Source organism: Pseudomonas sp. 15A4 (assembly GCF_016925575.1).
In the GTDB taxonomy this organism is placed as follows: Bacteria; Pseudomonadota; Gammaproteobacteria; order Pseudomonadales; family Pseudomonadaceae; genus Aquipseudomonas.
Window position 1 is genome coordinate 3818987 of the sequence record NZ_CP068986.1, and the last position, 57671, is coordinate 3876657.

Sequence of the window (57671 nt, forward strand, 5' to 3'; positions counted from 1 at the left end):
CCGACACACCGGTCCTGACCCTGGCGATTACCTCAAAGACCATGCTGCTGCCCAAACTCAACGATCTGGTTGACACGCGCATGGCGCAGAAGATCGCGCAGATCAGCGGAGTGGGCATGGTGACCATCGCCGGCGGCCAGCGTCAGGCGGTGCGGATCAAGGTCAACGCTGACGCATTGGCGGCCAACGGCCTGAACCTGGCAGACGTGCGCACCTTGGTCAGCGCTTCCAACGTCAACACCCCCAAGGGTAATTTCGACGGCCCGACGCGGGTGTCGATGCTCGACGCCAATGATCAGCTCAAATCCCCCGAAGAGTACGCCAACCTGATCCTGGCGTACGCCAACGGCGGCCCGCTGCGGCTCAAGGACGTCGCCGAGATCGTCGACGGCGCCGAAAATGATCGCCTCGCCGCCTGGGCCAACGAAAACCAGGCCGTGCTGCTGAATATCCAGCGTCAACCGGGCGCCAACGTCATTGACGTGGTCGACCGGATCAAGGCGCTGCTGCCCAGCATCACCGAAAACCTGCCCGCCGGGCTGGATGTCACCGTGCTGACCGACCGCACGCAGACCATCCGCGCCTCGGTCAGCGATGTGCAACACGAGCTGATGATCTCCATCGTGCTGGTGGTGCTGGTGACCTTTCTGTTCCTGCGGCGCTTCAGCGCGACGATCATTCCGTCGGTGGCCGTGCCGCTGTCGTTGATCGGCACTTTCGGCGTCATGTACCTCGCTGGTTTCTCGGTCAACAACCTCACTTTGATGGCGATGACCATTGCCACCGGTTTCGTGGTGGACGACGCCATCGTCATGCTGGAGAACATTTCCCGGCACCTGGAGGAGGGTGAGACCCCCTTGCAGGCGGCGCTCAAAGGCGCGCGACAGATCGGTTTCACCCTGATCTCGCTGACCATTTCCCTGATCGCCGTGCTGATTCCGCTGTTGTTCATGGCCGACGTGGTCGGGCGATTGTTCCGCGAATTCGCCATCACCCTTGCGGTGGCGATCCTGATTTCCCTGGTGGTGTCCCTCACGTTGACGCCGATGATGTGCGCGCGCCTGCTCAAGCGTGAGCCGAAAGAAGAAGAGCAGGGCCGCTTCTACCGGGCCAGCGGCGCGTGGATCGACTGGCTGGTGGCCGCCTATGGGCGCAAGTTGCAGTGGGTGCTCAGGCATCAGCCATTGACCCTGTTGGTGGCCATCGCCACCCTCGGGATTACGGTGCTGCTGTATCTGGCAGTGCCCAAGGGCTTCTTCCCGGTGCAGGACACCGGCGTGATTCAGGGCATTTCCGAAGCACCTCAGTCGGTGTCGTTCGCCTCCATGAGCCAGCGTCAGCGAGGCCCTGGCGAAAATCATCCTCAAGGATCCGGCCGTCGCCAGTCTGTCGTCTTACATCGGCGTCGACGGCGACAACGCGACCCTCAACAGCGGACGCATGCTGATCAACCTCAAGCCCCACGGCGACCGGGATGTCACGGCGTCCGAAGTGATCCAGCGCCTGCAGCCCGAGGTCGATCAGCTGTCGGACATTCGCCTGTTCATGCAGCCTGTGCAAGACCTGACCATCGAAGACCGGGTCAGTCGCACTCAGTACCAGTTCAGTATGTCGTCGCCGGACGCCGACCTGCTCAATCTGTGGAGCGGCAAGCTGGTGGAGGCGCTGGTTCAGCGTCCGGAATTGACCGATGTCGCCAGCGACCTGCAGGACAAGGGTTTGCAGGTGTTTCTCAACATCGACCGAGATGCTGCCAGCCGGCTGGGCGTGACCGTTGCCAACATCACCGACGCGCTGTACGACGCCTTCGGCCAGCGGCAGATTTCCACTATCTACACCCAGGCCAGCCAGTACCGCGTGGTGCTGCAAGCGGATTCGCGCAGTGAACTCGGCCCCGAAGCGCTGGAGCAGATTCACGTCAAGACCACCGACGGCGGGCAGGTCAAGCTGTCCAGTCTGGCCCGGGTCGAACAGCGTCAGGCGCAACTGGCAATCGCCCACATCGGGCAGTTTCCGGCGGTGATGATGTCGTTCAACCTGGCGCCGGGCGTTGCGCTGGGCAAGGCCGTGGAAGTCATCGAGCAGGTGCAGAAAGACATCGGCATGCCAATCGGTGTGCAGACGGAATTCCAGGGCGCGGCCGAAGCCTTCCAGGCCTCATTGTCCAGCACGCTGCTGTTGGTGCTGGCGGCGGTGATCACCATGTACATCGTGCTGGGCGTGCTCTATGAGAGTTACATCCACCCGATCACCATTCTGTCGACCCTGCCGTCGGCGGCCATCGGTGCGCTGCTGGCGCTGATCATCAGCGGCAATGATCTGGGCATGATCGCCATCATCGGCATCATCCTGCTGATCGGCATCGTCAAGAAGAACGCGATCATGATGATCGACTTCGCCCTGGACGCCGAACGCAACCGCGGCATCGACCCGCAGACCGCCATCTACGAGGCGGCACTGCTGCGTTTCCGGCCCATCCTCATGACTACGCTGGCGGCACTGTTCGGCGCGATCCCGCTGATGTTCGCCTCGGGTTCCGGCGCCGAGCTGCGCCAGCCCCTGGGTCTGGTGATGGTCGGTGGCCTGCTGGTCAGCCAGGTGCTGACGCTGTTCACCACGCCGGTCATCTATTTGTACTTTGATCGGTTGGGGCGTCGGTTTGCGCGGCAGCCCAAGACCGAGGCGGCGCTATGACCGGCCAGCTGCAAGCTTCAAGCTTCAAGCTGCAAGCTAGAAGCAGCCATGCGCTGGCCGGGGCTTTTGCCTTCCCTTGCAGCTTGAAGCTTGCCGCTTGGAGCTCCCACCCATGAATCTGTCCGGTCCCTTCATCAAACGCCCCGTGGCGACCATGCTCCTGAGTCTGGCGATCATGCTACTGGGCGGGATGAGCTTCGGTCTGTTGCCGGTGTCGCCGCTGCCGAACATGGATTTCCCGGTGATCGTGGTCAGCGCCTCGTTGCCTGGCGCCAGCCCGGAAATCATGGCATCGAGCGTGGCGACGCCGCTGGAGCGCTCCCTCGGGGTGATTGCCGGGGTCAACACCATGAGTAGCCGTTCGAGCCAGGGCTCGACGCGGATCATTCTGCAGTTCGACATGGACCGCGACATCAATGGTGCTGCGCGGGAAGTGCAGGCGGCCATCAATGCGTCGCGCAATCTGCTGCCCAGCGGGATGCGCAGCATGCCGACCTACAAGAAGGTCAACCCGTCCCAGGCGCCGATCATGGTGCTGTCGCTGACCTCCGACGTGCTGGAGAAGGGCGAGCTGTACGACATGGCCTCGACGATCCTGTCCCAGAGCCTGTCCCAGGTGAACGGCGTCGGCGAAGTGCAGATCGGCGGCAGTTCGCTGCCCGCCGTGCGCGTGGAGCTGGAACCCAAGCTGCTGTCCCAGTATGGCGTGTCGCTGGATGAAGTGCGCACGACCATCTCCAATGCCAACGTGCGCCGCCCGAAAGGCTCGGTGGAGAACAGCGAGCACAACTGGCAGGTGCAGGCCAACGACCAATTGGAGAAGGCCAAGGATTACGAATCGCTGATCATCCATTACGCCAACGGCGCGGCGTTGCGGCTCAAAGACGTGGCCAAGGTCAAGGACTCGGTGGAAGACCGCTACAACAGCGGCTTCTTCAATGACAAAGCCGCTGTGCTGCTGGTGATCAACCGCCAGGCCGGCGCCAACATCATCGAAACCGTGGCGGCGATCAAGGCGCAGTTGCCGGCGTTGCAGGCGGTGCTCCCGGCCAGCGTCAAGCTCGATCTGGCCATGGACCGCTCGCCGGTGATCAAGGCCACCCTTCACGAAGCCGAGATGACTTTGCTGATTGCCGTGGTGCTGGTGATCCTGGTGGTGTTCCTGTTTCTCGGAAACTTCCGCGCCTCGCTGATCCCGACCCTGGCGGTGCCGGTGTCGCTGGTCGGCACTTTCGCGATCATGTACCTGTACGGTTTCTCGCTGAACAACCTGTCGCTGATGGCACTGATTCTCGCCACCGGGCTGGTGGTCGACGATGCCATCGTCGTGCTGGAAAACATCTCCCGGCACATCGACGCAGGCGTGCCGCCCATGGAGGCGGCTTATCTCGGCGCCAAAGAAGTCGGCTTCACCCTGCTGTCGATGAACGTCTCGCTGGTGGCGGTGTTTATCTCGATCCTGTTCATGGGCGGGCTGGTGGAGAGCCTGTTCCGCGAGTTTTCCATCACGCTGTCGGTGTCCATCGTTGTTTCGCTGGTGGTCTCGCTGACCCTGACGCCGATGCTCTGCGCGCGCTGGCTCAAGCCCCACGTGCCGGGCACGGAAAATCGCCTGCAACGCTGGAGCCAGCGGGTCAATGACCGCATGGTTGCAGGCTACGACCGCAGCCTGCGCTGGGTGCTGCGCCATCGGCGCCTGACCCTGCTGACGCTGCTGTTGACGATCGTCGGCAACGTCGCGCTGTACGTTGTGGTGCCCAAGACCTTCCTGCCGCAGCAGGACACCGGCCAGTTGATGGGGTTTGTGCGGGGCGATGACGGCCTGTCGTTCTCGGTGATGCAGCCGAAGATGGACACGTTCCGCTCGGCGATCCTCAAGGACCCGGCCGTGGAAAGCGTCGCGGGCTTCATCGGCGGCAACGGTGGCACCGGCAACGCCTTCATCATTGTCCGTTTGAAGCCGATCAAGGAACGCAATATCGGTGCCATGGAAGTGGTCGAACGGCTGCGCAAGGAAATGCCCCTGGTACCGGGCGGGCGCCTGTTTCTGCAACCCGATCAGGACCTGCAGTTGGGCGGCGGCCGCGAGCAGACCACTTCTCAATACCAGTACATCCTGCAAAGCGGCGACCTGGAAACCCTGCGCCTGTGGTACCCGAAGATCGTCGCCGCACTGAAGTCGCTCAAGGAACTGACTGCCATCGACGCCAACGACGGCGGCGGCACCCAGCAAGTGACGCTGATCGTCGACCGCGATGCGGCCAAGCGCCTGGGCATCGACATGAACATGGTCACCACGGTCCTGAACAACGCCTACAGCCAGCGTCAGGTGTCGACCATTTATGACCCGCTGAACCAGTATCAGGTGGTCATGGAGGTCAACCCGAAATACGCCCTCGACCCGACCACGCTGGAGCAGGTTCAGGTGATCACTGCCGACGGCGCGCGGGTGCCGCTGTCGACCATCGCCCGTTACGAGCGCAGTCTGGAGGACGACCGGGTCAGCCATGACGGCCAGTTCGCGTCGGAAAACATCTCCTTCGACCTGGCCGATGGCGTCACCCTCGACCAGGCCAACGTCGCCATCGAACGCGCGGTCGCGGCGGTGGGGCTGCCCGAAGACGTGATCGCCAAAATGGCCGGGACCTCCGACGCCTTCGCCGCCACCCAGAAGAGCCAGCCGTGGATGATCCTCGGTGCGCTGGTGGCGGTGTACCTGGTGCTGGGCATTCTCTACGAAAGCTACATCCACCCGCTGACCATTCTCTCGACGCTGCCCTCGGCCGGGGTCGGCGCGCTGTTGAGCATCTACCTCACCGGCGGGCAATTCAGCCTGATCTCGCTGTTGGGCCTGTTTCTGCTCATCGGCGTGGTGAAGAAGAACGCGATTCTGATGATCGACCTCGCCTTGCAACTCGAACGCCAGGGCGGCATGACCCCGGTGGAATCGATTCGCAACGCCTGCCTGCAGCGTCTGCGGCCCATTCTGATGACCACGCTGGCGGCGATCCTCGGTGCCGTGCCGTTGCTGCTGAGCAGCGCCGAAGGCGCGGAAATGCGCCGGCCGCTGGGCCTGACCATTATCGGCGGGCTGATCCTCAGCCAGATCCTCACGCTGTACACCACACCCGTGGTTTACCTTTATCTCGACCGTCTGCGCCATCGTTTCAACACATGGCGCGGGGTGCAGACGGATGCTGCCCTGGAAACTCCGCTATGAACGACTCGATGAAAACGCCTGACCTGCAGCGGACGTTGCCGTTTCGCCGGAGCTTCGGCGTAGCGCTGTGTGCGCTGCTGCTGAGTGCCTGTGCCGTCGGCCCTGATTACCAGACGCCAGACATGCCGACCCCGGCGCACTTCAAGCAGGCCGAGGGCTGGACCCAGGCCAACCCGAGTGATGCGATAGCGCGCGGCGCGTGGTGGGAAATCTATGGCGACGCCCAGCTCAACGCCCTGGTCGAGAAGCTCAACACGTCCAACCAGACCGTGGCGCAATACGAGGCGCAGTACCGGCAGGCTGCGGCACTGGTGCGCAGTGCGCGTGGCGCGTTTTTTCCGACCCTGGACCTGACCACCAGCAAAAACCGCTCAAGCCAGGGCACCGGCAGCAGCAGTTCGAGCCTGAGCAGTTCCAGCAGCGGCATCCGGGACACCTACAACGCGCAGTTGGGCGTGAGCTGGGAAGCCGACGTGTGGGGCAAGTTGCGCCGCGGCCTGGAGGCCGACAAGGCCAGCGCCCAGGCCAGCCTCGCCGATCTGGCGTCGATGCGCCTGAGCCTGCAGTCGCAACTGGTGCAGAGTTACCTGCAACTGCGGGTGATCGACGAGCAGAAACGTTTGCTCGAAGCAACGGTCGATGCCTACCAACGGTCGCTGACCATGACCCAGAACCAGTACCGCGCCGGGATTTCCGGCCGGGATGCTACCGCCCAGGCGCAGACACAACTCAAGAGCACCCAGGCCGACCTGATCGACCTGCAATGGCAGCGCGCCCAGTTCGAAAACGCGATTGCCGTGCTGATGGGCCAGGCGCCGGCGGACTTCAGCCTCGCGGCCACAACGTCGATTCCGGCGGTGCCGCAGATTCCGGCGCAGCTGCCGTCGCAATTGCTTGAGCGCCGCCCGGACATCGCCGCTGCCGAGCGATCGGTGATGACCGCCAACGCCAATATCGGCGTGGCCAAGGCCGCGTATTACCCGGACCTGACCCTGAGCATGAGCGGCGGCTACAGCAGCAGCACGGTCAGCAACTGGATTTCCCTGCCCAACCGCTTCTGGTCGGTCGGCCCGCAGTTGGCGATGACCCTGTTCGATGGCGGCCAGCGCGCTGCCGAAGTGGACCGCACCGAAGCCGTCTACGACCAGACTGTCGCCCAGTACCGCCAGACCGTGCTCGACGGTTTCAAGGAGGTCGAGGACTACATGGCGCAGTTGCGCGTGTATGAGCAGGAAGCGGGCGTGCGCGACGAGGCCCTGCAATCGGCGCGTGATTCGTTGCGCCTGACCAACAACCAGTACAAAGCCGGGCTGATCGGTTATCTGGACGTGGTCAACGTGCAGACCACGGCCTTGAGCAACGAACGCAGCGTGCTGAATGTGCTTGAAAGCCGGCTGGTCGCCAGTGCTCAACTGATCGCGGCACTGGGCGGTGGCTGGGACGCGGCGACCGGGCTGACGCCGGGCAAGGACATATCGGAACGCTAGGTGCTTGCGTAGCGATGTGCCATCTTTGCGACGGAGTGTCGGGACTTTTTCGCGAATTTCGGTACAATCGCCGCCCCATTCATCAGGGCTGAAAAGCCGAATTTCGTTGAGCCAAGGGCCAGCCCATGTTGATAGGCCATTACACCTACTCGCTGGTTCTGATTTCAGTCCTGGTAGCGATTCTCGCGTCCTATACGACCCTTGACCTGGCGGGGCGCATTGCCTCGGCCAGCGGTCGGGCAAGAATGCTGTGGGTGTGCGGCGGGGCGCTTTCGATGGGTGTCGGCATCTGGTCCATGCATTTCATCGGCATGCTTGCGTTCACGCTGCCCATCCCGCTGGCGTACGACATCCCGCTGACACTGCTGTCGCTGCTGATCACCATCTTTACCTCCGGTCTTGCGTTGTGGCTGGTCAGTCACGATCGCGTTCCGGTGTTGAACATTGTCTTCGGCGCATTCGTCATGGGCCTGGGCAGCAGCACCATGCATTACACCGGCATGGCGGCAATGCGCATGCAGCCGGGCATCGACTACGACCCCACCTTGTTCGGCCTGTCGCTGGTGATTGCCGTCACCGCGTCAGCCGCAGCGCTGAGCATCGCCGTGCGGCTGCGCAAGGAAACCCCTTACGTGCGTCTGGCCCGCAGCGGTGCGGCGGTGATCATGGGCTTCGCCATCCTCGGCATGCACTACACCGCCATGACCGCCGCCAACTTCCCGGCCGGCAGTTTCTGCGGCGCGATGCCCGGTGGCCTGCATCCCGACGGTCTGGACAAGCTGGTATTGATCACCAGCCTCACGGTGCTGGGCATTACCTTGTTGACCTCCGTACTGGATGCGCGCATGGCGGCGCGCACCGCCCAATTGTCGCTGTCGCTGAAAGAAGCCAATCGCGAGCTGACGCAACTGGCCCTGCACGACAACCTCACCGGGTTGCCTAATCGCATTCTGCTGGCCGATCGCATTGATCAGGCCATGCACAAAGTGGACGCCCAGGGCGGCATGTTCGCGCTGATGTTTCTGGATCTGGACGGCTTCAAGCCGGTCAACGACGCATTCGGTCATCACGTCGGCGACCAGCTCCTGCGGGCGGTGGCCGTGCGCATGCGCGAAAACTTTCATCGCCACGACACACTGGCGCGCATCGGCGGCGATGAGTTTGTGCTGCTGGTCGAACTGGATGATGGCGAAGAGGCGGTCAGCGTCGCCTCGCGCCAGGTAGCCCTGGTCAGCCAGCCGTTCAGCGTGCAGGAACATGATCTTCAGGTGACGGTGAGCATCGGCATCAGCCTGTACCCGGGCAACGGCCGCACCCAGCAGGAACTGCTGATGAACGCCGACGCCGCCATGTACCACGCCAAGAGCGCCGGGAAGAACGGCTACAGCTTCTTCGACGCGTCGATGAACACCAACGCGCGCAATCAGTTGCAGCTGTTGCAGGACCTGCGCCTGGCGCTGCGCGAAGGGCAGTTCTGCCTGCATTACCAGCCGAAGTTCTCTGCAGGCACCCACCGGCCGATCGGTGCCGAGGCACTGATGCGCTGGAATCATCCGCAGCTCGGGCTGCTGATGCCGGACACATTCATGGGTCTGGCGGAAAAACCGGGTTGATCATCCCGATCGGCGAGTGGGTACTGAACGAGGCCTGCCGGCAGATGAAGCGCTGGTACGACGCTGGCTACACTGACTGGCGCATCGCGGTGAACCTGTCGGCGCTGCAGTTCAGTCACGTCGGGCTGGTCGAGACCGTCACAGACGCACTGGCCACCCATGGGCTGCCGGCCAATTGCCTGACCCTGGAAATCACCGAAACCACCGCGATGAGTGACGCCGACGCCAGCATGACCGTGCTGCAGAAGCTGTCGGACATGGACGTTGACCTGTCCATCGACGATTTCGGCACCGGCTATTCCAGCCTCATGTACCTCAAGCGCCTGCCGGCCAACGAGTTGAAGATCGACCGCGGTTTCGTCCGCGACCTGGAGCACGACAGCGACGACGCCGCCATTGTCTCGGCCATCGTTGCGCTGGGCCAGGCCCTCAACCTGCGCATCGTCGCAGAGGGTGTCGAGACCGCCAGCCAGCAAAGTTTCCTCACGCGACTGGGTTGTGACTCGTTGCAGGGTTTTCTGCTGGGGTATCCGTTGCCGCCTGAACGGTTCATGGCGGACATTGAAGCCTCCCGGCGTCGACTCAGCGAAATCACCGATTGAGTGCCAATGCCCACCCCACCTTTACGCAATGATCGACTGGGAACGTTTATGGATAAAAATCTCCTCATCACGGGCGGCTCCCGGGGCATCGGGGCCGCGACGGCGGTTCTGGCAGCGGCGCAGGGTTATCGCGTTTGCATCAACTATCTGTCTGATCACGTGTCGGCCGAGCGGCTGTGCGGGCAGATTCGCGAAACGGGTGGGCATGCCATTGCGGTGCAGGCAGACGTCAGCAACGAGGACGAAATCATTCGGCTCTTTGGCCGGGTCGATTCCGAGCTGGGGCGGATCACTGCATTGGTCAATAACGCCGGCACGGTGGGCGAGGCCTCGCGGCTGGACACGATGTCCGAATTTCGTCTGCTGAAGATCATGATGAGCAACGTCGTCGGGCCGATGCTGTGCAGCAAACACGCGTTGCTGCGCATGCTGCCTCGCCATGGCGGTCGCGGCGGCAGCATTGTCAACGTGTCGTCCGTGGCCGCACGGCTCGGCTCCCCGGCGAGTATGTGGATTATGCGGCGTCCAAAGGCGCGCTGGACACCTTCACGGTCGGGCTGGCCAAGGAAGTCGCGGGCGAGGGTGTACGAGTCAATGCCGTACGCCCCGGTTACATCTTCACCGAATTCCACGCCTTGAGTGGCGACCCCCACCGCGTCAGCAAGCTGGAACCGACCATTCCCATGGGCCGTGGCGGGTTGGCCGATGAAGTGGCGGAAGCGATTCTGTGGCTGCTGTCGGACAAGGCGTCCTATTCGACGGGGTCGTTCATTGATCTGGGCGGCGGTCGGTAGTCACCGCTGAATGTGCCGCCGTCTTCCCGGCTGAAGCCGGTCCTACATCCGCGTTCACATTCAATTCCGCTGACTGCACGCGGTCCCTTGTAGGACCGGCTTTAGCCGGGAAGGGGCCAGTCCTGGCACTTAAGATTTGCAGCGCTGCCCCTTCGCCCGGCACTGTTTAACCCATCATCGAGCGAATAATCTTCCCCAGTGTCTCCATCGCCCGTTCAGACGTGTCACCCCAAGGACTGCCGTAGTTCAAGCGGATGAAGTGCTTGAAGCGCCGCGTCGGCGAAAACATCGGCCCGGGCGCGATGCTGATGCCCTGGGCGAGTGCGGCCTGGAACACTTTCAGCGAGTCGATCTGTTCCGGCAGTTCAACCCAAAGGAAATACCCGCCGGTGGGCTGGCTGACGCGGGTCTGCGCGGGGAAGTGCCGGGCGATGGCGCCAAGCATCGCCCGCTGCTGATCTTCCAGGCTGTGGCGCAATTTGCGCAGGTGGCGGTCGTAACCACCGTGTTGCAGGTAATCGGCAATGGCGGCCTGGGCGGGCATTGAGGCGCACAGCGAGGTCATGATTTTCAGCCGCTCGACCTTCTGCGCATAACGCCCGGCGGCCACCCATCCCACCCGATAACCAGGCGCGAGGCTCTTGGCGAACGAGCCGCAATGCAGCACCAAACCTTCGGTGTCGAACGCCTTCGCCGGTTTCGGCGCGTGCTGGCCGTAATACAGCTCGGCGTAGACGTCATCCTCGATCAGCGGCACTTCATGCTTGCGCAAAAGCTCGACCAGCTCCCGCTTTCGCAACTCGGGCACCGTCGCCCCGGTCGGGTTCTGGAAACTGGTCATGCTCCAGCAGGCCTTGATCGGGTAACGCTCCAGCGCCTGTTCCAGCACCGCCAGGTCAATGCCCTGTTGCGGGTGCACCGGAATTTCCACCGCCTTGAGCTTGAGCCGTTCGAGCACCTGCAGGCAGGCGTAGAACGCCGGGGCCTCGATGGCCACCAGATCACCGGGCTCGGTCACCGCTTGCAGGCACAGATTCAGGGCTTCAAGGGCGCCGTTGGTGATCAACAGTTCGTCCATGGGCAACATCTGCCCGGCGACCATGTAACGCAGCGCGATCTGCCGGCGCAGGGCCGGATTGCCGGGCGAGAGGTCGCTGACCACCATGCCGGGGTCCATGTCGCGGGTGGCGCTGGCGAGAGAGCGGGCCAGGCGCTGCAGCGGGAACAGCCCGGCGCTGGGAAAGGCGGAGCCGAATGACACGATGTTCGGGTCCTTGATCGATTCAAGTACGGAGAACACCAGGTCGCTGACGTCGACTTCGGTGGATTCGCTCACCTGGGGCGCAGGGCGCGCGTCCTGATCCGGAGCCGGATCGCCCAAGCCTTGCAGGCGGACGCTGTCGTTGACGAAATAGCCTGAACGCGGGCGCGCCCGGATCAGACCCCGCCGCTCCAGCAGATAATAGGCCTGGAACACCGTCGACGGGCTGATGCCGTGTGTCTGGCTGGCATAGCGCACCGACGGCACGCGCTGACCTGCAGCCAGCACCCCGGTGCGAATCAGCTCGGCAATGTCATCGGCAAACTTTTCATAACGCTTCATGGTGGGCTCGTGCAGAGTGGCTTTAGGGTGCAGCAGCCATGCATGGCCGGCGAGCGGGAAGGGCGGATGACCCGTTTGCAGCGTCGGAATATGCTCGCGACGCGCGGATTAGTACAGATGCAGATTGGCGCACAACAACCGGCTCAGACGCCAGGGCTCGACACGGCCTCCCGCACTCTCGAACCCCGCTGCGGTCCATACCGCACTGACGGTGAATGAGGGGGAATGCACTGATGAATGCCTGGTGGGAAGAAGTGGTGGAAACACTGCAGGCCGAGTTTTCTGATATCACGGATGCCGGGCAGATCACCCGCGTGACCATACGCCTTGTGATCGCGGCGCTGCTGGGCGGGATTCTGGGTTTCGAGCGGGAGCACAAGGGCAAGGCGGCCGGGGTTCGCACCCACATGCTGGTGTGCATGGGCGCTGCATTGTTTGTGCTGGTGCCCCGCATGGCCGGCGCCGACGACGCCGCACTCAGCCGGGTAGTGCAGGGCATTGTGGCGGGGATCGGCTTTCTCGGGGCCGGGACCATCCTCAAGGGCGATGCGCTCAACGCGACTCAAGTGAAGGGCCTGACCACGGCAGCCGGTCTGTGGATGACGGCGGCGATCGGTATCGCGGCGGGAATGGGCAGGGAGATGACGGCGGTGCTGAGTACGGTGCTTGCGTTGGGGATTTTCAGTCTGATGCCGCGAATTGTGAGGCGCTTTGAATCCCCGGAAGAACGCGCCAAGGACCCGGCCCGCCGCACGGGTGGTGATGCGCAGGAGCCTTAAACCGGTCGTTAGTCAGGATATCGCGGGTGTGAAGGCTGATTAATAGCGGGACCGGCTTCAGCCGGGAATGGGCCAGTTGGCGCACCCTCAAAATCGCGGCGTGCCATTTAAAAGCTTCCCGGCTGAAGCCGGTCCTACAACACCGCGTCGGGTCAGTGAATCACTCAGGAAACGTGTCATCCAGAATTGCCGGGGCTCGCCGCTCGGCGGATCACCTACAGGCGGCTCGATCACCGGTGGCATCAGCGGTGACGGTGGCTCCTCGGGCTTGGGCACTGGCAGTTCGGGATCGTCTATGTTCGGGTCGGGCGTTTCTGCGGGAACGGGAATGCTCATGGTCGTCGCTTCCTTGGGTTCGTCGAGAAGGGCGTGTCAGGTGACGCGGCATTACACCCGCCATCACGCAAACATGTCGACCGCAGCGCCCTGACAATGATTCACTCAATCCGCCCGGTCACCCCGCGGCGCCGGAGCACTTGGCCTGCCATTATGGCCGCGGTGGCCTGATCAAACGTCACGCAAGCTGTTTGAACTTTTGCCCGACGCTGGCGTTCGGAACCTATGCTGCCACGTCCGGATGCGTTGATCCCGTGGCTCTCTCTTATGTTATGGACAAAGACGCTGAAGCAATGGACGCCCCATGGTGGGCGTCCCTGGGCGTGAGGAGTGATGCTCGATGAATGATACTGCTGATCAGCCGTACGGTCCGGATTCCCTGGCCAACGATGTTCTCCACTCTATCCACCCGATACCCCTGACCCAAGCCTTGCAGCTGCCGCGGATCGTGATCGAGGACACCCAGCCGGTGATCGATAACGGTCAGCTGGCGGCCAAGGCCGTTGTCGGTCAGCCGGTCACGGTCACCAGCAAAATCTACGCGGACGGCCATGACAAGATGGCCGTACGTATCGTCTACCGTGCCGTTGACGATGAAGAATGGCAGTCAGTGCCCATGCGCGAACTGGGCAATGACAGCTGGGTGGGCGAATTCACCCCGCCGACCTTTACCCGCTATGTCTATCGCCTCGAAGCCTGGATCGATCAGTTCGGCAGCTACCGCTACGAGCTGGAAAAGAAATACGCCGCTGGCGTGACCATCGATCTGGAGCTGGAAGAAGGGCGCCTGCACCTGGTGCACGCCGCCGAGCGCAGCACCCTGGAATTGCGCGGCCAGCTCGACAGCCTGATCAAGCGCCTCGGTGAAGCTACGGAAAACGAGGCCAAAGTCGCTTTGCTGTTGAGCAGTGAAGCCGCTGCCATTATGGCGAAGGCGGATAACCACGCGTTCCTCAGCCGCAGCCTGGAATTCCCGCTGGACGTCGAACGTGAGCTGGCTCAGTTCGCCAGCTGGTACGAGCTGTTCCCGCGCTCGATCACCGACGACAAAAAGCGCCACGGCACTTTCAAGGACGTCCACTCGCGCCTGCCGATGATTCGCGACATGGGCTTCGACGTGCTGTACTTCCCGCCGATCCACCCGATCGGCCGCGCTCACCGCAAAGGCCCTAACAACTCCCTGACCGCCGGGCCGGATGATGTGGGCAGCCCCTACGCCATCGGCAGCGAGGATGGGGGCATGACGCGATTCACCCGCAATTGGGTACCCGCGAGGACTTCCGCGAACTGGTCGCCGCAGCGGCTGAACACGGCCTGGAAATCGCCCTGGATTTCGCCATCCAGTGCTCCCAGGACCACCTGTGGCTCAAGGAACACCCGGGCTGGTTCTCGTGGCGTCCGGACGGCACCATCCGCTATGCGGAAAACCCGCCGAAGAAATACCAGGACATCGTCAACGTCGACTTCTATGCGCCGGACGCGATTCCGGGCCTGTGGACCGAGCTGCGTGACGTGATCCTCGGCTGGGTGAAAGAGGGCGTGAAGATCTTCCGCGTCGACAACCCGCACACCAAGCCGCTGCCGTTCTGGCAATGGATGATTGCCGATGTGCGCAGCCAGCACCCGGAAGTCATGTTCCTGGCCGAGGCGTTTACCAAGCCGGCGATGATGGCGCGCCTGGGCAAGGTCGGTTATTCCCAGAGCTACACCTATTTCACGTGGCGCAACACCAAGGCCGAGCTGAGCGAGTACTTCACTCAGCTCAACGAGTCGCCATGGCGCGAGTGTTACCGCCCGAATTTCTTCGTCAACACGCCGGACATCAACCCGCCGTTCCTGCATGACTCAGGTCGTCCGGGCTTCCTGATCCGCGCGGCGCTGGCGACCATGGGTTCGGGCTTGTGGGGCATGTATTCGGGCTTCGAGCTGTGTGAATCGGCGCCGGTGCCGGGCAAAGAGGAATACCTGGATTCCGAGAAGTATGAGATCCGTCCTCGCGATTTCACCGCACCCGGCAACATCATTGCCGAGATCGCCCAGCTGAACCGCATCCGTCGCCAGAACCCGGCACTGCAGACGCATTTGGGCCTGAAGATATACACCGCGTACAACGACAACATCCTGTACTTCGGCAAGCGCACCGCGGATGGCAGCAACTTCATTCTGGTCGCCGTGAACCTCGATCCGCGCAACGTGCAGGAAGCGACGTTCGAGCTGCCACTGTGGGAAATGGGCCTGCCTGATGACGCCGCGACCTTGGGCGAAGACTTGATGACCGGGCATTCCTGGACCTGGTATGGCAAGTACCAGTTCATGCGCCTGGACCCGTCTTACCAGCCGTTCGGTATCTGGCGCATCAAAGCCACAAACCAATAATTCAAAGGATGTGGTCATGGCAAAGAAACCCCGCAACGCTGCCTTTATCGAAGACCCGCTCTGGTACAAGGATGCGGTGATTTACCAAGTCCACGTGAAATCGTTTTTCGATTCCAACGACGATGGCATCGGTGACTTCCCGGGCCTGATCGCCAAGCTCGACTACATTGCCGAGCTGGGCGTCAACACCATCTGGCTGCTGCCGTTCTACCCGTCGCCACGCCGCGACGATGGCTATGACATCTCCGAATACCGTGGCGTGCACAGCGATTACGGCACCATGGCCGATGCGAAGAAATTTATCGCCGAGGCCCACAACCGTGGTCTGAGGGTGATCACCGAGCTGGTCATTAACCACACCTCGGACCAGCACGCGTGGTTTCAGCGCGCGCGGCATGCCAAGAAAGGCTCCAAGGCGCGGGATTTCTACGTCTGGTCCGATGACCCGCAGAAATACGACGGCACCCGGATTATCTTTCTCGACACCGAGAAGTCCAACTGGACCTGGGATCCGGTGGCCGAGCAGTACTTCTGGCACCGTTTCTATTCCCACCAGCCGGACCTGAACTTCGACAACCCGCAGGTCATGAAAGCGGTGATCGAGGTCATGCGCTACTGGCTGGACATGGGCATCGACGGCCTGCGTCTGGATGCGATTCCGTACTTGATCGAGCGCGACGGTACCAACAACGAAAACCTGCCGGAGACCCACCAGGTCCTCAAGCAGATCCGTGCCGAAATCGACGCGAACTACCCCGACCGCATGTTGCTGGCCGAAGCCAATCAGTGGCCGGAAGACACCCAGCTGTACTTCGGCGATCGCAAGGGCAAGGACGGCGACGAATGCCACATGGCGTTCCACTTCCCGCTGATGCCGCGCATGTACATGGCAGTGGCCCAGGAAGACCGTTTCCCGATCACCGATATCCTGCGCCAGACCCCGGAAATCCCGGAGAACTGCCAGTGGGCGATCTTCCTGCGTAACCACGATGAACTGACGCTGGAGATGGTCACCGACCGCGAGCGCGATTACCTGTGGAATTACTACGCCTCGGACCGTCGCGCGCGGATCAACCTGGGCATCCGTCGTCGTCTGGCGCCGTTGCTGGAACGTGACCGCCGCCGCGTGGAGCTGCTGAACAGCATGCTGCTGTCCATGCCCGGCACGCCGACCCTGTATTACGGCGACGAAATCGGCATGGGCGACAACATCTACCTCGGCGACCGCGACGGTGTGCGCACGCCGATGCAGTGGTCGATCGACCGCAATGGCGGCTTCTCCCGTGCCAACCCGGCGAGCCTGGTGCTGCCGCCGATCATGGACCCGCTGTACGGTTACCAGTCGGTCAACGTCGAAGCGCAGGATCATGACCCGCATTCGCTGCTGAACTGGACCCGGCGCATGCTCGCCGTGCGCCGGCAGCAGAAAGCCTTCGGCCGCGGCACCCTGAAAATGCTCTCGCCGAGCAACCGCCGCATCCTGGCCTATACCCGCGAGTACACCGGGCCGGACGGCAAGACTGAAATCATACTGTGCGTCGCCAACGTCTCGGCCGCGTCCCAGGCCGCCGAGCTTGAACTGGCGCCGTACGCCGGGACAGTGCCGGTCGAGATGCTCGGCGGCAGCGCCTTTCCACCTATTGGCCAGCTCAATTACCTGCTGACGTTGCCGCCTTATGGCTTCTACTGGTTCTTGCTGGCCGCGGAGAATCAAATGCCCAGCTGGCACGTTGAACCGGCCCAGAGCATGCCGGACTTCCCGACCCTGGTGCTCAAGCAGCGCCTGGAAGAACTGCTCGAAGAACCCCTGCGCCAGACCATGGAGCAGCAGTCGCTGTCGGTTTATCTGCCGAAACGCCGCTGGTTCGCCGGCAAGGGCACGGCCATCGACAGCATTCACATTGCCTACGCCGTGCGCTTCGGCTCCACAGTGCGGCCGGCGTTGCTGAGCGAAATCGAAGTGACCTCTGGCGGCGAAACGGCGCGCTATCAGTTGCCGTTTGGCCTGTTGCCGGAAGACGACATCAGCAGCGCGTTGCCGCAACAGTTGGCCCTGTCTCGCGTGCGTCGTGGCCGCCAGGTCGGCTTGATCACCGATGCATTCACCCTCGAGCCGTTCATTCGCAACGTCATCAAAGGCATGCAGGACAACACCGTGCTGGCGACGCCGGACGGTGAACTGCAGTTCCAGAGCACGTCGCAACTGGCGCCACTGGGGCTGAACGAAGACGCCGAGGTGCGTTACCTTTCGGCCGAGCAGTCCAACAGCTCGGTGGTGGTCGGCAAGAAGCTGGTGCTGAAAATGATTCGCCGTGTCGCGGCCGGTACTCACCCGGAGCTGGAAATGGGCGCGTACCTGACCGAAGCCGGCTACCCGCACATCTCGCCGCTGTTGGGCGCGGTGGTGCGCGTCGACGGGCAGGGCGAGAAGAACCTGCTGATGATCGCCCAGGGTTACCTGAGCAATCAGGGCGACGCATGGGAATGGACCCAGAACAACCTCGAACGCGCCGTGCGTGATCACATGGCCCATGGTCAATCGGCGCTGGAGCAGCAAGCCAACGCGCTGATCGAACTGAAAGACTTTGCCGGCCTGCTGGGTCAGCGTCTGGGTGAGATGCACGTGATCCTCGGCGCGCCGACGGACAACCCGGACTTCAAGACAGAAGTCACCAGCGTCAAGGACAGCGAAGCCTCGGCGAAGAGCGTGTCGGCGCAGATCGAGCGTGCCTTGCAGCTGCTTGAACAGCACCGCGACTCCCTGGAAGCCCAGGATCAGCAGCTCATCACCGAGCTGCTGGGCAAGCGCAAAGCGCTGCTGGCCCAGGTCAAGACCCTGGCGAAACAGTCCGTTGGCGGCTTGAGAATGCGCGTCCACGGCGACTTGCACCTCGGTCAGATGCTGGTGGTGAAGGGCGATGCCTACCTGATCGACTTCGAAGGCGAACCGGCGCGTCCGCTGCAGGAACGTCGGGCCAAGTACAGCCCGTTCAAAGATGTCAGCGGCGTGCTGCGCTCCTTCGATTACGCTGCAGCGATGGCCATGCGCAACGCGCAAAGTGCCGACACCTCGGCACAGGCTGAAACCGCTCGCCAGCAAGTGGCCGAAACGTATTTGAAGCAGGCGCGGGAAGCCTTCCTCGACGGTTATCGCAAGGCCACCGTCGAAGTGGGTCACGACTGGAAAGATGCCAAAGGTGAGGCTGCTGCGCTGGCGCTGTTCACCTTGGAAAAAGCCGCTTATGAAGTGGCCTACGAGGCCGAGAATCGGCCGACATGGTTGTCGGTTCCGCTTCAAGGCTTGCGCGGGCTTCTAGACCTGTCTGATGGAGAATGAAAATGAGTGCGTCTGACCAATTCGGTAATGGCAACCACGCGATATTGCCCAGCGCCGTCGACCTGGACGCGTTGATCCGTGCGGAGCACCGCGACCCGTTCTCGATGCTCGGCCCCCACAGCGATGGCGCTGAAGGCCAGGTGATCCGCGCCTATCTGCCCAATGCACTGGCGGTGCGCGTGCTGTCTCGCGATGGCGAACGTGACCTCGGCGAGCTGAGCATGACCGAAAAGCCGGGCTTCTTTGCCGGTCAGTTTCCGGTGCGCGAACCCTATCTGCTGAAAATCTCCTGGGCCACCGGCGAGCAAATCACCGAAGACCCGTACAGCTTCGGCGAGCAGCTGGGCGAGATGGACTTGTACCTGTTCGCCGAGGGCAACCACCGCGACCTGAGCAGCGCCCTGGGCGCGCAGGTCAAGAATGTCGATGGCGTCGACGGCGTGCGCTTCTCTGTGTGGGCACCGAATGCCCGCCGTGTTTCGGTGGTCGGCGACTTCAACAGCTGGGACGGCCGTCGTCACCCGATGCGCCTCCGTCACCCGACCGGTGTGTGGGAAATCTTCATCCCGCGCATCGGCCCGGGCGAAGCGTACAAATACGAAATCCTCGGCCAGCACGGCGTTCTGCCGCTCAAGGCTGACCCGATGGCCCTGGCCACTCAGTTGCCACCTGCTACCGCTTCGAAAGTCGCGGCTCCGCTGGCCTTTGAATGGCAGGACCACGAGTGGATGCAATCACGGGGCGACAAGCACGACATTCATCAGCCGCTGTCGATCTACGAGCTGCACGCTGGCTCGTGGCAATGGCACCACGGCGGCGATGATGAGCCAGATCGCCCGTACGACTGGCGCGAGCTGGCCGAGAATCTGATTCCTTACATCAAGGAACTGGGCTTTACCCACATCGAACTGATGCCGATCATGGAGCACCCGTTCGGCGGTTCATGGGGTTATCAGGTGTTGTCGCAGTTTGCACCGAGTGCGCGCTACGGCAAACCGGAAGACTTCGCCGCATTCGTTGATGCCTGTCACCGTAACGACATCGGCGTGATTCTCGATTGGGTGCCGGCGCACTTTCCGACCGATGCACACGGTCTGGCCCAGTTCGACGGGACCGCGCTGTACGAATACGCCAACCCCCATGAAGGTTTCCATCAGGACTGGAACACCCTGATCTACAACCTGGGTCGCACCGAAGTCCACGGCTTCATGATTGCCTCCGGTATCCATTGGCTGAAGAACTTCCACGTTGATGCGTTGCGCGTGGATGCGGTGGCGTCAATGCTGTACCGCGATTACTCCCGCAACGCCGGGGAGTGGGTGCCGAACCGTTACGGCGGTCGCGAAAACCTGGAAGCCATCGACTTCCTGCGCCACCTCAACGACGTGGTTGCGATCGAAGCGCCTGGCGCGCTGGTTATTGCCGAGGAATCGACCTCGTGGCCGGGCGTTTCTCAGCCCACCCAACAGGGCGGTCTGGGTTTCTCGTACAAGTGGAACATGGGCTGGATGCACGACACGCTCAAGTACATCGAGCAGGACCCCATCCATCGCCAGCACCACCATTCCCAGCTGAGCTTTGGCCTGGTCTACGCCTGGTCCGAGCGGTTCGTGCTGCCGATTTCCCACGATGAAGTGGTGCACGGCAAGCATTCGCTGATCGACAAAATGCCTGGCGACCGCTGGCAGAAATTCGCCAACCTGCGCGCGTACCTGTCGTTCATGTGGACCCATCCGGGCAAAAAGCTGCTGTTCATGGGCTGCGAGTTTGCCCAGTGGCGCGAGTGGAATCACGACACCGAGCTGGACTGGCATTTCCTGCAGTACGCCGAGCACAAGGGCGTGCACACGCTGGTCAGCGACCTCAACCGGTTGTATCGCACGGAAAAGGCGCTGCACGAGCAGGACTGTCAGCCACAGGGTTTCCAGTGGGTCATTGGTGACGACGCCGGCAACAGCGTCTATGCCTACCTGCGCTGGAGCAAGGAAGGCGAGCCGTTGCTGGTGGTCGCCAACCTCACGCCGGTGCCGCGAGAAGCCTACCGCGTTGGCGTTCCGTTCAGCGGCAAGTGGGCCGAGCTGTTCAACAGCGATGCGGGGGTCTATGCCGGTTCCAACTTTGGCAACGGCGGTGGCGTGCGCACCGACGAGATCAAGAGTCACGGCCAGGCGTTCTCGCTGTCCTTGAACCTGCCGCCGCTGGGCGTGGTGATTCTCAAGCCGACGGTGGAGCAGTTGCAACACGATGAGTGATAACGCCTTGCATTGAGCCGCGTTTTTCTCGACGCAGCGCAATGGCCGAGTAGCAACTGATTAGCAAACCTGTGGGAGCGAGCCTGCTCGCGAATAGCTTTACATCAGTCGACCTGGTCGCCTGATAAGGCATTCGTCAGCAAACTCGCTCCCACAGTCGTTTCAAGTCTTCCGACAATTGTTGTGGGACGAATCCCGGACGAATGTCATCCCTCGCCACTGAACCTGACATCTTTTCAATGGTCTGTTGACCACTGCGCGCGCAGTACGCCCGGGTTACGGCCCGCGACGTCCGGCTGAATTTCGCCCGCGCCAGATGCCTATTCCAGCAGTTGCAGCGCGTTGTTCGACGCTGTCCGATCAGGCGTTATTCCCTTGCATGCGGCCCGCCCATCGGCCTTCTTTTCAATTTGTCGAAGATTATCCATGCCTATTTCTCCCTCCGATGCCTCCCTTCGCTTGACCCCTGTGCCGGGCGTTCGACGCCGTTTGCTCAATGCCGGCCTGCTGACCACCTTGATAACCGCCGCCGTTGCCAGCCCGTTCGCACTGGCCGAAACCACGAGCAAGGATCGCTGGGTCAGTGACACCCTGAGCACTTACGTACGCAGCGGTCCCACCGACGGCTACCGCATCGTCGGCACCTTGAAGTCCGGGCAGAAAGTCGAGCTGATCAACACCCAGGGCGACTACAGCCAAGTGCGCGGCAGCGCTGGCGACAACGTCTGGATTCCCACCGCGGACCTGCAGGAAGTGCCGGGGCAGGCCGAGCGCTTGCCGCAATTGACCCAGAAGGCCGCGGACCTCAGCGCGCAACTGAAGACCATCGACGACGACTGGAAGACCAAGGTTCAGGGCATGCAGGAAACCCTGGAGTCGCGCAAGAAACTGGTCGACGAGCTCGAAGCACGGACCAAGGACCTGAACGCGCAGTTGGCCAGCGCCCAGTCGGATTTGCGCACGACCCAGGCAAAGCTGGGTGACGAAAACAATCAGGTGCTGATGCGTTACATGGTGTACGGCGGCAGCATCGCCGGCGCTGGACTGTTGCTGGGCCTGATCCTCCCGTCCCTGACCAAGGGCCGCAAGCGCAACGATCGCTGGTTCTGAGTCCGCTTCGTCCTACCTTCTGCACGCGCATTGAACCCGGCATTCCCCATGCCGGGTCTTATCCCGGGTCTTGGCCAAAAACCTGGCCCGCGTCCTTGGCAATAACTGGCAACTTTTCCCCCATGCGCTAGTTTAGTGCGGGGCACCCTCTGCCCACCATTTTTCCCCATCACAAGAAAAAGAGAACACCCCCATGAAGTTTGAACCCTTCGCCAGGTCGCTCGTTGCGACGACGCTCACCCTTGGTCTGTCCTGCGCCCACGCCGCTTCCGTGGCGCCGGCCGCTGCTGAAAACGGCATGGTCGTCACCGCGCAGCACCTGGCCACCCATGTGGGTGTCGACGTACTCAAATCCGGCGGCAACGCAGTCGATGCAGCCGTTGCCGTGGGTTACGCCCTGGCGGTGGTCTATCCCGCCGCCGGCAATCTGGGTGGGGGCGGGTTCATGACCATCCAGCTGGCGGACGGGCGCAAGACCTTCCTCGACTTCCGCGAAAAAGCGCCTCTGGCCGCCACCGCCAACATGTACCTGGACAAGGACGGCAACGTCGTGCCGGACCTGAGTTCCAAGGGGCACCTGGCCGTCGGCGTGCCCGGCACGGTGTCCGGGATGGAGATGGCGCTCAGCAAATACGGCACCAAAAAACGCGCCGAAGTCATTGCCCCGGCGATCAAGCTCGCTGAAAACGGCTTCGCCCTGGAGCAGGGAGACGTTGACCTGCTTGGCACCGCCACCGACGAGTTCAAGGCCGACGCCAAAGACCTCGGCACGATCTTTCTGAACAAGGGCCAGCCACTGCAAGTCGGCGACACACTCGTGCAAAAAGACCTTGCCAAAACCCTCAAGGAAATTTCCGCCAAAGGCAGCGATGGTTTCTACAAGGGCTGGGTGGCCAAGGCCATCGTCGATTCCAGCCATGCAGGGAAGGGCATCATCACCCAGGCGGATCTCGACAAATACGCAACCCGCGAAATGGCGCCGATCGAATGTGATTACCGCGGCTACCACGTGGTCTCAGCGCCGCCACCGAGTTCCGGCGGCGTAGTGATTTGCGAGATTATGAACATCCTCGAAGGCTACCCGATGCAGGAACTGGGCTATCACTCCGCCCAAGGGCTGCATTACCAGATCGAAGCCATGCGTCACGCCTACGTCGACCGCAACAGCTACCTGGGCGATCCGGATTTCGTCAAAAACCCGATCAGTCATCTGCTTGACCGCGACTACGCCGCCAAGCTTCGCGCCGCCATCGAACCGCAGAAAGCCGGCATCTCCCAGAACATCAAACCCGGCGTCGCGCCCCACGAAGGCAACAACACTACCCACTATTCCATCGTCGACAAGTGGGGCAACGCGGTTTCCGTCACTTACACCCTCAACGACTGGTTCGGCGCTGGCGTGATGGCTAGCAGCACCGGCGTGATCCTCAACGATGAAATGGACGACTTCACCTCCAAGGTCGGCGTACCGAACATGTACGGCCTGATTCAGGGCGAAGCCAACGCCATCGCCCCAGGCAAGTCGCCGTTGTCGTCGATGAGCCCGACCATCGTCACCAAGGACGGCAAGACGGTGATGGTGGTCGGCACGCCGGGCGGCAGCCGCATCATCACCGCCACCTTGCTGACCATGCTTAACGTGATCGATTACGGCATGAATATTCAGGAAGCCGTTGATGCGCCTCGCTTCCACCAGCAGTGGATGCCGGAAACCACCAATCTGGAGGCCTTCGCCGTCAGTCCGGATACCCAAAAGATCCTCGAAAGCTGGGGCCACACGTTTGCCGGTCCCCAAGACGCGAACCATCTGGCTGCCATTCTCGTCGGCGCGCCGGCGCTGGGCGGCAAACCTGTGGGCAACAACCGTTTCTACGGTGCCAATGATCCGCGTCGCAGTACCGGCCTGTCCCTCGGTTATTGATCTGAGCGCGAGCCGAGTCACCGGACGGGCAGGGTGCTCGCGTCCGGTGACGTGTGCAGCGGTGTTCCTCAGGCAGGATCCTGCGCGTGATTTTGGTTGCGCGCAGGGCGCTCCGAAGTGTTATGTTATAACCCGATTTTGCAGGCCGCCCACAGGCCTGCCGGTTATCGCGCTTCGAGAGTCCATCGCGTATGCAAATCCTGTCTGTCCCCTTGCAATCTCCCGCCACGTCTATCGCCCATCCTGGCCGCCTGCAATCGATCGATGCCCTGCGTGGACTGATCATCGTGTTCATGCTGCTGGATCACGTGCGCGAGACCTTCTTTCTGCACCATCAGGTCAGCGACCCGATGGACGTCGCTCACACCAGCGTCGACCTGTTCATCAGCCGCACCCTCGCGCACTTCTGCGCACCACTGTTCGTGTTCCTTACCGGTCTTTCAGCCTGGCTGTACGGCGAACGGCATGCGGGCAAGGGCGCGGTGGCGGGGTTTCTGTTCAAGCGCGGGCTGGTATTGATCGCGCTTGAACTGACGCTGGTGAACTTCGCCTGGACGTTCCAGTTTCCGCCGACGGTGATTTACCTGCAGGTCATCTGGGCGATTGGCCTGAGCATGATTGCGCTGTCAGCGATGGTGGTAATGCCGCGCGGGGTGCTGGCGGCGCTGGGACTGGCGATCATCGCCGGGCATAACCTGCTGGATGACGTGCACTTTGCCGTGGGCTCGGCGATGCACATTCCGTGGGCGATTCTGCATGACCGCGGCTGGATCGAGGTCGGCGACAGTCTGCGCCTGCGCACGTCGTACCCGCTGCTGCCGTGGATCGGCGTGATTGCCGTGGGTTACGCCGCCGGGCCGTGGTTTGGTCGCGACGCGAATGGGGAAAAGCGTGAGATCAACCTGATTGCCTGGGGGTTTGGCGCACTGACGCTGTTTCTCGCACTGCGCGGCATCAACGGCTATGGCGAGAAGCCGTGGGTGGAGGGTGACACCACGGCGCAGACCCTGATGAGCGTGTTAAACGTGACCAAGTACCCGCCGTCGCTGCTGTTCATCAGCCTCACGCTGGGCGTCGGCTTGCTGGTGCTGGCCTGGCTTGAGCGGCAACAGGGCCGGGCTTGGCTGCGACCACTGGTGACCTTTGGCGCGGCGCCGATGTTTTTCTACCTCCTGCACTTGTATGTGCTGAAGTTGCTCTATGTCGGCGCGGTCGCGATCTGGGGCACCACCCAAGGCCAATACTTCGGGTTCACCTCGGTATTGGGCCTGTGGGGCTGCGCCGCCGTGCTGACCGTCGTGTTATGGCCGGCGGTGAGTTGGTTCGCGGCGCTCAAGGCGCGTCGCCGGGACATCGCCTGGCTCAAGTACTTCTGAGCACGGCCATGTAGGACCGGCTTTAGCCGGGAAAGGTGTCAGATGTCGCGCAGGCTGCGTTCCATGCGCGCCAAGCCTTCCTCCAGCATTGGCCGTGGGCAGCCGAAGTTCAGACGTACGAACTGGCCGCAGTCGTCGCCGAATTCAAGTCCGTCGCTGAGCGCAACTTTGGCGTGTTCGAGGAAGAAACGCTGCGGGCTCTCAAGCCCCAGGCCGGAGCAATCCAGCCACGCCAGGTACGTGCTCTGGGGCAGGTGCATCGTGATCCCCGGAAAGCGGTTTTTGATGGCATCGGCCAGGTAATCGCGGTTGTCCTGCAGATACGCCACGACTTGTTCCAGCCAGGGAGCGCCTTCCCGATAAGCGACTTCGGTAGCCTCCAGGCCCAGTGCGTTGACGCTGTCCACCAGCCCCAGGCGCCCGGCATTGAAACGCTGTCGCAACTCGGCGTTCTGCACCACGGCGAATGCAGTCTTCAACCCGGCGATGTTCCACGCCTTGCTCGCCGACATCAGCGTCACGCTGCGCGCCGCGATCTCCGGGCTCAGGGAAGCAATCGGCGTGTGCTGACGACCGTCGAACAGCAGGTCGGCGTGGATCTCGTCGGAAATGATCAGCGCATCACGCCGCACACAGGCTTCTCCGATGGCGAGCAATTCGTCGCGTTCGAATACCTTGCCCAGCGGGTTGTGGGGATTGCTCAGCAGCAGCGCGCCATGGTCGGGCAGGGCGCGTTCCAGCGCCGCGACGTCAGTGGGGTATTCGCCCCGGGCGTCGACATGGAAGGGCAGATCGATGCGCGGCAATTTCCAGTTGGCCGGCGCGTGCAGCAACGGTGAATAGTTGGGCGTCTGCACCAGCACCGCGCTGGACGGCGAGACCAGTGCATGGAGCGCCATGTTCACGCCGGGCTCGACCCCGGGTAGAAACACCAGGTCCTGCGCCTCGATCTGCCAGCCGTACCGGTCAGCGAGATGCTTGACCAGGGTTTCCCGCAACGCTTGCTGGGGCACGGAATAACCCAGCAGCGGGTGCTCCAGGCGATTCTTCAGCGCCTGCACAATGGGCGTGGCCACGGGGAAATCCATGTCTGCGACCCACATCGGCAGCACATCTTCGGGGTACTGGCTCCACTTCTTGCTGCCGGTGTTCAAGCGCTGAAAAACGTTATTCAGATCCATGTTCTGGCCTGTCCTGCTCGAAAAAAAGGGATTGTGCCAGAGAAAGCGGGGTCGGGTTTGCTGCCGATTTTGGGTTTGTAGGATTAGTCCGTAAATGCCGCTGGAACCGTCTCCTTCGTGCCTCCCCCTCTGGAGTCACACTTTGAAATGCCGCATCTTCGCCCGCTTCAGCCCCTGTCATGGATGAGTTGATCGGTTCTTTATGGACCGGTCAGGGGCGCATTTTCCTGCCAGGGACGCTCATTCATGCTTAACGCAATGCCGCCTTTCTTCGATCACAGTCGCCACAAACTTGTTATTCATCGTCTGCCCATTGCGCTCGATGTTCTTGCCTTCGAGGGCGAGCAACAGCTGAGTCAGCCGTTTCTTTATCGCGTTGAATTTACCTCCTTCGAGCGGGACATTGGAGCTGATCGGGTGCTGGGAAAGACAGCGCAGTTCAGTCTGCATGCGGCGCCCTATACGTTGCCTGTTGCGATTCGTGGTTTGCCGGTGCCTTCGGTTGTACCGCTGCGAACTTTGGATGGGGTCATCATCGGGTTTAAGCGGCTGTCTGGCTCGGCTGACGAGGCGCGCGATGAAGTGACGCTGGAGCCGCGCCTTGCGCCCGAAGAAATCGTCTTCAGCTGCGGCGGCGCATTCATCCGCATCAAGGATGGAGAAATCGAGCTGGGCGCGCCAGGGGAACATCCATCACCGGGCCGCGTACGTGCTAAAGGGCGGTGCCACCACGCTGACCACCCCGGCGACGCCGATACCGCCGGGCTATGCCGCGGGCTACACCCTCAGCGACTCGGATAAGGGTTACGCCCCCTTCGTCCGTTACCTGATCACCACCCAGGATGGCGAACGGTTCCCCGGCGTGACCGATAAGGACGGCAGAACGATCCCGGTTCACACGCTATTGCCCGGGAACGTGGTGATCGAGTTTCCCAATGACAAGCCCGATGAGCAGTGACCACCGCTCAGGGGCCCCGTCGCCCGGATGGGTTGCGATCTGCATCGCAACGGCTACCGACACCGCGCCTGCCGCCAAGCAATCGGCCGCGACGATTTATCACCGCAGCAAATCTTCAATCAGGAAGGACCCGGCATGAAAGACAGACAGCACCAGACGGACATCTTTTGCACCTACAAGCCTGTGGCCATCGGCCCGCAGAAAACCCATTGGGTTGAGTTTCAACTGGTGGATGAGCTCGGCGAGCCGCTGGCAAATCTGCCATGGCGAGCGACCAATCAGGCAGTGCGGGATGGCTGCGTTGCTGAATATTCGGGGAGCACCGATGCCCAGGGTTTCATTCGACTTGAAGACCTTCACCCGCTCGACGTAACACTGCTAATGCCGGCGGCGCCGTTGGCTGAAGTCCTGCAACAGCGGCGGCTGCGCGCGGTGCGCCCGGAGCCCGAGCGGCCGGGGGCAAGTGACAGCAAACCTCTGTACGGAAAGCAGCGTCCCGGGTTTTCACCGGTGGGACAGCAGGCACTTGAGCAGGGGCATGCTTATCACTACCTGCGAATAGGGCAGTTGTGTGATGAGCTGCCGGCGTTCAACCCGCCGTGGCCAGAGCTGGATCCGCCACCGGCTTATCATTTTCCGGACGCTGAGTTTTCAGGGTTTACGGTGCAATACGAAGCGCTGAACTGCCGGCATGTACTGGAAGTTTGCCCACTGCGGGCTTGGTCGTTGGTGTTGCATGATGAGCAGAAGTACAGCCTCGCGAATGCCTACAACCTGGGACTGATGAGCATCTTGTCGTACAGCAACCGCGCGGAGAATTTGTACGGGTCACCTGAGTATTTTTTTGCCGAGCAGTGCCTTGATCTGTCGAGAACTCCCAGGGTTTGGGACGGGGGAAGAACTGGCCCTGTCTGGTTACCGACGTGGCGTTTAACGACCGGTATCAGCCTTGCGTGATGATGGACACTACCAAGGAACGACCTCCTCAAGGTGACACTCAGCTTTTTTACGTTGCGAACACTACGCAGGTGCTGGTGTCATGGCGAGGAACCGACTTCGACCGGTTTCATGCGCCCGACCTCGCTACGGATCTGACATTTCGTCCCGTACAGCCCGCCCTACATGCTCAGTGTGCGCCATCAACAGAGTGTGTGGATCTTGGGCTTGATGGCCGCGTGCACTTAGGCTTCCGTAAGGCTTTCGCGATAGCTCAGGACGTATATTCTGAGCATTTTGAAAGACTAATCCCGAAAGCTGCATTAGGCAGGCAATTGTTTATATGCGGGCACAGCCTTGGCGGCGCTTTAGCCCTGATTCATGCCGCGACGCTAAAACAAGATTACCCCGTTTTATATACCTATGGCATGCCTCGCACTTTTACGCTGAACGCGTTAAAAGGGTTGAGCGAAATTCGTCATTTCCGTCACGTTAATGACACTGACACTATTTCCAGTGTGCCACCTGAGGCTGACCTCGATAACCACCTCTACAACCTGTATGGCCCCTTAGGCACTACGTTGGGTTTCGCATGGTCAATGGGCCAGACCCTCGCGACGAATGTGATCAAGTTCGGCGATCCATACGGCCATCACGGCGAACTTGCCATGCTTTACCGCGTAGAGCAGCACACGCAGAGTCGAGGCTCTTCTTATCCTGCATACCGCAGCAAGGATGGGCTCGGCGCGCCGTACTACAACACCATAAAAACCCGACTCCCGGAGCGGCCAAACCTTTACGTGGTGCCCAGTTTAAGCAGCGCAGAAAATGATCAGGCCGAACAGTCGCAGCGCGCTCTAATGCGTTGCCTAACGCCTGGGGACCGAGCGCGCTTTTTCCAACCTCATAAAAACCTGAAACCCGGGGGCTGCTGGGTATCGGTAACCACATGATGGGTGAGTACATGACGCATATCACTCATCGCCTGCTAGCGGCGATCAACCCTAAACGTGTGCCACTGCTTGCCGCGCAGAAAGGGATCAAGCGTTTTGAGCAACAGATGGACAAGTACAGCAATTCCTCACCCGAACACGAACACAGGCGCAATATTTGGCTTCTTTCGATGCATCAGAAAGCCGAATCGGCTTTAACGGTGACGCAGAAAGCCGAGGGTGGCGTTGAAGCGTTGTTGCGTCTGGACGCGTTAGAGAAAGATGTGGTGTGGAAATGAAGATTACGATGTCCGGCTCGAGAAGTCCGCTACTGCTTTTGGCAACGGCGACATTGTTAGGTGGCTGTGCTCAGGACTATCGATTGTCGCCGGCGCCATATGGTGAGAAAGTTTCATTGAGTATTAAGTTGCCCGAAGATCTTGAATTGAGATCCATGCGTGTCATGTACAGATCTGCCGTTTGTCAGCGTGTGACCTATGATGGGGACGGTCGGCCGGAGAGGGTGGACGGGCATAATGGTTTTGAAGTCCCACTACAGAGGCGCGAGGGGGAACTCTACGGAGCAAACCTGTTTGTCGACGGAGGCGGTCCGTGCCAATGGCGTTTAAGTAACGTTGATTTCGGCGTCAAATACCGAATGCCTACCCCTTTTGGGGAAAACGTAATACCAGGTTCGGGCGGTAGAGTAGTGATCGTTTTTGATCACAACAACCCGCAGCGGCAGGTGTCTCGCTCCATAGAAGTAAATGGGCCCGATCTGCGCATTGTGGAAAACTATTATCCTTGGGTGAGCGAGAGCTTTATAAACGGCTATGTCCAGAGAGTCCGTCTGTCCGGCAAGGGTGGAAGCTACCTCACATATGAAGCGCCAGATGCACGAAAGATTTATTTCGAAGCAGTGCTGCATAGAGAGTATGTAGTTAAATCCATAGCGCCCAAAAAACCCATACCAGGTGAATTCCTAAAATTGTACTACCCGGATGGCACGGTGGAGTCCGATTGGCGTGCGATGCCGAGTTTTGAAAAACTGCAAAAAATCCGCCTGGCGGCGGAAGAAAGAAGATGAGGCCGCTCAGTAGCAAAAACTATCGAGGGCGTTGGAACTCACAGTCGTCTTTAAGGATACTTTTGCTCTGGACCACGCTATTAATTTCGCTCACCGGATGCGCAAAGGACCACAGCATGTCTCCAGTGCCAGATGGCGAGAAAGTCACGGTTACTATTAAAGTTCCGGAGGATCTAGAACCCAAGCCAATGCGGGTTATGTATCGCTCTTCAGTCTGTAAAAGTGTAGTTCGTGATGCAGATGGGCGGCCTGAACAGCTAGATGGTCACAGCGGGCACGAGGTAAAACTCGTTCGCCAAGGGGGCGGAGATTTGTATACAGCTGAGTTGTATGTCAATGCTGGCGGAGCATGTGATTGGCAGTTGAGTAATGTGGTTTTTGGCGTCAAATATCCCGTGCCCAATCGATTTGGAGAGGGTGTGAAATCTGGCTTAAGTGGGAGCCTCATTGTGATATTTGATGATAATAATGCTCAGTTGCGCGTACCGGGTTCTAAGGTCGTGGAGGGGCGGGAGTTGAGGGTTGTTAACGACTATTATCCTTGGATCAATGAGAGCTTCATTAGGGGCCATGTCAAAAGCGCCGAACTCGCCGGTGAGGCAAATGGCTTTCACACGTTCAAAGCACGGAAGGCCCGGTCGATATATTTTGAACCTTCATTACACAGTAATTATGTTGTGATTTCCAAGGAGCCTACAGTGCACAAGCCTGGAATGTTCATTACGTTTTACTATCCGGACGGGACGGCTCAGTCTGACGGTCGCTATGTGCCAGACTTCAAAAAATGCAGGAAATCCGCTTGAAGGCCGAATCCAAAAAATGAAGTCACTCAATGTGCCGCAGAAAACCGCAAGGAGGGCTAAATGAAGAGTGCGAAGTTATTCGTAAAAAACTCAATTCAGTGTCAAGCGCTGCTTGGTTCCATCAGTGGATGCGCCAAAGACTACAGCATGGCGCCGTCACCGGGCGGCGAGCAAGTCAAGATTGTTATTAGGGTCTCCGAGGAATTAGAAGTAACACCCCTGAGGGTGATGTATCGATCAGCGATCTGCGAACCAGTCACCCATGACAGAGATGGACGACCCGAGAAGCTCGAAGGTTACAATTCGATTGATGTGAAATTGTCACCACAAAACAACAGAGGTGCAGTGCTGAGCAGCTTATAACCAATCACCGTAGACAGATAATTACTCAATCAAACTAACCGAGAGTCTTCACAACTATGAAAGACATCATCCGCCTAGGCGACCTCACCACTCACGGCGGCGTTGTGCTTCAGGCCTTTTCGCACACCGACCTCAACGGCAAGCCCATCGCCGGTGTAGGGCACAACGTCAGTTGCCCGTTATGCAAAGGTATTTTCCCCATCGCCGAAGGCAGCAGCACGTACGCGGTGGATGGAATCCCCGTTGCGCTGGACGGCATGAAAACCGCCTGTGGTGCGGCGCTCATTGCCAGTGGCCCAAAGTACGCCGTTACCAGCTGAAATCAAACTGCACTGGTCACCGAAGGGTCTCGCAAAAAAACACGGAGAAATCGACGGTGCAATGCCGTCGGTTTCGCACTGCTCTGCGCTGCTTCAGGTCGATTGCGGTCACCCCTCCATGTTTAACGGGGCCTTCAAGACATCAACACGCCGCCTGTCGGAACACAATCGACCGTTATTAAACTTTCAGCGCCAAACCACTTGTCGGGTCCATCTTCGCTTTCCTGAATTCGAGCTTCAGGCACGTCTCTTTATATCTGTGCGTTCTGCTTAGTTGACCGATCGCCGTAATCGAAACATGAACTTGTCGTTAAAAACCCTGATACGAATTAGCCTGAGAAGGGAGTAACACTATGTTCCTGCACAATAAGCGTCTTCAATACACCGTTCGCGTCGCCGAGCCTAATCCGGGTCTGGCCAATTTGCTCCTGGAGCAGTTTGGCGGCGCCCAAGGCGAGCTGGCAGCGGCCACACGTTACTTCACCCAAGCGTTGGCTGAAGAAGATCCAGGTCGTAAAGATCTGTTGCTGGACATCGCGACCGAGGAGCTGAGCCACCTTGAGATCATTGGCTCGATCATCGTGATGCTCAACAAAGGCGCCAAGGGCAAACTGGCCGAAGGCGTGCAAGCCGAAGGCGAGTTGTACCGTGACATCAACGGTGCCGGTAATGATTCACACATCACCAGCCTGCTGTACGGCGGCGGTGCGCCGCTGGTCAACTCCGCCGGTGTGCCATGGACCGCGGCCTACATCGACACTATTGGTGAACCGACCGCGGACTTCCGTTCGAACATCGCTGCCGAAGCACGGGCGAAGATTGTCTACGAGCGCCTGATGAACGTGACCACCGATCCAGGCATCAAGGACGCGCTGGGCTTCCTGATGACCCGTGAAATCGCGCATCAGATTTCCTTCGAGAAAGCGCTGCACTCGATCCAGCCTAACTTCCCGCAAGGCAAGCTGCCAGGCATGCCAGAGTTCTCCCGGACTTACTTCAGTATGTCCAACGGCGAGCCGAATGTACGCGGGCCGTGGAACAGTGACGCTGATTTCGAATACGTCGAGAATCCAAAGCCGGCAGTAGACGGTGGTGATGGCACCGCTTCGGTAACGTTGAGCGAAGACGATTCGGTCACCCTGACTATGATGAAGGAGCGCCTGAAGTCTGACCTGGACGCTGACCCGATGACCGGTGCTGATCTCGGATCAGGTCTGGCACAGGGCAAAACTGAGTAAACCTTGAGAGTAGGGCCGGTGCACAGCCGGCCCTATGGTCTATGTGATCACAACCGCGAACAGCATGGAGATTTCTAATGAGCCGTTTATTAGATGATTCGACGCTCAATGGAGCCAGCGAATTGTTCAGCGATAAAGCCCAGCCGGACTTCACTTCATGTTTGACTCGCTTTGAAGTGGAAGCAGCGACGCTGGGGCGTGGATTCAGAACGGCGTTGTTCGTTCAGCAATTCAAAGCCGGACTCTTGCCGAAATCCGTGAAAGGGGTCGACAGCCTTCATTGAGCCTCGGCGTTGCTGTGGCTATTTCACAGTAGCGCTTGCGGGCTGGACTGTTTCATCCCCTGTGACTCCATCGGTTTTGCCCGCGAAAGCGGGCTTTTTTGTGTCTGTCGAGGGCGCGGAACGGGATCCCGACGTAGCAGCGGCACCTCCCGCAATCCGCTGCGTCGCGACACGCTGGACTGATCCGCGATTACCCGCCACTGTATTGGCCTTCGCGCGTGAGCAATGCGTATTTTCAGGCCTGATGCACATCGGGAAAGGGAGCGGATTTGAATCAGCTAAAACGCCTCGAAAGTGGGATCAAGGGCTTCGACGCACTGCTCAAAGGAGGCCTCGTTGCGGGCGCCTCGTACATCATTCAAGGGCGCCCCGGGTCGGGCAAGACAATCCTTGCCAACCAGTTGGGGTTCAACCATGTCCGGCAAAACGGCCGCGTGCTGTTCGCAACGTTGCTTGCCGAACCCCATGACCGGCTGTTTCATTTCCTCTCCACCCTGAGCTTCTTTGATCGCGCGGCGGTGGGCCAGAGCATCCAGTTTGTCAGCGCGTTCGACACCCTGGAGAACGATGGTCTGGACGAAGTCGTGAAGTTGCTGCGCCGCGAGATCACCCGCCAGCATTCCAGTCTGTTGATTCTGGACGGTCTGCTCAACGCGCGCTCCAGGGCAGAAACGCCTCTGGACACCAAACAATTCATCTCCGAGCTGCAGGGGCACGCCGCCTTCGCCGGCTGCACGGTGCTGTTCCTGACCAGCTCGCAACTGGACGATGGCAGTCCCGAGCACACCATGGTCGACGGCGTGATCGAGATGGGCGAAGACACGGTCGGGTCGAGCACGGTGCGTCGGATCACGATGCGCAAGACGCGGGGCAGCGGCGCGATCCCGGGCGCACATGAATTTGAAATCAACGAGCAGGGCATTTCCATTTATCCGCGTCTCGAATGCATGCTGACCCGAAACGACGCCATGCCCGAATACCCCCACGCCATGCTGAGCAGCGGCATCAAGGGGCTGGACGCCCACATCGGTGGCGGTCTGGTCCGCTCTTCGGTCACGCTTATCATGGGGCCTTCAGGGGCCGGCAAGACTTCACTGGGCATCCAGTTTCTGGGCGGCTGTTGCGCAGAGGAACCAGGGCTTTACTTTGGTTTTCACGAGTCGCCGCAGCGGGCGATGAGCAAAGCACGTTCGCTCGGCGTGGACTTGACGGCACTGCAGGCGTCGGACGCGCTGCACATCGTCTGGTCCCCAGCCTCGGCAGGTCTGATTGATCGCGCCTGTTACGACTTGCTCGACAGGGTAGAGCGACTACAGATCAAACGCGTGTTCATCGACAGCCTCAACGCCCTGGGCCGGGCGGCCGCCGATCAGAGCCGAGTGCCAGACGTGCTTGACGCCTTGCTCAGCGAACTTCGCGCCCGCGGAGTCACGGTGATGGCGGCCTGGGAAGCGCGGCGATTGTTTGACGGCCCCGTGAGCTTTCCTGCAACGGATATCTCCGGCGTCGTGGATAACCTGCTGCTCGTCCAGTTCGTACAGCATCGGACTGAACTTCAACGGCAGGTTTCGATTCTGAAGATCAGAGACAATGCCTACGATCCCTCGCCACTTGAAGTCGTGATGAGCAACGCTGGAATCACCATGAAGAAGGTCTGAGATATGCGATTCGCAACGTGGGGGTGGTCACTACCAGTGAGTTGTTCACGCAGGCGCCCGACCCTCGCGACAGTGTGGGACGTGCTCATCTGATGCCGACCATTCTGATCATTGATGATGAATACCTGATTGCCGATATCCTCAGCTTCGCACTGGAGGACGAGGGCTTTCAGACGGTGGTGGCCGGCAGCGGGCACAAGGCGCTGGACATTCTGGACCGCGAGCGGCCCGACCTGATCATCACCGATTTCATGATGCCGGGCATGACCGGCCTGGAACTCGCCGAGAGCATCAAGGCCCGCGCGATGCACGCCCTGACGCCCATCATGCTCATGAGTGGCGCACAGGCTTACATGGGGGCCGAACGGCCAGACCTGTTTGACGAAGTGATTGAAAAGCCATTTGATATAGACCAGGTCATCGACAAGATTCACGCCCTGTTTAAAGCTCGCCTGTGACGTTCTCCCAGTCCATCGTCATTGCTGTTGAACGAATCGATTCAGCCCAGGGTCGATACTGATAACGCTTACGAGATGGGCAGTGCAATGAATACCTGGTACAGCAGATCGTTGGGGGAAGGCACCGTTGTCTACCGCCGCTTGCGCGTGTTGAACGAACTTCGTCATCACGTCTGTCCGGACGTTCCCTGTCCGTACTCGCTGTATATGGACGCGGACAGCGCAGAGACCATTGTGTTATTTGATCCCGAGCAGATTCTGCTGGCCACGGCATTTGGCGCATTGCCGTGTGGGCAGCCCCTGATCAACGGCGTTCGCCTGATCGATCTTGAATATCGCCCGCTGCCAGTCACCGTTCAAAGTGCACAGATTTTCAGTGTGCCACCGATACACCCTCAATCTCTGCCTTACTCTGAATACCGTGCGTGATGAGCGGTGTCCTTGAACCATAAAGCTGATAGTAGATGTGAAGGGGCTCTGGCGTGAGCGGGTTCGGTTGCTGTCAGTATTGCTTACAGGAGAATCATAATGGCTGTGGCCGTTGTCAGACTGGAAGGTGAAGATATTCCCCTAGAACACCGGCAGTCAGGTGCTACTGCTGTCTTTCGCGTCAAAGATGATCAGGGCGCTGAACTGTATTTTGACGATGAAGTTGAAGCGGCCAAGTCGGCGGTTGAGTTAAGCGACGCCGAGCAGTCCTGAATCACCAGGCGTTCGGGCTATCTGAACTCATTCATTGATAAGCAGGCTTAATATCGCATCGGTAAATTCTGCCGGCGCCTCTTGTGGCACATTGTGGCCCACTCCCGCGATCACCAGCCGTCGTACTGGCCCTGCAAAGCCCTTCACCGCAGAACGTTCATCGCGTTTCGATGAGACCCCATCGTCTGCACCCGCCAGAACTACTGCAGGCACCGTGATCTGTGGCTTTCGCGCAAGCCGCTCCTGAAGAACGCCATATTGGGGATCGCTCGGCGCCAGTCCATAGCGATGGCGATAGGAGTGCACCACGACGTCAACAAAGTCTGGGTTTTCGAACGACTGCGCGGTATCCGTAAAGGTGGATTCTGCGAATGGCCAGGTCGGCGACCAGAGCTTCCACAGCAACCGACAGAACTCAGCCCGATTGGCCGCAAGGCCCGCGCGGCCGCGTTCGCCGTGGAGGTAAACTGGTACCACAGGCGTCGCTCGGCTTCGGGCGATGCCGGGGTATTTGCCGAGGCAATGTCTTGAATGTTGTAGCCAGGGTCGCAACTGACCAGCCCCGTCACCCGTTCCGGCCACAGCGCGGCTACCACACACGCGGCGCGCCCGCCCCAGTCATAACCTGCGAGAATCGCTTTCGGGATATTCAATGCATCCAGCAGCGCCAGCAGATCTGCCCCCAGTGCCGCCTGTTCGCCCGAGCGGGGCGTGGCTGAATCAAGAAAACGGGTTGGGCCATACCCCCTCAGGTAAGGCACGATGCAGCGACAGCCCGCCTGGACAAGCCGCGCCGACACTTCGTTGTATGCGTGAATGTCATAGGGAAATCCGTGGAGCAATACGACAACAGGGCCATTGCTTGGGCCCATGTCGCGATAGGAAACATTCAGCACGCCAGCCACTGTGTTCTTCACGGGAGTACTCCAGCAGACAGTACAAGCGAAGCCCTAGCGAATGCCGGGCTTATGTATGAGCTGTATAGGTTGGAACGATTCAATTGCGCGATTGGCAATTGCAGACTAACGAGAGTGCGCTCATCCAGTCACCGATGCTCGCGCAACAGGCGCGTGCATCGGGAGATCAACAACGGAGCGACGGTCTATATCCCGTTCCCCGTTGACAGGCCGATCAGGAAACCCAGGATTCGACTGTGTCGGAACCGTGTTCGGCTTTCCATTCTTTCAAGGTTTTGTGATTGCCACCTTTGGTCTCGACGACTTCACCGGTGTGCGGGTTTTTGTAGACTTTAACGGCGCGGGCTTTGCGAGTGGTCTTCTCGGGTGCGCTGGTGTGCTTGCCCTGCTTGGATCCGGTTGGGTGATCCAGGATCGAAATAATGTCTTTCAGGCTCTTGTTGTATTCGCCGAGCAGCGTACGCAATTTGCCTTCGAATTCGATTTCCTGTTCCAGGCCTTTATCACCTTTCATGGCTTCGAGGGCAGCGAGCTGGTCGGCAAGGTGACGTTCAAGCTGGCGGTATTCAGCAAGTTTTGACATTGGAACTCCATGTTTCGGTTTGTTGATACTGACGTGCGGCGTTAGCACTGGCGAACATTGGAGCGCACGGTGGTTACTGGTGTAACCGTAGACACTGTAGTGCGAGTGGGCGCATGGATGCCAGCACTAACAGCAAACTTTTCTGACTTAACTCCAGGGTTGTCGATGGCTGGGCCGCAGGTCGCTTTAAAACATGGGGGCCGATCAGGCTTGACCCAGCGCTGCAGGCTGCAAGCCCGCGTTCAATGCGGGTTTCAATGCCAGTCCGCCAAACGAGGTGGTGGGGTCTACATACCGCAAGGCCGACTTAATGTCTTTCCAGCCGACGTAATTCATCAGGCTTTTAATATCCCAGCCGTTGCCAGACGCCCAAGTTGCAAATCCTCGGCGCATGGAGTGGCTGCTGTAAAGGTCGTCGGGCAAACCGGCGTCTTTGAAGATGCGCCGCAACATCGGCACCAGGCTGTGTGAATTGATTGCCTCTACGGACACGTTACCCCAGCGGTCGATCCGCCGGAACACTGGCCCCTGAGTCAGGCCGGCCACGGTGATCCAGTTGATATAGGCATTGACCGGGCAGAGTGTCTTCAGTGCCGGGGTGCGAAACGTGGCGCCCTCATGCTGGCGATCACCTTTGCTGTACGGCAGGTAGAAGCTGATGCCTTCGCCGGCCTGCGCCTGGGTGTTGCCGATGTCCAGTCTGGCCAGCTCATCGCCGCGAAACCCTCGCCAGAAACCGATCAGCACCAGGGCGATGGAGCGCCGATGGCGCATCAGCGTCTTGTGATCGCCGCGCTGCCACGCAGCGTCGGCCTCGTTCTCCAGCCAGGCGACCGCTTGCTCAAGGTGACGCAACAGCAAAGGCGCCGCCTGTTTGGCCTGCGCCGGATGCACGACCCGGATGCCTTTGAGCAGTTGCCGTACGGTGGGCGTTTTGGTCGGGTCCGGGAATCCCTGGGTAACGTGCCATTGGGCGAGGGCCGCCAGACGCTGCTTCAGCGTGCTGATGGCGTGCTTGTCCGCGTACTCGGCGAGATAACGCACGATGCCATCGCCCGTGGTGGGCAGGTAACCGCCCCAGGCCACTTCGAAATGCTCGATCGCGGCCCGATAGCTGCGACGTGTGTTGGCTCGGGTGCCTGCTGACAGGTATCGATCTGCTTTTTCCATGTATCCCTCGATCGGCGTGACACAGGCGTTTTGCCGGCTTTGGTCGCCGCTTAACCATCTGAGAGGCGATAAAGTACTATTATCGGCTGCTGTAAGAAACATTTCCACACTACGTTTTAGCTGATAACGTAGCCTGTAATAACGTGTTACGTAACACGGTACGAAATCGTAGGAGTGGACATGGCACGCGGCGGGATCAACAAGGCGGTGGTAGAGCGCGCGCGACTGGCGTTGCTGAGCAAGGGCGCGTATCCCAGCATCGACGCCGTGCGCGTGGAGCTGGGCAATACGGGTTCGAAAACCACCATTGCCCGGTACCTCAAGGAACTCGACGTCCAGGCGCCTGCCGAAGCATCCTCGCGGGAGCGCATGGGCGATGAGCTAAGGGCGCTGGTTGAGGGTTTGCTTGATCGACTGAAGGAGGAGGGCGCGGAGGTCATTGCCCAGGCACAGGCGGAGTTCGATCACCAGCGAGCAGGCTGGGAAACCCGATTGGAAGCCCTTGAAGTGGAGCTCAAAGCAGCCAGGCATCAGTGCGAATCGCAACATGCCGCGTTGACCGATCAGGGCGCTCAGCTGCAGACGACCCATTCCTCCTGGCAGTCGGAACTGACGCGAAATGCCGGTCTCAGTCAGCAGTGCCAGGACCTTGAGGTGCGGGTACGGGACAGGGACGTGCAAATCCAGTCCCTCGAAGAAAAGCATGTGCACGCCCGGGCGGCGCTGGAGCACTACCGCGAGGCCATCAAGGAACAGCGCGAGCAGGATCAGCGTCGTCACGACGCCCAGCTTCAGCAGATTCAGCTTGAGCAACGAAAACTCCAGGAGACGCTGATCATCAAGCAGGATGAATCCACGCGCCTGAACCGCGACAACGAGCGTCTGCTCGGCGAACTGCGCCAACAGGCGCGGGTGCTCACGGATCAGCAAGACCAGGCGCAGCGCCTCGCTGCGGAACTTCGCACTGCCCAAATGGCCACCGCGAAAGCCGACGGCGCCCGTGAGCAGCTGCAAGAGCAACTGGCGGCCATAAAAGCGGAAAGTAAATCCCTGGCGAAAGCGCTGGCATTGGCCAATGAGCAATGGGCGCAGGCCAATCAGCGGCTTGCGGTTCTGAGCGAGGACAACGACAGCCTGCGCGCTCAGGTGCAGCTCAACATTGCCACACCGCCGCCGATACAGCCGTAAGCGACCGACCGGTCTTCAGCTTGCGGAAATCCATGTCCTATCAGCCCAACCCCGATGTCATCAAGCCCGCCACTCCCTCGACCGTGGCCTTGGCGCGGGGCTCGTTGTTCAAGTTTGTGTTCCTGCTGGCAGGCGTGTTTCTGCTGGCCGCTTACTTGTTGATGTTCCTCGCCCACGACCTTGATCACACCGAGGAACTCGAAAGCGCGTTCTATACCGAAAAAGCAGTGCGCTCCCTGCAGAAAACCCTGACCGTCACGGTCAAGGACTACGCCTTCTGGGGCGATGCCTACCGTTATCTTCACTTGAGTGTGGACCCCGACTGGGCATTTGTCCGTCAGAACATCGGATCGACGCTGTACAGCGATTTCGGGTTTCAAGGCGTGTTTGTCATTGATGACGCCGATCGCACGGTGTATGCCGTGGTTGAAGGCGAATTGGAAAAGGCCGATGCCGAGCCGTGGCTGGGCCCTGCCAAGGACCTGCTGCTGGCCAGGGCTCGGGAGGGCGCCGAGACAGAAACCCCGTTCACCGCTTTCATCGACCTGAACGGTACACCCGCGCTCGTCGCCGCAGCCGCCATCACGCCCGGCACCGACCCAAGCGTCAGCGCGGACGACCGGCTGCACTCGGTGTTGATCTTCGTCGACGTGCTGGACGACGCCAAGCTGGCCGTTCTGGGCAAGGAGTACGGCGTGGAGGGGCTGCATGTCGCCACGCCGGACGAGCGCCAGCAAGTGTCGATCTTCCCGCTGGGTGAAGGCGGGGCTGCGGGTGCTTTGCACTGGACGCCGCCGGCGCCGGGGCAGCGGTTGCTGGCCCTTGGCCTCCCACTGATCGGGCTGGCGGCGGCGCTGGTGTGCCTGATGACTTGGGCGATTTTGCGACGCACCACCGCCGCCGCGCGGTCCCTCGACGACAGTTACGCGTCCCTGCAGAAAAGCGAGAGCGCACTCGCCACCAGCGAAGCGCGCTTTCGTGACGTGGTGGAGGCCAGTTCGGACTGGGTCTGGGAAATCGACAGCGAAGGCCGGTTCACTTACCTCTCTGACCGCTTCGAATGCGTGACTGGCCTGCACCGTACACAGTGGATCGGTGCCCTGATGGACGACCTGCTGCAAACCGAACTCGGCCAAGTGTCCCAGTGGTTGGCGATCCCTAACCGTCGCCCTGACATCACCATCCAGTGCCGCTATCTAGAGACCTGCGGCCGCGAACGCATCAGCCGCCTCTCGGCGCGTTCGATGGCGGCGGGCGGATTCCGTGGCACGGCCACCGATGTCACCGAAGAAGTGGAAGCCCGCCGACGCATCGAATTTCTCTCCCAGCACGACGCCCTGACCGGGCTGCCCAATCGGGTCCGGCTGCAGGAGTTTCTCGACGGCAAACTGAAAGCGCTGCCGACACTCGACTCGCCACTGGTGATGCTGAGCATCGACCTTGACCGCTTCAAGCCGGTGAATGACCTGCTCGGCCACGCCGCCGGCGATCGGGTGCTCAATGACGTGTCCAGTCGGCTGTCCGATTGCGTGCGCCATGGCGATCTCGTCGCGCGGGTCGGCGGTGATGAATTCGTGCTGATCCTCAGCGAGGCCCAGACTCAGGACGAAGTCGAATCACTCTGTCGGCGGCTGATCGAGTCCATCGAACGCCCGGTGCTGATCGACGACCAGGAGATTTTCGTCAGCGCCAGCATTGGTATCGCCATGGCGCCCACCGATGCCCGCGAAGCTGCCGAACTGCTGCGGTACGCGGACATCGCGCTGTATGAGGCCAAGGCTGGCGGCCGTGGCACCTGGCGGTTTTACGCAGGCGACATGAACGCCAGGATCATCGAACGCCGCCGTCTGGAAAGCGACTTGCGCTACGCGATCAAACACAACGAACTGCGTCTGCATTTCCAGCCACGCTTTCGCATTGCCGATGGCGAAATGGTCGGCGCCGAAGCGCTGGTGCGTTGGCAGCACCCGCAGCGCGGCCTGATTCCGCCGGACACCTTCATTCCCATCGCCGAAGAAAGCGGATTGATCATCCCCCTCAGCGACTGGGTCATGACCCAGGCATGCAGCGAAGCCGCGCGCTGGCCGAAACAGCTGTTCATTTCCATCAACCTGTCGCCCGCCGAGTTCAAGCGCGGCAACCTGCCGGCGCGGATTCAGTTCGCCCTCAAGGCCACCGGCATCGAACCGTCGCGGGTCGAACTGGAAATCACCGAAGGGGTGATGATCGAGGACGCTGTCGGCGCGCTGGACGTCATGCGGACCCTGAAGCAGCTGGGGGTGCGCATCGCCATGGATGACTTCGGCACCGGGTATTCGTCGCTGAGTTACCTGCGTACGTTCCCCTTCGACGGGCTGAAAATCGACCGCAGCTTCCTGACCCGGCTCAGCGAAAGCGAAGGCGACCGCTCCATCGTGCAGGCCATCGTCGGACTGGGTCGGGCGCTTTCGCTCACTGTCACGGCGGAGGGCATCGAAACCGCTGAGGACCTGCAATTGCTCAAGTCAGTGCAGTGCGAGGAGGGTCAGGGCTATTTCTTGAGTCACCCGCTGACCGCCTCGGACTTCCACGCGCTGTTGGCAGCGAGAAATACGGCGGCGCTGGGCACAAACGTATAAAGTGCGCGCGCTGCCCTCGCAGCGCTTCTTGCATCACACCTGCTGCCGCACCCGGCCACTGTTTATTTCTGGAGTGTTCATGACCCGACCGCGCGCTGTTTTCACCGAAGGCTCGGTGGCCCGGCACGTGTTGGTGATGTCGAGCACCAGTGCGTTGAGCCTGCTCGCGGTATTCCTGGTGGACATCTTCACGCTGCTCTACGTCTCGATGCTCCACGATCCGTTGCTGCTCGCCGCGACGGGGGTGGCGAAGGTCTTGATCTTCCTTAACAGCGCTGTGTCCAGCGGACTGATCATTGCCGCGGCGACGGTACTGTCCGAGCGGATCGGCCATCGCGCCTCGAAAGCGTCATCCCGGCTGATCACGCACTTGATGCTGATGGTGGTGATCGCGGCAGGCGCGGCGGCGGCGTTGCAACTGGCGCTGCTGGTGCCGCTCACCCATTGGCTCGGCGCGGACGCCAGCACCTACGAAACCGCGCGAATTTTCATCTGGCTGACCCTGCCGTTCAGCGTGTTGCAATCGGCCATGCAGATGTCGGCGCAGATCCTGCGCACCGCCGGCGACAGTCGCCGCGCCCTGTGGGTCGTATTGTCAGGCGCGGCAACCCTGGCCCTGGCGGACCCGCTGTTCATTTTCGGTTTTGGCCTCGGGCTGGAGGGCGCGGGGATTTCCTATGCGCTGTCGGCCCTGGTGTCCCTCGGGCTGGGCATTTACTGGTTGCGCGCCCAACTGGCGATGCCGTTTTCCCTCCGCTGGCGGCTGCTACGCCTGCACGCGCGCAAGGTCATGCAGGTCGGCTTGCCGGCGATGGTCGGTAATCTGGCCACGCCCGTGGGCCTGACCTATCTGGTCTCGTCGATCGGTGCCTATGGCACGTCGGCGCTGGCGGCCATGTCGGTGATGGACCGGGTCATGCAGTTCGCCTACTGCGTGTTCTTTTCCCTGCCCAGCGCGCTGGCGCCGGTGCTGGGGCAGAACATCGGCGCCCAGCGCAACGCTCGCGTTGCCTCGGCCATCGGTTTCAGCCGCAAGCTGGTCATCGTTTATGGCCTGCTGGTCTGGGGCGTGCTGCTGCTGGCAGCCAATCCACTGGCCGACACCTATGAAATGGATGGGGTCGGGCGGGCAATCTTTCTGGCGTTCTGCCACGTCGGCGGCGGACTGTGGGCGCTGATCGGGCTGGACTTCGTCGCCATCGCGATGTTCGTCACCCTGGGCCGACCCTGGCTGGTGGCGCTGTTCGCCTGGCTGCGGGCGACGCTCGGCACGGTGCCGTTCGTGCTCGGCGGGATTCATCTGTTCGGCGCGGCCGGTGCGTTCCCGGCAATGCTGACCGGTAACGCATTGATCGCCGTGACTTCGATTACAATCGCGTCCCTGACCGCCAGACGGTTTTTCCAGCGCCGGAGCGCCGCGCAGGCGGTGGCGTGAGCAGGCCGTTGCCGCGCTCGTTCAGGCTTTATCCGAATCAACGAGACAAGGTGTTATGACAGACGACGAATCAGGGAATGACTCGCCCGAGGTGGCCTCACCGAAACGGCGTCGTGCGCCCAAAGGTGAAATGCGTCGTGCCGCCTTGCTCGACGCGGCGACAGTGATCTTCGCCCGCAACGGTTATTCCAGCGCGTCGATGAAGGATGTCGCGCAGCTCGCCGGCATTACCACAGTCGGCCTGCTGCATCACTTCCCGAACAAGGAAGCGTTGCTCAATGCGTTGCTGGAGCGCAGGGATCAGCGGGTGGTGTCGCGGTTCAGTGAACTGACCATGGAGATGACGCTGGAGGGGTTCGTGCGCTTTCTGAAGCAAAGCATGAGCTTCAGTGTGGAGAGTGCCGGGGAGTGCCAGGCAGCGATGGTGCTGAACACGGAGAGCCTGTCGAATCTGCACCCTGCATTCAACTGGTACAAAGAGCGCTTTCACATCACTCATCATCACGCTCAGGGCCACCTGAAGGCGTTGATCGAGGCGAAAGAAATTCGTGAGGACATTGAGGTGAGCGCGCTGGCTCAGGAGATTTTCTCGGTGATGGATGGCTTGCAGATCCAGTGGCTGCGGGCACCCGATGACGTGGATGTGATGGCCGTGTTCGATATCTATCTACGGCGCCTGAAAGCGGATATTCAAGCTCGTCCCTGAGCTTGAATGGTGCGGCTTAGTAGGTCTGGGCGGTGCTGACCTGTACTGCTTTGCGCAGTGGTGACGGCAGCGGGTTGCTGTCGCGGGTGGTCAGGTGTTCCGGGAACAGCGTGATCAAGGTGCGATCCAGCGGCAGGTCTTCGGAATCCGGGCCTACGAGGATCTTGAACTTGCCGGCGTCGACATCCCAGCTGTCGGTCTTCTCGACGTAGTACGCCAGGGAGCGCGAATCGATCGGGATGCTCACGGTCTTGCTTTCGCCCGGTTGCAGGTAAACCTTGGTGAAGCCCTTCAACTCTTTCTCAGGACGATCGACGGCCGGATTTGCCGGGTGCACGTAAAGCTGTGCCACCTCGAAACCTGCCTGGGAACCACTGTTGGTCACGGTGAATTTCACGTCAATCGTGCTGCCCGGCGCCATCACGTTGGTCGACAGCTTCAGGTTGCTGTAGTCGAACGTGGTGTAGGACAGACCGTAGCCGAACGGATACAGCGGCTTGGCGTGCTTCTTGTCATAACCGCGATAGCCCAGGTAGATGCCTTCGCTGTAGTTCATCTCGGTCAGCGCGTTGTCACCCAGGTACTGCTTGGGATCGGAGTACGACGGGTAGCTCGGGTTGTCCTCGATCTTCTTGTCGATGGTGATCGGCAATTTGCCCGACGGGTTGACCTTGCCATAGAGAATCTCGGCCAGAGCCTGACCGCCTTGCTGACCCGGGAACCAGGCGTGCAGGCTGGCGCCCACTTTGTTCGCCCACGGCTGCATGTCCAGCGCGCCGCCGCTGTGCAAGACCACCACGGTGTTGGGGTTGGCCTTGGTGGCGTAGGTGATCAGGTCGGACTGGTACTCAGGCAACGCATAGTCGTGGTCGTTGGACTCGCCTTCGTACTCGAAATTGGTACCGGCAGCGATCACCACGGCATCGTACTTGGACAGGTCCTTCGGTGGACGCAGAGACGCCCAGCTCATTTGAACGCCCGCCATGCCGCCCAATACCGGCGTGAAGTTGCCTTGCAGGCGACGGTATTCCAGCTTGACCGTGTATTCCTTGCCAGCTTGCAGTCGCGCGGTTTTGCCGGAGGTGACCAGTGCGTTGATCAGGTCGAAGGACTTCTGAGTGCCGTCGTTTTCCAGCACCAGTTCGTCGTTGACCCACAACTTGAATGCACCGTCGGCACGCACTTTGAAGACCTGCTCGCCGGAAATGCTCGGCTTGATCTTCGAGGTGAAGCGTGCGGAGAACGCGCCTGGCGTGGTGTTGAAGCCAGACACCGCAGTGACGCCGCTATCGGTGGTGTTGGTGTTGGTGGTCCAGCTCAGATTGACGCCCGGCTCGACGCGGGTCGCGGCAGGAGAACCGGCCAGCTCGGTGTTGGAGAAGTACTCGGCCTTCACACCAGTGTTGCTGATGCCGTTCTGCCCGGTGCTCGGCTGATACCAGACGGATGCTTTGGGATTGAGGCTCATCTCGCGCAGGTACTCGACGTTGGCGCCCTTCGAGGCCAACTGCTGCAGGCCGCTAAGTTCGGTGACGTAGGTGTTCGGTGGCGAGTTAGGCGTGCCGAATGGGGAAGTCGGCGGCTGCAGGGCCAGGTCGCCGATCACGGCAATCTTCGCATCGCGTGCCAGCGGCAGCAGGGGCTTGCCCGCCGAGGTCTTCTCGTTGCGCAGCAGGACAATGGATTCGCGCGCCATGTTCAGCGCCGCACGTTGACCGTATTCCGGATGATCAAGTGTTTGAGCCTTGTTCAGTTGCTTGTCGAAACCGTAACTCACCAGCGCGCGCAGGTTGCGCTTGACCTTGTCGTCGATGACGTTCTGGGTCAGCTGACCGCTCCAGAGGTAAGGCAGCAGCTTGGCTTCGGTGAATTGCAGGCCTGACGGCATGTCGATGTCAGTACCGGCCCAGGCGCCTTTGAACGCATCCTGCACCGAGTTGAAGTCGCTCATTACGTTGCCTTGATAGCCCCATTCACCCTTGAGCACTTCGGTCAGGAAATGATGGTTTTCACAGGCGTAATCGCCGTTGATCTTGTTATAGCCGCACATGATCGACGCGACGTTGGCGTTCTTGACCAGCGATTCGAAACCCGGCAGATACAGCTCGCGCAAGGTGCGCTCGTCGGCCTTGATGTTCACGTAGTGACGGTTGGCTTCCTGCTCGTTGGCCAGGAAATGCTTGCCCGCTGCCTGAATGCCCTGGGCCTGGATGCCGTTGGCAATGGCCGGGCCCATGACGGCGCCAAGGAACGGGTCCTCGCCACTGACGTATTCGGCAGAGCGACCGCCAAACGGTGTGCGGTACAGGTTAACGCCCGGGGAGAGCATTTGCTGACCGCCGGAGATCCGCGTTTCGTAACCGATTGCCAGACCGAATTCCTTGGCGCGGTTGATGCTCCAGGTCGCGGCCAGGGCAGACTGCGCCGGGTATTGCGCGCCGAACGTGGCGTTGTTGACGTGCACACCCATCGACGAGTCGTAGGCGATGGTGCCTTCCATGCCCCACTTGGGCAGGCGGGGGATCATGTGGCCGTCGTCAACCCGGGTGAAGTTGATCTTCTCCGAGATGTTCATGTTGTCGAGCACCGCGCCAACGCGGGCTTCAACCTCGTTGCCCGTCATCGGCGTGGCGGCGTGAACGAGGGTGGCCTGGGCGACGCTGATGGCCAGCAGGCTCAACGCCATGGTCTGTTTGAAAGCTGACAAGGGCAACGTCCTCGTGGGCGGGTGGCAGTTCGTGATGTTGTGGCGGTCGGTCATGGCTTTTGCACCAGTACCGGCGCATCACCGGTGTCGACGGGAGCATCAAGCACCGCAGAGGAGGTCTTGGTGGTCGGCACGGCTACCTTGTCGACGCCAGAAAGCTGGTCGCGCTGTTTTTCAACCTGGGCGCGAACGGTTTCTGCAGAAGTTGCGTTTTGACTGGACGTAGAGTCCGCCGCAACAGCAGCAAAACTGCAGGCGCCGAAAAGCACGACGCTGCAAACAGACAGCAGGGGTCTATTCATCGATTGTTTCTCGATTGATGGGGTGTGGAAATTAAATAAACGTGCAAACCCGTCCAGAGGGGAACAGGACGAACGTTAAGTCCGGGGAATCTACTGATTAGTTCAGCGTTTGCAAGATTATTTTTTAATTAGACGACCGGTGATCGAAAAGGCACGTGTAGCGCGGCCTTGTAGCGGTGATTGGCGTTGAGGGGTGAGCGGATAGATGCTGTTTAGCGCAATAAACCACCAATAAGACCGCCGTCTATAGCGGAAAAGGCCTAGGAAAATGAGTATTCATGTATTTTAATTGCAATGTCAAAAACCTAATTGCTATTAGGTTTAGCTTGCTGGTAAGCTCTCTCCGCGCTGAGGAATCCTCGACCAATCAGACGACTGCATAGCCGCCTTAGTTGTCGACGCACACTCGCCAACTTTGGCGGCTAATTGCAATCCGTGGTCCGCTAATAAGCCGTTAGATGAACTAAAGTTCAACGTCACCTGTATGACAGCCGTGGGATTAATTGCTCACGGCCTATAACGCGTGGGCGCTATTAAACAGTCCGACTCCGTTATTAATTAGTCAACGCCGTACACCGTTATCCATCCAAGCCTTATCCATCCAGACCTCTAGCCACCATGCCGCTCAACCCGCTCGACGCCAGACAACTGAAGATTCCGGACGCCGAGCAGGTCTGCGCGTGGCTGTCGACGAACGCCGGGCTGAAGGCTGCTGATCTGGAGCGGGCGCGGCGGCTGATGGCTGAATCCGAAGGCGCCGGGCTGCTGGCCTTGCTGACTCGCCTGGGGCTGGTCTCGGAAAACGAGATGGCCCGGGCCTGGGCGGCGCTGCTGCAGACGCCGCTTGTGACACTCGACGCTGCGGCCGACATGCTCGATCCGTTGCCGGCCTTGACCGAGCGCTTCATGCGGCATTTCCAGGTCGTGCCCCTGGCGTGGCGTGAAGACGGTCTGCACGTGGTGTCGGCCAACCCCTGCGAGCCCTATGCATTTGAAGCCATTGCCTATTGCTGTCAGGTGCCGGTGTGGCTGTCGATCGGTTCGCGCAATGACGTCGACACGCTGATCGAGCGCTATTACGGCCAGGGCCGCAGCGCCATCGGCACGCTGATTGAATCCCTCGACGACAGCAACGGCTCGCCCGAAGACATCGAACACCTGAAGGACCTGGCCTCGGAAGCACCGGTGATACGCCTGGTCAACCTGATCCTGCAGCGGGCCGTCGAGCAGCGCGCCTCGGACATTCACATCGAGCCCTTCGAGAGCCAGCTGAAAGTGCGTTATCGCATCGACGGCGTGCTCCACGAAGCCGAAGCGCCGCCGTCCAGTTCCTCGGCAGCGGTGATCTCCCGGCTGAAAATCATGGCGCGCCTCGACATTGCCGAACGGCGCTTGCCCCAGGACGGCCGGATCATGCTGCGGATTCAGGGCAAGGAGCTGGACCTGCGTGTGAGCACGGTGCCCACCAGTTTCGGCGAGTCGGTAGTCATGCGTCTGCTGGATCGGCAGACCATCAATTTCGACTTCCCCAGCCTGGGTTTCGACGGCGAGCGCCTCGATGCCTTTCTGGCGGTGCTCGAACGGCCCCACGGCATTCTGCTGGTGACCGGGCCGACCGGCTCCGGCAAAACCACCACGCTCTACACCGCGCTGTCGCGGCTCAACACCGCCGAACGCAAGATCATCACCGTCGAAGACCCGGTGGAATACCAGCTCGAAGGGATCAACCAGATTCAGGTCAAGCCGGCCATCGGCCTGGACTTCGCCGGGGCGCTGCGCTCCATCGTGCGGCAAGACCCGGACGTGATCATGATCGGTGAAATGCGCGATCTGGAAACCTGCCGCATCGCCATTCAGTCTTCGCTGACCGGGCACCTGGTGCTGTCGACGCTGCACACCAATAGCGCGGCGGCAAGTATCACGCGCTTGCTGGACATGGGTGTCGAGAGCTACCTCATCGCCTCGACGGTCAACGGCATTCTCGCCCAGCGCCTGGTGCGCCGCCTCGATCCGCTCACCCGCGAAGCCTTCGAAGCCCCTCAGGCGCTGATCGACGAACACGAGCTGGAGCGCTTCACCGACGAGCGTCCGATTCTTCTCTACCGCCCGCGCAGCGACGCGCCGGGCGGCGGTTATCGCGGCCGCAGTGCAATCACTGAATTGCTGGTGATGAACGAAGAACTGCGCAGCCTGCTGATGAGCCGCGCCGATGCCTCGACCCTTGAGCACGCCGCGCGGCGCGCCGGGTTGCGCACCTTGCACGAGGAGGGTTTGCGGCAGGCGGTGGCGGGGATTACCTCGCTCGAAGAAGTCCTGCGCGTGACCCGAGGCGAATGACATGACCCCGTTCAAATACCGCGCGCTGGACGCACAGGGCGCTGAGCAAAATGGTTTGCTGGACGCCGCCGACCGTGACGCCGCCATCGCCTTGCTGCACAAGCGCGGCTTGATGGTCCTGCAGATCGACCCGTCGAATCTGGGCGGTCTGCGTCAGGCCCTCGGCCGCGGCGCATTGAGCGGCGCCGCGCTGATGAGCTTCACCCAGCAACTGGCGACCCTGCTCGGTGCCGGCCAGCCGCTGGAACGCTCGCTGACCATTCTGCTGCGCCAACCCGGCCAGTCCCGGAACCAGATTCAGACCCGCGCGCTGATCGAGCGCATTCGCGAGCAGGTCAAGGCCGGCAAGCCGCTGTCCGTGGCGCTGGAAGAAGAGGGCCGGCAGTTCTCCCCTCTGTACATCAGCATGGTCCGCGCCGGGGAAGCCGGCGGCGCGCTGGAAAACACCCTGCGTCAGCTCAGCGAGTACCTGGAGCGCAGCCAGATGCTGCGCGGCGAGGTGATCAACGCGCTGATCTACCCGGCGTTTCTGGTGGTCGGCGTGCTCGGCTCCCTGGCGCTGCTGCTCGCGTATGTCGTGCCGCAATTCTTGCCGATCTTCCGCGACCTCGGCGTGCCGATTCCCTTCATCACCCAGGCGATTCTCTGGCTCGGGCAGTTCCTCAGTGACTACGGGCTGATGCTGCTGGCCGGCAGCATCGCGCTGATCTGGGGCATCTCGTTGCGCGCCCGCGATCCGCAACGGCGCTTGCGACGTGACCGGCGTCTGTTGCGCATGCGTGTGATCGGCCCGTTGCTGCAGCGCATCGAAGCGGCCCGGCTGGCGCGCACCCTCGGCACCTTGCTGAACAACGGCGTGGCGCTGTTGCAGGCGCTGGTCATCGCCCGGCAAGTCTGCAGCAACCGAGCGTTGCAGCAGCAGGTCGAGCAGGCCAGTGAATCGGTGAAAGGCGGCGGCACCCTGGCCAGTGCGTTCGGCGAGCAACCGCTGCTGCCGGACCTGGCCCTGCAAATGATCGAAGTCGGCGAACAGGCCGGCGAACTGGACACCATGTTGCTGAAGGTGGCCGACGTGTTCGACGTCGAGGCCAAACGCGGCATCGACCGCATGCTCGCCGCGCTGGTGCCGACCCTGACCGTGGTCATGGCGGTGCTGGTGGCGGTGATCATGCTGGCCATCATGCTGCCGCTGATGAGCCTGACCAGCAATATTTGAAGCCCAACCCCTTTCAAACAGAGAACCAGACCGATGCGCCGCACGCCGTTCACCGCTGTCACCCGCCGCCAGCGCGGCTTTACCCTGCTGGAGATGCTCGCGGTCATCGTGCTGCTGGGCATCGTTGCGACCATCGTCGTGCGTCAAGTCGGCGGCAACGTCGACAAGGGCAAGTACGGCGCCGGCAAGGCGCAGTTGGCGAGCCTGAGCATGAAGATCGAAAGCTACGGCCTGGACCTGGGTTCGCCGCCGAAAACCCTGCAGCAACTGGTCGAAAAACCGGCCAACGCCTCAGGCTGGGCCGGGCCGTACGCCAAGCCTTCAGACCTCAAGGACCCCTTCGGTCACGCCTTCGGCTATCGCTTTCCGGGTCAGCACGGCCCGTTCGACCTGATTTTCTTCGGTCAGGACGGCCAGCCCGGCGGCGAAGGCTACAACGCCGACCTGGGCAACTGGGAGTAACCGGCGAGCATGAACGCACCTGGGGCAAGCCGGGGTTTTACCCTGCTGGAGTTACTGGTGGTCATCGTCTTGATGAGCATCGGCATCGGCGTGGTCGGGTTCGGCTTGCACAAGGGTTTGCAGCAAGCCGCCGATCGCCAGTTGCTCGGGCAAATGGTCCAGGCCCTGCGCACGACGCGCAGCGCGGCGATCATCAGTGGCCAGCCCCGCGAGACTTCATTTGATCTCGACCGCCGCACCTTTCAGGCCCCCGGCAAACGGCCCCAGCAATGGCCCGCCGAGGTCGGTGTGCAGCTGAACACGGCGGCGGAGCTGAATGCAGCGTTTGCGTTTTACCCGGACGGCAGTTCCAGCGGCGGCAATCTGCTGGTGGTCCAGGGCGAGCGGCGTTGGCGCATCGACGTTGGCTGGCTGACCGGCAGCGTCAAGAGCCGCGCGTTGCCATGAAGGCCCACATCGGTCAGGCCGGTTTCACGCTGCTGGAAATGCTCGCCGCGCTGGTGGTCATGGCCCTGTGCAGTGGCGTGCTGCTGATGGCGTTCGGGCAAAGCGCTCGCTCGTTGCAGCAGGTTGATCGCGCGGACCGGCTCAGCCAGGCGGCGCGTTCGGTGCTCGATGATCAGGCCGTCGGCGCCTTGCAACCGGGGCTGAGCAATGGCGTGATGGACGATGGCATTGCATGGGCAATGAACGTCTGGGCGTTGCCCACCGCCGCCGGCCAGCCGCGAATGTTGCGGGTGAATGTGATCGTCAGCGAAGGCCGGCGTGAGGCGCGGTTCAGCACCCTGCGGCTGGTCAGTCCGACCAGGACGAGCACCCAATGAGCAAACGCCAAGCCGGTTTCACACTGCTGGAAATCATGATCGTGCTGAGCCTGCTAGCGGTGCTGCTGACATTGGTCGGCGGCGCGCTGGTGGGGGCGAATCGGGCGGTGATCAAGGCCGATCACTACATCTCACGCCTGGATGAGCGGCGGGCTGCCCAAAGTTTTCTGCGTCAGGCCATCAGCCAGGCGCTGCCGCTGGATCTGTCGGAAAACGACCATTCCGGCGCCGGGCTGTTCGTGGGTACGGCGCAACGCATGCAGTTTGCAGCGACCCTGCCGGGCAACCTGGGGGCGGCATTCAGCGGCACACCGTGGAAGTGTCCGGTCCGCCAGCGGACCGTCGCTTGCAGATCGCGTTCGCCCAGGTCCAGGACAATGTATTGCGCGCCTGGGGCGAGCCGCAGGTGCTGCTTCACGGCGTCAAAGGCTTGACTTTGAGCTATCGCGGCATGACGCCAAAAGGTGAGGCCACCGGCTGGCTGAATGAATGGCCGTGGCCCAACCGTTTGCCTCACGCCGTGCGCGTCGAGGTGCAGATGGACGGCCCGGTGAACTGGCCCGGCGAAGTGGTCGCCCTGCGCCTGGACCTGTCCGGCGGGGCTTCCGGTGCTGCGTCAGCTGCGGGAGGCGGGCAATGAATCGGCAGCGCGGCGTGGCCCTGTTGCTGGTGCTCTGGGCATTGGCGACGCTGAGCCTGTTGCTCGGCGGTCTGGCCGGCTGGGTACAGCTCGAAACGCGCCAGGCGTTATGGCAGCGACAGCATACCCAGGCGCTGCTGGCCGCCCAGGCCGGCATGAATCTGGCGTTGCAGGCATTGGTGGACGGGAATCACCGACCGCGCTGGATCGCCGATGGCCGCGCCGTGCCGCTGGCATTCGACGACGCGCGGATTGTGCTCAGCGTCAGCAGCGAGCGCGGCAAGCTCGATCTGAATGCGGCCAGCAACGAGGACATCACCCGGGTCGCCCAGGCCTGCGGCGCCGATCGCGACGAGGCGATCCGCCTGGGCCGTGCCTTAGAAGCGCGTCGCGACGGCAGCGCCGCGCCGTTGCGGGTTATCGAAGAACTGCGCCAGGTTCCGGGCATGACCCAACGCCTTTATCAGCGCATGGCACCGGAAGTGACGCTGTGGAGCGGGCTGTTGCGGCCGGACGCCGCATTCGCCTCGCCGTTGCTGCGCAGCGCCCTGGACCTGCCAAAACAGACAGCCACGGGCACCGACCCCGGCAGCGTGCTGAGCATCGACAGCCAGGCACAACTGCCGGATGGCGTCATCGCCCGGCTTCAGACCACCGTTCTACTGTCCCCATCGGAGGGTAACGCTCAGCCGTATCGGGTGCTGCGTTGGCAAGAATGAATTCACTCTTTTCAGTTCCTGCGTCGCTTCGGGCGTACCAAGCTAATGTTGAACGGCGCTGGCAGGGCAGCGTGGCGCAAGGTGTCTGGCAGCGCTGGCTGGCCGAATTGCGCGGTTGCGTGCCGGCGCGGTGGCGTCATCGGCTCAGGCCCCAAGTAGCCGTGCAGACCCATCGCTGGCCGATCGTGACGCCCACGCCTGAAATCCAGGCCAGCGCCCGCCATGTGCTGATGCTGCCGACCGCTGTGGTGATGATCCATCGCCTGCAATTGCCGACAGCGGCCGCGCGGGATCTCACTGCCGTGGTCGGCTATGAGCTGGACAAATACACGCCGTATCCCCGCGATCAATTGTTCTACGTCGTGCGCCAGGACGGCCGCAGCGCAGGCGGGTTGAAGATCACCCTGATCGCCGTCCTCCGCGAGCGCATGCACGCGATTCTGGCGGAGTGCGCCGCCCAGGGCCTGACGCCGCAACGGGTGGACGTCTGCTCAGAGGACGGCACGCCGCTGGGGATCGATCTGCTGCCCGAGTCCGCGCGACCGGTAAACCACCGCCGGGGCGGGGGCCGGCGTCGTGTGCTTGTCGGCTTATGCGCCGTGCTGCTCGTCACGCTGATGGGCCTGTGGCTGCACGATCGTCAGCAACGCCTGGAAGGCATGCGGGCGACGGTGCTATCGCTGAAAGACCAGGTAGCCCAGGTTCAGCAGCTTCGTCAGCAACTGACCAACACCCTCGGCGCCGCCGATTACCTGACCCGGCACAAGGCCGCACGCCCGACCATGGCTGCGCTGATGAGTGAATTGACCGCCTGCCTGCCCGACGACACCTGGCTGGAGCAACTGGAAATCGATGCTGACGACGCGTCGTTTTCCGGCCAGAGCGTGCGCGCCAGTGCGCTGATCAGCCATTTGAAAGACTGCCCCAGCCTGGAAAACCCGCAGTTTCAGGGCGTCATCCAGCCCGACGCCGACAGCGGCAAAGAGCGCTTTTCCCTCCACGCACGCTTGCATCAGGAGGCCGCCGATGCGCCGAACGCTGATACCCCGTGAATTGACGCCCCGTGAGCGTCGCGGCGCTGCGTTGATCGTCCTCGCCCTGGTGATGGGCGCAGGCTACTGGCTGCTCATCGACAGCTGGTTCGCCGGCCCGCTGCGGGACATGGGCGAAGAGACCGAGCAGCTCAGGTCCCAACAGCAGCGCTACGCTGGCCTTGTGCAACAGCGCGAAAGCCTGAGCGCAGCGCTGGAACGCGCCGAGCAGGACCCGGCCAGCAGCGCGAGCCTGTTGACCGGCGAAGACCCGAGCGCGGTTGCCGCCGATCTCATGCAGCACGTCGCGGACGTCATCATGGCCCAAGGCGCGAAAGGCGCCGGCTGCACGCTCACTCAACGGATGCCGATTACCCCGGAGCAGGACGGCAGCGAGCCGTTCCGCCAGGTCAAGGTCAGCGTCACCCTGGAATGCGCCATTGAGCCGCTAATGGCGGTGTTGCACGGGCTGGAATATCAGCGGCCGTTGCTGTTCATCGATCACATGAGCGTGCGTCGCGCGAGCAATGCGCCGGGCAAAGGCGGGGCAGGGCGACTGACTGTGCAACTGCTGATTCGCGGCTATCTGCAGCCGGTTGCTTCGAAGGCAACGGCCGATCAAACCGACCCAGCGCAGGCCGCCCCATGACGCGCTCCCCGATCACGGTCGAGCGCGTGCTGATGGCCGTCGCCCTCGTACTGCTGGCGCTGATCGCCCTGGTGCTCAACGGCACCTGGCAATCGGCGGATTGGCTGCCTGCCGAACCGAATCATCGCCCGGCCGTCGTGGCAAAAACGCCTTCTTTATCGCGCGTGGAATTGCCCAGCCTGGCCAACAGCTGGCAGACCCCGCTGTTCAGCGTCGATCGCCGTCCGGACCTGCAACAGCCTGCCAATCAGGCAGCGTCCAGCCTGAGCGGGCTGACCCTGACCGGCGTGCTGCTCGACGGCACGGTGCAGCTGGCATTCATCAAACCGGCCACCGGCCCGGCGCTGAAAGTCCGCCTCAACGGGCCGTTGCCCAACGGCTGGACCCTGCGCGCGATCAGCCCGACGAGCGCCACGTTTGGCCTCGGCGAGCGCAACGAAACCCTGACTGTTCGGCGCCTGCGATTGCCAACGCCGTCGACTCAACCACCGCTTTCCCTTTCCCGTGAAGACCTCCATGAACCTGCCCCGTAATCCTTCCCTGTGCCGTGCCTCTAGCACGAAACCCGTCGCGACGCTGCGTTCGCCCTTGTTGTGCCTGGCGGCGGCCTTCGCTTTGAGCGGCTGCACCACTGCGCCGACGGCCCTTGAGCCGGACAACGGCATGCTGCGCGAGGCGCTGGACGGAACCGGCACCCAGCGGCGGCCGGTCGACCCGCGCAGCGAGCAAATGCCGGTCCAGGCACAAGCCAATCCTGCGGACGGCTCAACGGCGACTACCGGCACACGGCAGATCATCCGGGGCACCCAGCGCTTCGTGAAAACACCGGCGCCGACAGCCGCAACGCCCCGGGCGGCGGAAGGCGATATCGTCTTCAACTTCGCCAACCAGCCCATCGAAGCGGTGGTCAACAGCATCCTCGGCGACATGCTTCACGAGAGCTACACCATTGCCCAAGGGGTGAAGGGCGAGGTGAGCTTCTCCACGTCCCGGCCGGTCAACCCGCAGCAGGCGCTGTCAATTCTGGAGACCCTGCTGTCGTGGACCGACAACGCGATGATTCGTCAGGGCAATCGCTACGTCATCCTCCCGGCCAGCCAGGCGATTGCCGGCAAGCTGGTGCCGGAAATGGCCGTGGCCCAGCCGTCTGCCGGGTTGTCGGCGCGGCTGTTCCCGCTGCGCTACATCTCCGCCACGGAAATGCAGAAACTGCTCAAGCCATTTGCCCGGGAGAACGCGTTCCTGCTGGTGGACCCGGCGCGCAATGTGCTGAGCCTGGCGGGCACCACCGAGGAGCTGGCGAACTATCAGCAGACCATCGACACCTTCGACGTCGACTGGCTCAAGGGCATGTCGGTGGGCGTGTTCGGCCTGCAACGGGCCTCGGTCAGCGAGCTGATGCCGGAGCTGCAGAAGCTGTTCGGACCGGACAGCGGCATGCCGTTGGCAGGGATGGTGCGCTTCCTGCCCATTGAGCGGACCAACTCGGTGGTGGCGTTTTCTTCCCAGCCGGAATACCTGAACGAGGTGGGCACGTGGATTCGCACCATTGACGAAGGCGGCGGCAACGAGCCGCAGTTGTACGTGTACGACGTGCGCAACATGAAGGCCACCGACCTGGCGAAATACCTCAAGCAGATCTACGGCACGGGCGCGGTACAAGAGGAAAGCGCTGCCAAGGTGGCGCCGGGATTGCGCACGCGGTCGATGTCGTCGCTGACAGGCGGCACGTCTGGCGGTACCTCTG

General features: G+C 61.3%; 43 protein-coding genes and 7 pseudogenes (2 of these 50 running past the window's edge). 42 read left to right on the forward strand and 8 right to left on the reverse strand.

The window, feature by feature from the left end; all coding sequences use genetic code 11:
* The 5 genes and pseudogenes from JN403_RS16880 to JN403_RS16900 all read left to right on the forward strand — a co-directional run.
* Positions 1-2694 (forward strand): annotated as a pseudogene (locus JN403_RS16880) (MdtB/MuxB family multidrug efflux RND transporter permease subunit); it begins 403 nt to the left of the window's first position.
* Positions 2695-2806: 112 nt separating this feature from the next.
* Positions 2807-5914: an efflux RND transporter permease subunit gene (locus JN403_RS16885; protein WP_205483348.1), complete on the forward strand. Its 3108-nt coding sequence runs from the start codon at positions 2807-2809 to the stop codon at positions 5912-5914.
* An 8-nt stretch (positions 5915-5922) separates the two neighbouring features.
* Positions 5923-7401 carry an efflux transporter outer membrane subunit gene (locus JN403_RS16890; RefSeq protein ID WP_205487447.1) on the forward strand — a complete coding sequence of 493 codons (1479 nt, stop codon included), beginning with the start codon at positions 5923-5925 and terminating at the stop codon, positions 7399-7401.
* Positions 7402-7526: 125 nt separating this feature from the next.
* Positions 7527-9616 (forward strand): annotated as a pseudogene (locus JN403_RS16895) (EAL domain-containing protein).
* A 48-nt stretch (positions 9617-9664) separates the two neighbouring features.
* Positions 9665-10410, forward strand: a pseudogene (locus JN403_RS16900) (SDR family oxidoreductase).
* A gap of 166 nt (positions 10411-10576) precedes the next feature.
* Here the strand turns inward: JN403_RS16900 and mapR are convergent.
* Complete coding sequence (gene mapR / locus JN403_RS16905) at positions 10577-12013, reverse strand: GntR family transcriptional regulator MpaR (protein WP_205483349.1); 1437 nt, start codon at positions 12011-12013, stop codon at positions 10577-10579.
* 233 nt (positions 12014-12246) lie between these two features.
* Here mapR and JN403_RS16910 point away from each other — a divergent pair, with 233 nt between their 5' ends.
* On the forward strand, positions 12247-12792 hold the full coding sequence (locus tag JN403_RS16910) for an MgtC/SapB family protein (protein WP_122535244.1): 546 nt from the start codon (positions 12247-12249) through the stop codon (positions 12790-12792).
* A gap of 87 nt (positions 12793-12879) precedes the next feature.
* Here the strand turns inward: JN403_RS16910 and JN403_RS16915 are convergent, their stop codons facing one another.
* Positions 12880-13128: a hypothetical protein gene (locus JN403_RS16915; protein ID WP_205487704.1), complete on the reverse strand. Its 249-nt coding sequence runs from the start codon at positions 13126-13128 to the stop codon at positions 12880-12882.
* Positions 13129-13468: 340 nt separating this feature from the next.
* Between JN403_RS16915 and JN403_RS16920 the strand changes: the two are divergent.
* The 6 genes and pseudogenes from JN403_RS16920 to JN403_RS16945 all read left to right on the forward strand — a co-directional run bounded on the left by JN403_RS16920 (position 13469) and on the right by JN403_RS16945 (position 25500).
* A pseudogene (locus tag JN403_RS16920) lies at positions 13469-15504 on the forward strand (alpha-1,4-glucan--maltose-1-phosphate maltosyltransferase).
* Between the two features lie 16 nt (positions 15505-15520).
* Positions 15521-18841, forward strand: coding sequence for a maltose alpha-D-glucosyltransferase (gene treS / locus JN403_RS16925; RefSeq protein WP_205483350.1), 3321 nt, complete (start codon positions 15521-15523; stop codon positions 18839-18841).
* Positions 18838-21093 carry a 1,4-alpha-glucan branching protein GlgB gene (gene glgB / locus JN403_RS16930; protein ID WP_205483351.1) on the forward strand — a complete coding sequence of 752 codons (2256 nt, stop codon included), beginning with the start codon at positions 18838-18840 and terminating at the stop codon, positions 21091-21093. The genes treS and glgB overlap by 4 nt, the downstream gene beginning before the upstream one ends.
* Before the next feature lie 426 nt (positions 21094-21519).
* Complete coding sequence (locus JN403_RS16935; RefSeq protein WP_122535252.1) at positions 21520-22203, forward strand: TIGR04211 family SH3 domain-containing protein; 684 nt, start codon at positions 21520-21522, stop codon at positions 22201-22203.
* A 193-nt stretch (positions 22204-22396) separates the two neighbouring features.
* Positions 22397-24124: a gamma-glutamyltransferase gene (ggt, locus tag JN403_RS16940; RefSeq protein WP_205483352.1), complete on the forward strand. Its 1728-nt coding sequence runs from the start codon at positions 22397-22399 to the stop codon at positions 24122-24124.
* Between the two features lie 191 nt (positions 24125-24315).
* The gene (locus JN403_RS16945) at positions 24316-25500 is read left to right on the forward strand and encodes a DUF1624 domain-containing protein (protein ID WP_205483354.1); all 1185 of its coding nucleotides are present in this window, start codon (positions 24316-24318) and stop codon (positions 25498-25500) included.
* Between the two features lie 38 nt (positions 25501-25538).
* Here the strand turns inward: JN403_RS16945 and JN403_RS16950 are convergent, their stop codons facing one another.
* On the reverse strand, positions 25539-26681 hold the full coding sequence (locus tag JN403_RS16950; RefSeq protein WP_205483355.1) for a MalY/PatB family protein: 1143 nt from the start codon (positions 26679-26681) through the stop codon (positions 25539-25541).
* Between the two features lie 246 nt (positions 26682-26927).
* On the opposite strand from JN403_RS16950, the pseudogene JN403_RS25570 reads away from it, so the two are divergent.
* The 15 genes and pseudogenes from JN403_RS25570 to JN403_RS17015 all read left to right on the forward strand — a co-directional run.
* A pseudogene (locus JN403_RS25570) lies at positions 26928-27287 on the forward strand (type VI secretion system tip protein VgrG); the annotation flags it as partial.
* A 103-nt stretch (positions 27288-27390) separates the two neighbouring features.
* Complete coding sequence (locus JN403_RS16960) at positions 27391-27639, forward strand: hypothetical protein (RefSeq protein ID WP_205483357.1); 249 nt, start codon at positions 27391-27393, stop codon at positions 27637-27639.
* A 27-nt stretch (positions 27640-27666) separates the two neighbouring features.
* Positions 27667-28596, forward strand: a complete 930-nt coding sequence (locus tag JN403_RS25575; RefSeq protein WP_240356613.1) for a hypothetical protein — start codon at positions 27667-27669, stop codon at positions 28594-28596.
* On the forward strand, positions 28563-29528 hold the full coding sequence (locus tag JN403_RS25580) for a lipase family protein (RefSeq protein ID WP_240356615.1): 966 nt from the start codon (positions 28563-28565) through the stop codon (positions 29526-29528). The genes JN403_RS25575 and JN403_RS25580 overlap by 34 nt, the downstream gene beginning before the upstream one ends.
* 11 nt (positions 29529-29539) lie before the next feature.
* Positions 29540-29806 (forward strand): hypothetical protein, encoded by a 267-nt coding sequence (locus tag JN403_RS25585; protein WP_240356617.1) that lies wholly within the window; start codon positions 29540-29542, stop codon positions 29804-29806.
* Positions 29803-30594: a hypothetical protein gene (locus tag JN403_RS16970; RefSeq protein ID WP_205483358.1), complete on the forward strand. Its 792-nt coding sequence runs from the start codon at positions 29803-29805 to the stop codon at positions 30592-30594. Before JN403_RS25585 ends, JN403_RS16970 begins: the two co-directional genes overlap by 4 nt.
* A gap of 116 nt (positions 30595-30710) precedes the next feature.
* Positions 30711-31397: a hypothetical protein gene (locus tag JN403_RS16975; protein WP_205483359.1), complete on the forward strand. Its 687-nt coding sequence runs from the start codon at positions 30711-30713 to the stop codon at positions 31395-31397.
* A 60-nt stretch (positions 31398-31457) separates the two neighbouring features.
* The gene (locus tag JN403_RS16980) at positions 31458-31760 is read left to right on the forward strand and encodes a hypothetical protein (RefSeq protein WP_205483360.1); all 303 of its coding nucleotides are present in this window, start codon (positions 31458-31460) and stop codon (positions 31758-31760) included.
* A gap of 56 nt (positions 31761-31816) precedes the next feature.
* The gene (locus JN403_RS16985; RefSeq protein ID WP_205483361.1) at positions 31817-32080 is read left to right on the forward strand and encodes a PAAR domain-containing protein; all 264 of its coding nucleotides are present in this window, start codon (positions 31817-31819) and stop codon (positions 32078-32080) included.
* A gap of 353 nt (positions 32081-32433) precedes the next feature.
* Positions 32434-33318, forward strand: coding sequence for a manganese catalase family protein (locus JN403_RS16990; protein ID WP_122537004.1), 885 nt, complete (start codon positions 32434-32436; stop codon positions 33316-33318).
* A 77-nt stretch (positions 33319-33395) separates the two neighbouring features.
* Entirely contained in the window at positions 33396-33602 is a 207-nt protein-coding gene (locus JN403_RS16995) for a hypothetical protein (protein ID WP_205483362.1), read from the forward strand.
* A gap of 269 nt (positions 33603-33871) precedes the next feature.
* Positions 33872-35260: an ATPase domain-containing protein gene (locus JN403_RS17000; protein ID WP_205483363.1), complete on the forward strand. Its 1389-nt coding sequence runs from the start codon at positions 33872-33874 to the stop codon at positions 35258-35260.
* Positions 35261-35352: 92 nt separating this feature from the next.
* Positions 35353-35718: a response regulator gene (locus JN403_RS17005; RefSeq protein WP_122537251.1), complete on the forward strand. Its 366-nt coding sequence runs from the start codon at positions 35353-35355 to the stop codon at positions 35716-35718.
* A 27-nt stretch (positions 35719-35745) separates the two neighbouring features.
* A complete protein-coding gene (locus JN403_RS17010; RefSeq protein WP_205483365.1) occupies positions 35746-36147 on the forward strand; it encodes a hypothetical protein in 402 nt (133 codons plus the stop codon).
* A 99-nt stretch (positions 36148-36246) separates the two neighbouring features.
* On the forward strand, positions 36247-36420 hold the full coding sequence (locus JN403_RS17015; protein WP_163022165.1) for a hypothetical protein: 174 nt from the start codon (positions 36247-36249) through the stop codon (positions 36418-36420).
* Positions 36421-36447: 27 nt separating this feature from the next.
* Here the strand turns inward: JN403_RS17015 and JN403_RS17020 are convergent.
* From JN403_RS17020 to JN403_RS17030, 3 genes and pseudogenes are all read right to left on the reverse strand, one after another.
* Positions 36448-37292, reverse strand: a pseudogene (locus JN403_RS17020) (alpha/beta hydrolase).
* Between the two features lie 259 nt (positions 37293-37551).
* Positions 37552-37920, reverse strand: coding sequence for a histone-like nucleoid-structuring protein, MvaT/MvaU family (locus JN403_RS17025; RefSeq protein ID WP_122537008.1), 369 nt, complete (start codon positions 37918-37920; stop codon positions 37552-37554).
* Positions 37921-38124: 204 nt separating this feature from the next.
* Complete coding sequence (locus JN403_RS17030) at positions 38125-39090, reverse strand: tyrosine-type recombinase/integrase (protein ID WP_205483367.1); 966 nt, start codon at positions 39088-39090, stop codon at positions 38125-38127.
* Positions 39091-39270: 180 nt separating this feature from the next.
* Between JN403_RS17030 and JN403_RS17035 the strand changes: the two genes are divergently transcribed.
* The 4 genes from JN403_RS17035 to JN403_RS17050 all read left to right on the forward strand — a co-directional run bounded on the left by JN403_RS17035 (position 39271) and on the right by JN403_RS17050 (position 45037).
* Complete coding sequence (locus tag JN403_RS17035; protein ID WP_205483369.1) at positions 39271-40278, forward strand: DNA-binding protein; 1008 nt, start codon at positions 39271-39273, stop codon at positions 40276-40278.
* A 32-nt stretch (positions 40279-40310) separates the two neighbouring features.
* The gene (locus JN403_RS17040; protein WP_122537011.1) at positions 40311-42896 is read left to right on the forward strand and encodes an EAL domain-containing protein; all 2586 of its coding nucleotides are present in this window, start codon (positions 40311-40313) and stop codon (positions 42894-42896) included.
* A 79-nt stretch (positions 42897-42975) separates the two neighbouring features.
* Positions 42976-44331, forward strand: a complete 1356-nt coding sequence (locus JN403_RS17045) for an MATE family efflux transporter (RefSeq protein WP_205483371.1) — start codon at positions 42976-42978, stop codon at positions 44329-44331.
* A gap of 55 nt (positions 44332-44386) precedes the next feature.
* On the forward strand, positions 44387-45037 hold the full coding sequence (locus JN403_RS17050) for a TetR/AcrR family transcriptional regulator (RefSeq protein ID WP_205483372.1): 651 nt from the start codon (positions 44387-44389) through the stop codon (positions 45035-45037).
* 16 nt (positions 45038-45053) lie between these two features.
* On the opposite strand, the gene JN403_RS17055 is transcribed toward JN403_RS17050, so the two are convergent.
* Both JN403_RS17055 and JN403_RS17060 read right to left on the reverse strand, forming a co-directional pair.
* A complete protein-coding gene (locus JN403_RS17055; protein WP_205483373.1) occupies positions 45054-47798 on the reverse strand; it encodes a glycoside hydrolase family 3 C-terminal domain-containing protein in 2745 nt (914 codons plus the stop codon).
* A complete protein-coding gene (locus tag JN403_RS17060) occupies positions 47795-48034 on the reverse strand; it encodes a hypothetical protein (protein WP_074883835.1) in 240 nt (79 codons plus the stop codon). The genes JN403_RS17055 and JN403_RS17060 overlap by 4 nt, the downstream gene beginning before the upstream one ends.
* 630 nt (positions 48035-48664) lie before the next feature.
* Between JN403_RS17060 and gspE the strand changes: the two genes are divergently transcribed.
* From gspE to gspD, 11 genes and pseudogenes are all read left to right on the forward strand, one after another.
* On the forward strand, positions 48665-50383 hold the full coding sequence (gene gspE / locus JN403_RS17065; RefSeq protein ID WP_205483374.1) for a type II secretion system ATPase GspE: 1719 nt from the start codon (positions 48665-48667) through the stop codon (positions 50381-50383).
* 1 nt (position 50384) lies between these two features.
* Complete coding sequence (gene gspF / locus JN403_RS17070) at positions 50385-51599, forward strand: type II secretion system inner membrane protein GspF (protein ID WP_205483375.1); 1215 nt, start codon at positions 50385-50387, stop codon at positions 51597-51599.
* Between the two features lie 33 nt (positions 51600-51632).
* The gene (gspG, locus tag JN403_RS17075) at positions 51633-52061 is read left to right on the forward strand and encodes a type II secretion system major pseudopilin GspG (RefSeq protein ID WP_205483376.1); all 429 of its coding nucleotides are present in this window, start codon (positions 51633-51635) and stop codon (positions 52059-52061) included.
* A 9-nt stretch (positions 52062-52070) separates the two neighbouring features.
* Positions 52071-52508 (forward strand): GspH/FimT family pseudopilin, encoded by a 438-nt coding sequence (locus tag JN403_RS17080; RefSeq protein WP_205483377.1) that lies wholly within the window; start codon positions 52071-52073, stop codon positions 52506-52508.
* Positions 52505-52885 carry a type II secretion system protein gene (locus tag JN403_RS17085; protein WP_205483378.1) on the forward strand — a complete coding sequence of 127 codons (381 nt, stop codon included), beginning with the start codon at positions 52505-52507 and terminating at the stop codon, positions 52883-52885. The genes JN403_RS17080 and JN403_RS17085 overlap by 4 nt, the downstream gene beginning before the upstream one ends.
* Positions 52882-53525, forward strand: a pseudogene (locus JN403_RS17090) (prepilin-type N-terminal cleavage/methylation domain-containing protein). The gene JN403_RS17085 and the pseudogene JN403_RS17090 overlap by 4 nt, the downstream one beginning before the upstream one ends.
* On the forward strand, positions 53522-54244 hold the full coding sequence (locus tag JN403_RS17095) for a type II secretion system protein GspK (protein ID WP_205483380.1): 723 nt from the start codon (positions 53522-53524) through the stop codon (positions 54242-54244). Before JN403_RS17090 ends, JN403_RS17095 begins: the two are co-directional and overlap by 4 nt.
* A complete protein-coding gene (locus tag JN403_RS17100; protein WP_205483381.1) occupies positions 54241-55296 on the forward strand; it encodes a type II secretion system protein GspL in 1056 nt (351 codons plus the stop codon). The genes JN403_RS17095 and JN403_RS17100 overlap by 4 nt, the downstream gene beginning before the upstream one ends.
* On the forward strand, positions 55286-55924 hold the full coding sequence (gspM, locus tag JN403_RS17105) for a type II secretion system protein GspM (RefSeq protein WP_205487450.1): 639 nt from the start codon (positions 55286-55288) through the stop codon (positions 55922-55924). The genes JN403_RS17100 and gspM overlap by 11 nt, the downstream gene beginning before the upstream one ends.
* Positions 55921-56457, forward strand: a complete 537-nt coding sequence (locus JN403_RS17110; protein WP_205483382.1) for a general secretion pathway protein GspN — start codon at positions 55921-55923, stop codon at positions 56455-56457. The genes gspM and JN403_RS17110 overlap by 4 nt, the downstream gene beginning before the upstream one ends.
* Positions 56441-57671: the 5' portion of a type II secretion system secretin GspD gene (gspD, locus tag JN403_RS17115; RefSeq protein ID WP_205483383.1), read on the forward strand. Its footprint extends 1124 nt past the window's final position; the window shows 1231 of its 2355 coding nt (coding positions 1-1231); it begins with the start codon at positions 56441-56443; its stop codon lies off the right edge, out of view. Before JN403_RS17110 ends, gspD begins: the two co-directional genes overlap by 17 nt.

Bases quoted from the DNA above. Each gene is read 5' to 3' on its own strand.
- JN403_RS16885 (WP_205483348.1), top strand. From the start codon at position 2,807: ATGAATCTGTCCGGTCCCTTCATCAAACGCCCCGTGGCGACCATGCTC.
- JN403_RS16890 (WP_205487447.1), top strand. From the start codon at position 5,923: ATGAAAACGCCTGACCTGCAGCGGACGTTGCCGTTTCGCCGGAGCTTC.
- mapR (WP_205483349.1), bottom strand. From the start codon at position 12,013: ATGAAGCGTTATGAAAAGTTTGCCGATGACATTGCCGAGCTGATTCGC.
- JN403_RS16910 (WP_122535244.1), top strand. From the start codon at position 12,247: ATGAATGCCTGGTGGGAAGAAGTGGTGGAAACACTGCAGGCCGAGTTT.
- JN403_RS16915 (WP_205487704.1), bottom strand. From the start codon at position 13,128: ATGAGCATTCCCGTTCCCGCAGAAACGCCCGACCCGAACATAGACGAT.
- treS (WP_205483350.1), top strand. From the start codon at position 15,521: ATGGCAAAGAAACCCCGCAACGCTGCCTTTATCGAAGACCCGCTCTGG.
- glgB (WP_205483351.1), top strand. From the start codon at position 18,838: ATGAAAATGAGTGCGTCTGACCAATTCGGTAATGGCAACCACGCGATA.
- JN403_RS16935 (WP_122535252.1), top strand. From the start codon at position 21,520: ATGCCTATTTCTCCCTCCGATGCCTCCCTTCGCTTGACCCCTGTGCCG.
- ggt (WP_205483352.1), top strand. From the start codon at position 22,397: ATGAAGTTTGAACCCTTCGCCAGGTCGCTCGTTGCGACGACGCTCACC.
- JN403_RS16945 (WP_205483354.1), top strand. From the start codon at position 24,316: ATGCAAATCCTGTCTGTCCCCTTGCAATCTCCCGCCACGTCTATCGCC.
- JN403_RS16950 (WP_205483355.1), bottom strand. From the start codon at position 26,681: ATGGATCTGAATAACGTTTTTCAGCGCTTGAACACCGGCAGCAAGAAG.
- JN403_RS25575 (WP_240356613.1), top strand. From the start codon at position 27,667: ATGGGTTGCGATCTGCATCGCAACGGCTACCGACACCGCGCCTGCCGC.
- JN403_RS25585 (WP_240356617.1), top strand. From the start codon at position 29,540: ATGACGCATATCACTCATCGCCTGCTAGCGGCGATCAACCCTAAACGT.
- JN403_RS16970 (WP_205483358.1), top strand. From the start codon at position 29,803: ATGAAGATTACGATGTCCGGCTCGAGAAGTCCGCTACTGCTTTTGGCA.
- JN403_RS16975 (WP_205483359.1), top strand. From the start codon at position 30,711: ATGTCTCCAGTGCCAGATGGCGAGAAAGTCACGGTTACTATTAAAGTT.
- JN403_RS16980 (WP_205483360.1), top strand. From the start codon at position 31,458: ATGAAGAGTGCGAAGTTATTCGTAAAAAACTCAATTCAGTGTCAAGCG.
- JN403_RS16985 (WP_205483361.1), top strand. From the start codon at position 31,817: ATGAAAGACATCATCCGCCTAGGCGACCTCACCACTCACGGCGGCGTT.
- JN403_RS16990 (WP_122537004.1), top strand. From the start codon at position 32,434: ATGTTCCTGCACAATAAGCGTCTTCAATACACCGTTCGCGTCGCCGAG.
- JN403_RS16995 (WP_205483362.1), top strand. From the start codon at position 33,396: ATGAGCCGTTTATTAGATGATTCGACGCTCAATGGAGCCAGCGAATTG.
- JN403_RS17005 (WP_122537251.1), top strand. From the start codon at position 35,353: ATGCCGACCATTCTGATCATTGATGATGAATACCTGATTGCCGATATC.
- JN403_RS17015 (WP_163022165.1), top strand. From the start codon at position 36,247: ATGGCTGTGGCCGTTGTCAGACTGGAAGGTGAAGATATTCCCCTAGAA.
- JN403_RS17025 (WP_122537008.1), bottom strand. From the start codon at position 37,920: ATGTCAAAACTTGCTGAATACCGCCAGCTTGAACGTCACCTTGCCGAC.
- JN403_RS17030 (WP_205483367.1), bottom strand. From the start codon at position 39,090: ATGGAAAAAGCAGATCGATACCTGTCAGCAGGCACCCGAGCCAACACA.
- JN403_RS17035 (WP_205483369.1), top strand. From the start codon at position 39,271: ATGGCACGCGGCGGGATCAACAAGGCGGTGGTAGAGCGCGCGCGACTG.
- JN403_RS17040 (WP_122537011.1), top strand. From the start codon at position 40,311: ATGTCCTATCAGCCCAACCCCGATGTCATCAAGCCCGCCACTCCCTCG.
- JN403_RS17045 (WP_205483371.1), top strand. From the start codon at position 42,976: ATGACCCGACCGCGCGCTGTTTTCACCGAAGGCTCGGTGGCCCGGCAC.
- JN403_RS17050 (WP_205483372.1), top strand. From the start codon at position 44,387: ATGACAGACGACGAATCAGGGAATGACTCGCCCGAGGTGGCCTCACCG.
- JN403_RS17055 (WP_205483373.1), bottom strand. From the start codon at position 47,798: ATGACCGACCGCCACAACATCACGAACTGCCACCCGCCCACGAGGACG.
- gspE (WP_205483374.1), top strand. From the start codon at position 48,665: ATGCCGCTCAACCCGCTCGACGCCAGACAACTGAAGATTCCGGACGCC.
- gspF (WP_205483375.1), top strand. From the start codon at position 50,385: ATGACCCCGTTCAAATACCGCGCGCTGGACGCACAGGGCGCTGAGCAA.
- gspG (WP_205483376.1), top strand. From the start codon at position 51,633: ATGCGCCGCACGCCGTTCACCGCTGTCACCCGCCGCCAGCGCGGCTTT.
- JN403_RS17080 (WP_205483377.1), top strand. From the start codon at position 52,071: ATGAACGCACCTGGGGCAAGCCGGGGTTTTACCCTGCTGGAGTTACTG.
- JN403_RS17085 (WP_205483378.1), top strand. From the start codon at position 52,505: ATGAAGGCCCACATCGGTCAGGCCGGTTTCACGCTGCTGGAAATGCTC.
- JN403_RS17095 (WP_205483380.1), top strand. From the start codon at position 53,522: ATGAATCGGCAGCGCGGCGTGGCCCTGTTGCTGGTGCTCTGGGCATTG.
- JN403_RS17100 (WP_205483381.1), top strand. From the start codon at position 54,241: ATGAATTCACTCTTTTCAGTTCCTGCGTCGCTTCGGGCGTACCAAGCT.
- JN403_RS17110 (WP_205483382.1), top strand. From the start codon at position 55,921: ATGACGCGCTCCCCGATCACGGTCGAGCGCGTGCTGATGGCCGTCGCC.